The sequence below is a fragment of the Sphingopyxis bauzanensis genome, from assembly GCF_002205675.1.
GTDB lineage: Bacteria > Pseudomonadota > Alphaproteobacteria > Sphingomonadales > Sphingomonadaceae > Sphingopyxis > Sphingopyxis bauzanensis.
Map to the genome: position 1 here is coordinate 705,076 of NZ_NISK01000002.1, position 57,671 is coordinate 762,746.

The following is a 57,671-nucleotide window of genomic DNA, read 5'->3' on the forward strand; positions in this document are numbered from 1 at the left end:
CCTCAAGCGGATACATCACCTTTGCCAGTTGCCGACCATCGACCAAGTCACGGAAATGATCCAGAAAAACTACCGCCTCGCCAAGCGCTCCGCTCGACTGATCACCACTGTCCATCACAATATCCCCTCGTCCAAATCTGAGGATTTGCATAGATTCAGCAATTCACGCGTTTGTCGCCCCTTCTTTCACCCGATTGCCCTGTGCCGACGAAGGCATGTGCTTGGATTTTCGAGCCTGTAACGCTATTCTTACGATGGGGAGACACGCCATCGGCAAAACCGAGATCAAGACCAAAGCCACCGACGTCAGCGTAGCCGACGTCATCGCCGCGGTGCCCGAGGCGCTGCGGCGCGAGGAGGCTGCGGTCATCGATGCGATGCACCGCCGGGTGACAGGGCTGGAACCCAAGATGTGGGGGCCGTCGATCATTGGTTACGGCAGCTATGACTACAAATATGACAGCGGTCATTCGGGGACGATGTGCCGTGCCGGATTCAGTCCGCGCAAGGCGGCGCTGACACTCTATCTGATAGGCAATTATTGCAAGCGGCAGGACGAGGCCGACGCGCTGTTCGCGCGGCTGGGCAAGCACAAGACAGGCAAGTCCTGCCTGTACATCAACAAGCTGGCGGACGTCGATTTGGACGTTCTGGAACAGCTGGTCGCGCTCAGCTGGGACAGCATGAACGAGGTTTACCCGACATAAAAGGCAGCGTCATGGCGAGGAGCCGAAGGCGACGCGGCAATCCAGAGCCTGCGGTGACCGCTCTGGATTGGTAGGCCTCCGGCCGCCTTCGGCCCCGTTTCGTTCGTCATGACGAACGGTCTATATCCCCGCGTACCATTCATAATCGATACGGTCTTCCCAATAACCGCCCTTGCCCGCGCCGATGCCGTCGAGGCTGGCGACCGCTTCGATACCGGTCACATATTTGGCGTGCTTATAGCCAAGCTGGCGTTCGATACGTAGCCGCAGCGGGGCGCCATTGGCGATCGGCACGACCGCATCGTTGAGCGCCCAAGCCATGATCGTCTGCGGATGGCGCGCATCGACCATGTCGCAGCTTTCGTAATAGAGCGCATCGCCGATCCGGTCGGCGCAGCGAAAGACGATGTAACGTGCGCTGTCTTTGACCCCAGCTGCGGTCAGGATGCGGCTGAGTTGCACGCCGGTCCACTGGCCGATCGCGCTCCACCCCTCGACGCAGTCATGGCGGGTGATCTGGGTGCGCTGCGGCATCGAACGAATGTCGGCCAGCGACAGCGACAGTGGGCGGGCAACGAGACCAGTGACCGCAACCCGCCAGTCGGCAAAGCCGCCCGCCGCATGCGCGGCATAGGCAGCCCCGGCAGGCAAGCGCGTGCCATTGGCGCGGAATATCAGCGACAGGTCGGCGCGGGTGAACTCGCGCGCCAGCGCATCGCGGTCGATCAGTGCGCGGTGGCTCGCGCGATTCATTTCCTCGCCCATCGACAATATTTTGCGCACAGCGGGCGCGTCGTTGATGGCATCGCAGGCGGACAGCAGCGGCAGTGTCGCCGCCAGGCCGCCCGCGCGCGCGATCAGCTGGCGCCGCGGCATGACAAACTCGCTCATGCGCCGTCCTTTCGTTCGGGCGGCAGGCGGAACCAGCCCGACACCATCGACCGGATTTCGTTCACCGGACCCGCAAGCAGAACCATCGCGATATGAACAAAGAAAAAAACCACCAACGCCCACGCCACGATGAAGTGGATCGACCGCGCCGACTGGCGCCCGCCAAACACGTCAAGCAGCCATGGTGCGCCCGCGTTGATACCTGGCGACATGGTCAGGCCCGTTGCGACCATCAACGGCAGCAGGACAAAAATCACCCCGATGTAGGAGAGTTTCTGAAGAATATTGTAGCGCGCCGCAGCTTCGCCCTTCGGGAACCGCAGCCGCGCATGCTGCTTGATGTCGTGCCAGATATGCCGCGGCGACCATTGGGCGCGGCGAACGTGCAGATCCTTTTTCAGATGCCCGCCGAACGCCGTCCACAGCATAAAAAGCGCCAGCCCGATCGACAGCACCCACGCAAAGAACAGATGCCAACGCCGCCCGTCGGCCAAATTGTAACTTGTGGGAATCGTCGCCCAGCCGGGGAACGCCCGGGTCTTTTCGACCCCCTCGGCATTGGTCCAGCGACCCAGCACACCGGTCGTTTCGAGCCGTAGCGACCCGATCCGCAAATAGCCGGTGTCGGGTGTCGAGCCGATCACCAGCCAGGCGGGATCGTTGTTGGCGCCATATTCGCCCCAATAAAGCCGCGGGTGCGCGTTGAAGATCATCAGCCCGCTCATCAGCAGGATGAGCAGGGTGACGGCGTTGACCCAATGCCAGATGCGCGTCGGCAACCGGTGGCGATAGACGCGCACCGGTGCCAGCGGGGCGGGCGCCGACGGAGCGACGGGAGTTTCAGCCTGGGCCATGATCCCGGTTCGCTCCTTCCCCGCCAAAAGTTACGCGGCGACCTCCGCTGCATATTCGGCACGATATTGATTGCGCAAACTGACCTTGTCGATCTTTTCGCTGCCCAGCTTGGGGAGCGCATCGTTCGACATCCAGATCTTGCACGGCACCTTGTACGGCGCGAGCCGCTGGCTGAGGAACGAACACATATCCTCCGCGGTAAGGCTGCTACCGGGTTTCACCCAGATCACCGCACCGACCACTTCGCCCAGCCGCTCGTCGGGCAGGCCGAACACCGCGCATTCGTTGGTGTCGGCATGCTCGTAGATCGCCGCTTCGACTTCCTGGCAGCTGATATTTTCGCCGCCGCGGATGATGATGTCCTTCTTGCGATCGACGATGAACAGATAGCCGTCCTCGTCGAGATAGCCGAGGTCGCCCGAGCGGAAATAGCCGTTGTCAAAAAAGGCCGCCCTGGTCGCCGCCTCGTTTTTCCAATAGCCTTCGAAATTGGCGACCGAGCGGATGCACACTTCGCCGACGCTGCCCTGAGGCAGTTCATCACCGCTATCGTCGAGGATCGCCATATCGACCAGCGGCTTCGAGGCTGGGCCGGTCGACAGCGGCTTGGCAACGTAATTTTCGTTGATGATCCCGCAGCCGACCGCGTTGGTTTCAGTGAGGCCGTAACCGAGCAGCGGCTTTGCCTCGCCCATTTCGGTCGCGAGGCGCTTTACATGCTCCGGCGGCCGCGGCGCGCCTCCGCCGGCGTAACTCTTGCACGTCGACAGATCGTAATTCTTGCGGTTCGGATGTGTGAGGATTTCATAGCTCATCAGCGGCACGCCGACGAAATAATTGCATTGCTCGTCCTGGATCAGCCGCATCGCTTCCTCCGCGTTCCATTTCGGCATCAGCACCAGTTTGCGGCCGAGCGCGAAGCTTTGCAGGAACACCGGAATTTCGGCGGTGACGTGGAATAGCGGGGTACAGATCAGGGTCGCAGGCTGGATGTCCGACATCAGCCCGTCCTGGGTCAGCAGATGCACGATGCTCGCGGTCTGGGTCACATAGTTGAAGATCGCCTGCACTACGGCTTCATGGCGCGAATAGGCGCCCTTCGACTGGCCGGTCGAGCCCGAGGTGAACAGGATCGTTGCCAGATCCTGCCCGGTCAGCACCGGCAACACCGTCGCGGCATTGCCGCCCGCGCTGGTGATCGGGGCAATCGCCTGATCGATCGACTGGGTCAGGTCGAGCGTGATAACCTTGGCACCATGGTCGACCTCTTCCAGCCGCGCGGCGCGCTGCACATCGGCGATGACCAGTTTGGTTTCGCTGTCGGTAATTCCTGCGGCCAGCTCGCCGCCCTGCCACCAACCGTTGAGCAGGGTCGCGCAGCCGCCCGCGAGCAAAATGCCGATATAGGAAACGCACCACGCATTCGCGTTGCGCATCGCCAGCCCGACGCGGTCGCCGCGCTGCACGCCATAGCCATCGACCAGCCCGGCGGCGACCTGCCGCGCTGCCATATAGACCTGTTTGAACGACAGCCGTTCGTCGCCTTCGACCAGAAACGTCGCGTCGCCGTGCTGCATTGCGAAATAGGCGACATAGTCGGCCAGGTTCGTGGGCGCATTGGTGATGAAGGGAAGCTGCCGGCCGAAGCGTTCGACGGACCCGACCTGGATCGGTCCGCCCGGACCGGTGATCAGATTATAGGCGGCTTCCAGGCGCAAATCCAGCGCTGATGGCATCTTGTATCTCTCCTCTTGGTCTCGCTGGCCTAACCCCTTATGGGGAGGCCTCTCCTGGGGAAGGACCACGCGACTTTATGTTTCTTTTTGCAACCCTAGCCGAAGCAACGCAATATGTGAACTTCCATGACTTGATGGGAGAGAACAGCGAAATTGCGTTCAGCATTTTTGGCCTGCCGATCCGTTGGTACGCGCTGGCCTATCTCGCCGGCATCTTTGTCGGCTACTGGTATCTGCTCAAATTGATCGCGCAGCCGGGCGCCCCGATGGCGCGGCGCCACGCCGACGACATGATCTTTTACGCGATGCTCGGTATCATCATCGGCGGGCGGCTCGGCTATGTGCTGTTTTATAATCTCGGCGAATATATCAACGAGCCGCTCGGCGTCTTTCGGCTGTGGGATGGCGGGATGTCGCTGCACGGCGGCGTCATCGGGGTGCTGATCGCGATCTGGTATGTGACGCGCAAAGAAAAGCTCAGTTTCCTGCGCTTTTGCGATTATGTCGCCTGCGTCATCCCGTTCGGACTTTTCTTTGGCCGCATGGCCAATTTCGTCAACGGCGAGCTGTGGGGCCGCACCACCAACGTGCCGTGGGCGATCATCTTTCCCGACAGCGGCAGTATGGAGGCGCGCCACCCGAGCCAGCTTTACGAAGCAGGGCTCGAGGGCCTGCTGATGATGGCGGTCCTGACCTTCCTCTTCTGGCGTACCGACGCGCGTTACAAACCCGGATTCCTGTTCGGCATGGCCGCGATCATTTACGGCCTCAGCCGGTTCGCGGTCGAGTTCGTGCGCGAACCCGATGTGCAACTGGGTACCCTGTCTTGGGGACTGACGATGGGGCAGACGCTGACCATCCCGATGCTGCTGATCGGTTTCTGGCTCGTCGCCACCGCGAAGGGACGCCGCCAGCGGGTCGAGCCGGTGGCCGGACCCGACAGCGTTGCGTGACGGACCGCCGACGCCTGCCCAGCTGATCGGCAACATCGCGGCGGCGCGGGAGACGACGGTCGCCGACTATATCGCCGCAGCGAACAGCCATTATTACGCGACGCGCGATCCGCTGGGCGCCGCGGGCGATTTCACCACCGCCCCCGAAATCAGCCAGATGTTCGGCGAGATGATCGGCGTGTGGATCGCCGACCTGTTGGCGCGCGCAGGGAGCCCGGCCTTTCGGTATGTCGAGCTCGGCCCGGGGCGCGGCACCTTGGCCGCCGACGCCCTTCGGGCGATGGCGCGTTTCAAATGCGTGCCGCAAAACATCCACTTTGTTGAGACCAGCCCGACCCTTCGAGCGGCCCAACTGGCCCGCGTCCCCGCCGCCATCCATCATGACGACATCGACGACCTGCCGGACAATGGTGCGTCGATCATCGTCGCCAATGAGTTTTTCGACGCCCTGCCCGTCCATCAATATGTCCGTACGAGTGATGGATGGCGCGAGCGGATGGTCGAGCGGCAGCGCGCGCGACTTGTTCCGGTGCCGGGAGAGGCGCCTGCCGACGACCTTGTTCCCGCCGCGCTTCGCAGCGCCGCCGAGGGCAGCATTGTCGAAACCGCGTCCGTGTCGGCGGCGATCATGCAACGCGGTGCCTTTCGCCTCGCCCGGCAAGGCGGCGCGATGCTGGTGATCGACTATGGCTATAGCGGCCCTGCCGTCGGCGACACGCTGCAGGCCGTGAAAGCGCATCGCTTCGCCGATCCCTTCGCCGATCCGGGCGAGGTCGACCTGACCACCCATGTCGATTTCACCGCGCTTGCCGACGCGGCCCGGAGCGCGGGGGCAGCGGTCAGTCGGGTCGCGACCCAAGGCGACTGGTTGCAGCGGCTGGGCATCGATGCGCGGTTGCAATCGCTTGCGACATCGGCGCCCGACCGCGCCGAGGAGTTGAAGGGTCAGCGCGACCGGCTTGTCGCGGCCGACGCGATGGGCGAATTGTTCAAAGTCATGGCCATCACCGCGCCGGGCTGGCCAGCCCCTGCCGGGTTTTCAGGAGACAGTGCTTGACCATCCTTCATCTCGCGACCCCGGACGATGCAGAGGCAATCGCGACCTTTGCCACCGACTCCTTCTCCCGCACTTTTGGTCATATTTACGACCCCGCCGACTTGGCCGCCTTTCTCGCGACCTGGAACCCACCCGAACGTGTCCGCGCCCAGATCGCTGCATCCGATCATGACATCGGGTTGGTCCGTGACCCAGCCGGTGCCATCCTTGGCTATATCAAAATGGGTCCGGTCGATTTCGATCTGCCCGCTGACCAGCCAACCGACGACGCCGTGGAACTGCACCAGCTCTACGTCGCCGAAGCCGCTCAAGGCACCGGCGTTGCGGCGGCGCTGATGGATTGGGGCATCGCCTGGGCGCGTCAGCGCGCGTCGATCCTGTATCTGTCGGTCTTTACCGAAAATGCGCGCGCGCAGGCCTTTTACCGCCGCTATGGATTCTATGACGTCGGCCGCAATGAATTTCGCGTCGGCAACCATATCGACGAAGACCGTTTTTACAGGCTGGACCTGTGACCGCGCCGTTCGCCACCGCGCTGCCGCTCGCCGACATTCCGCACGGTTTTTTCGGCCGTCGCGGCGGGGTATCGACGGGCGAACTCGCTTCACTCAACTGCGGCCTTGGCTCGGGCGACGATCCGGCGCTGATTGCCGAAAACCGGCGGCGTGTGGCCAATGCGGTGCTGCCCGGCGCAGCCCTCACCGGCGTTTATCAGGTCCATGGCAATCGCTGTGTCGTCGTCGATGAGACGACAGACCTGGCCGCGCGGCCCGAAGCCGACGCGCTCGCGACGCGCACCCCGGGCATCATCCTCGGCATCCTGACAGCCGATTGCGTACCGGTGCTGTTCGCCGACCGCGACGCGAGCGTCATCGGCGCTGCGCATGCGGGCTGGAAGGGGGCGCTGGCCGGGATCACCGACGCCACACTCACCGCGATGGAGCGACTCGGCGCGGACCGCGCGAACATTGCCGCCGCCATCGGGCCGTGCATCGCGCGGGCCTCCTATGAGGTCGACGACGGATTTGTGCAGCGTTTCACCGGCGACGATCCGACCAACGAGCGCTTCTTTGCCGCAGGCAAGCCCGGCCATGCGATGTTCGACATCGCCGCTTATGTCGCCGCGCGGCTCGCCGCCGCGGGGGTCACCCGAATTGCCATCGGCGGGCAGGACACCTATGCCGAGGCGAAAGATTATTTCAGCTATCGCCGCGCGTGCCATAAAGGAGAAAATTCCTATGGCCGCCAATTGTCGGTGATCGGTTTGAACTGACACATTTGGGGGACGGATGACACGCACGCGCCTGTTTGGATTGATCGGCGGCCTGCTGACCTTCATCGTCATGCTTGCGCTGCCCGCCCCGGCGGGCATGGAAACCACCGCCTGGCACGTCGCGGCGATGACGGTGCTGATGGCGATCTGGTGGATGACCGAGGCGCTGCCGCTGACCGTCACCGCATTGCTGCCCTTCCTGCTGGTCCCCGCTTTCGGGGTGATGGATGCCAATGCGATCGCCAAGGAATATTATTCGCCGATCCTGTTCCTGATCCTCGGCGGCGCCTTTCTCGCGCTGGCGATCGAGCGCGTCGGGTTGCACCGGCGCCTTGCGCTGGCTTTGCTCAAGCGCGCGGCGCCGACCGCGACCGGGCTGCTCTTTGCCTTTATGGCCGCGACCGCGCTGCTCAGCATGTTCATTTCAAACACGTCCACCACCCTGATCATGGTGCCTATCGCGCTCGCCGTGGTCCGCGCCGGTGGCATTCGCGCGGGCGAGACGGAAGGCTTTGCCGGCGCGGTGATGATGGGCATCGCCTTTGCCGCATCGATCGGTGGGCTCGGCACGCTGGTCGGCAGTCCAACCAACGCGATCGCCGCGGGGCTGATCGAAAAGGCGCTGGGGCTGCGCATCTCGTTCCTCGACTGGATGATCTACGGCGTTCCCGTCGTGCTGCTCGCCACCCCCGCGGCGCTGTTCATCATCGCGCGGGTGCAGCGGTTGTCCGCACACGCTTTCGACGGACAGGGCGCCGCCGCCGCGCTTGGCAAACAGGCGATCTGGTCGACCGCCGAGCGCCGTGTCGTTCCGGTCTTCCTGCTCGTCTTCCTCGCCTGGGTGGCGCAACCCTGGCTCGAACCCTTGCTGCCCAAAGGCGCGCTGACCGACGGCACCATCGCCATCGCGGGCAGTCTGCTCCTGTTCGTCCTGCCCGACGGCACGGGGCGCCCGCTGCTCGTCTGGAAAGAGGCGGACCGCGCGCCTTGGGGCGTCATCATGATGTTCGGTGGCGGCCTCGCGCTCGCCGCGGCGATCACCGCGAGCGGTCTTGCCGCATGGCTAGGCGCGGTTCTGGCGCCGCTCGGCAGCATCCCGACGATCGCGCTGGCCGCGATCATCGTCGCGCTCACCATCCTGATCACCGAATTCGCCAGCAATGTCGCGACCGCCAGCGGCATCATGCCGGTGCTCGCGGCACTGATCGCAGCGACGGGAGTCGATCCGATCCTTCTCGCGCTGCCCGTCGCGATGGCGGCGAGCTGGGGCTTTATGCTGCCCAGTGGTACTGGCCCCAACGCGCTCGCGTGGGCGACCGATCATATCGCGCTGCCGCGGATGCTGAAGGCGGGACTGGCGCTCGACATCATCGGCGTGCCGCTGCTGATCGGGGTGATCTGGGCAGTTGCAATGCTGGGGTGACGCGCGGGGCAAAGGGCGCTAGTTGCAACGGAAACTAATCTGGCCCCAAGGAAAACTTCATGCCCCCCATCGACAACAGCGACCTCACCGGTACCACCCCGCGCCGCAAGCCCAAGCAGGACGTCACCGAAATCGGCGGGCGCGAACTGTCGCCGGCGACGCTGATGATGGGTTATGGTTATGATCCGATGCTGTCCGAAGGCTCGCTCAAGCCGCCGATCTTCCTGACCTCGACCTTCGCGTTCGAAAGCGCCGCGGCGGGCAAGCATCATTTCGAGGGGATCACCGGCAAGCGTCCCGGCGGTGCCGACGGCCTCGTCTATTCCCGCTTTAACGGGCCGAATCAGGAAATCCTCGAGGCCCGCCTTGGCGTGTGGGAAAAGGCCGAAGACGCGCTGGTCTTCTCGTCGGGCATGTCGGCGATCGCTACCCTCCTCCTCGCCCATGTCAGCATGAACGACGTCATCGTTCACTCGGGTCCGCTCTATGCCGCGACCGAGACGCTGATCGCGCGTATCCTGTCGCGCTTTGGTGCGACTTATGTCGACTTCCCCGCCGAAGCGTCGCGCGAAGAGATGGACGCGATCCTCGTCCGCGCCAAGAGAATGGCTGAAGACCAGGGCGGAAAGGTCGCGATGGTCTATCTGGAAAGTCCCGCCAACCCGACCAACGCGCTGGTCGATGTCCAGGCGATGCGCGCCGCGACCGATGCCGCCTTTACCGAAGGCGCACGGCCCCCGATCGCGATCGACAACACTTTCCTTGGCCCGCTGTGGTCCAAGCCGCTGGCGCATGGCGCCGACATCGTGCTCTACAGCCTGACCAAATATGCCGGTGGCCACAGCGATCTGGTCGCTGGCGGGGTGCTGGGCGCGAAACATTGGCTTGGCCCGATCCGGATGATGCGCAACACCATCGGCACGATCTGCGACCCGCACACCGCGTGGATGCTGCTGCGCTCGATGGAAACGGTCGAGCTTCGCATGAGCCGCGCGGGCGAAAATGCCGAAAAGGTTTGCGCGTGGCTGCGCGAGCATCCCAAGGTCGATGGGCTGGGTTACCTCGGATTCCTGCCCGAGGGATCGCAGAAGGACATTTTCGACCGCCATTGCACCGGCGCCGGGTCGACCTTCTCGCTGTTCATCAAGGGCGGCGAAGCAGAAAGCTTCCGCTTCCTCGACGCGCTGAAGATCGCCAAGCTTGCGGTAAGCCTGGGCGGCACCGAAACGCTGGCCAGCCATCCGGCGGCGATGACCCATCTGTCGGTTCCCGACGCGCGCAAGGCGTTGATGGGGATCACCGACAATCTGGTCCGCATCTCGATCGGGATCGAGGATGCCGACGACCTGATCGCTGATTTCGCGCAGGCATTGGACGCGGTCTAATTGGCAACTCCCCTCCCGCCTGCGGGAGGGGAGAACTACTTCCGGCCGCGCCAGTCGACGATCTGCCACCCCATTGTCGGCGCCAGCCGCTTCAACCCCCGTGACGGTGTCGTCGCGACCGCCTCATCGGCAAAGCGCAGCATCGGGTGGTCAGACACATGGTCCGAATAGGCGCGAATATGCGCGGCATCGCGGGTGATCGCGTTGGCCGCCATCCAGCCGTCGATCCGCGCGAATTTGGCGTCGCCATAGCAATTCTCGCCCGACAGGCGCGCATGGATATGGTCGGCGCCATCGGGTTCGTCGAGTTGCGTCGCCAGTACATCGTCGATGCCCAGCCGCTTGGCGATCGCATCGACATAAAGATGGAAGGATGCCGTCGCGAGCACCAGCCGGTAACCCGCTTCGCGGTCGGCGGCGATCTGTTCGAGTGCCGCGGGATGGAGCCCGCGCGCCACCACTTTATCGGCATAGCTTTCGGCCAGGGGCGCGATTTCCGCGCGGGCAAAGCGCTGACCGACCAGCAGCCGCAGATTAATCGCCTTCAACTGCGACCGGTCGATTAGACGCAAACCATAGGCGATTCCCGCCAGCCCGACGAGCGGCAACAGCAGTAGACGCCATTGCTGCCGCCGCCGCGCAACATGAATCAAGAACCCGCTGTAGGTCCCTGATCGGGTTATCGTTCGATCCATGTCGTACATCGCCACACGGTGCGCATAGTCCGGCGGCGGGGCGATCGGCGGCGTTTCCATCCCCCGATCATAGAAGCGCGCCGCGCTCGGGCCAAGGGGGCGGGATTAACTTGCCGCGGTGGGGCAAATAAGACAATGTCCTCCGTACGATGGTGTCCAGAGCGGATTTCGAACAAAGCGAGGGTGCAGGTGGCACCGACATCCGCTTCACTGGTCGGCTGACGCTGGCGCGGCTCGGCGATTTGCCGACCCGACTCGACGCGCTCGGCCCGATCGCGACGCTCGACTTGTCGGCGCTCGAGCGGATCGACACCGTTGGCGCGTGGATCGTTACCCGCACCGTCAAAGAACATGGTGCCAAAGTCACCGGCGCCAGCCCCGAAGCCCAGCGCCTGCTCGATGCGCTGGCCAGCGACAAGAGCGAATATCGCGTCCACCGCGATCGCCGCCCACCGCTTACCCGCATGCTCGAACAGGTCGGCGCCGCTAGTGTCGGGGTGTGGAACGAGCTGCTCGGCATCATCGGATTTTTCGGCGCCATGATCATGGCGCTCGGCACCCAGCTGCGCGCGCGGCGACGGCTGCGCTGGCACGCCATTGTCACCCGCTTCCAAACCGTCGGCCTGGATGCGCTGCCGATCATCGGGCTGATGACCTTCCTGATCGGGATCGTCGTTGCGCAGCAGGGCGCAGTGCAGCTGCGCCAGTTCGGGCTGGAAGTGTTTACTGTCAACTTGGTCGGCCGCGCGTCGATACGCGAACTGGGCCTGCTGATGACCGCAATCATGGTCGCGGGCCGTTCGGGCTCGGCGTTTGCGGCGCAGATCGGTACGATGAAACTGACCGAAGAAATTGACGCGATGCGGACGATCGGCGTCTCGCCGATGGAAGCGATCGTGCTGCCGCGCGTCGCCGCCGCGACGATATTGATGCCGCTGCTGGGTTTTTACGCCAGCATCTGCGCGATCATCGGCGGCGGGGTGTTCTGCTGGATCGGTCTCGACATTCCGCCCGTCACCTATGTCCAGCTGCTCCGCGATATCATCCCGATGACCGATTTCTGGGCGATGCTGATCAAGGCGCCGGTGTTCGGCATATTGATCGGGGTCACCGGCTGTTACGAAGGCATGCAGGTGCGACAGAATGCCGAGGAAGTCGGCAAGCGGACCACCTCCGCCGTGGTTGCCGCAATCTTCCTCGTCATTGTGCTCGACGCAATGTTCGCGGTCTTTTTCTCGTCGATCGGATGGAATTGATGAGCGAAGAAATCGACGACCAGGTTGCCGAAGAGCTCGCCGCCGCCGACGCGGTGCGGCCCGGCGACTTCGACAATGCGATCTGTATCCGCGGCCTCGTCAACCAGTTCGGCGACACAATCATCCACGACCATCTCGATCTCGACGTGCGGTCGGGCGAAATCCTCGGCGTCGTCGGCGGGTCTGGCACCGGCAAGTCGGTGCTGATGCGGTCGATCATCGGGCTGCAGACCCCGACGTCGGGCGAGATCGAGGTGTATGGCAAGACGCTCGACACGATCTCCGACGAGGAAGAATCGCGCGACCTGCGCCGCCGCTGGGGCGTGATGTTCCAGGGCGGGGCGCTGTTCTCGACGCTGAGCGTGGCCGAGAATATCCAGGTGCCGCTGCGCGAATTTTATCCGCGCACCGACCAGAAATTGCTTGACGAAATCGCCGCCTACAAGGTCGCGATGGTCGGCCTGCCGCCCGATGCCGGCCCGAAATATCCCGCCGAGCTGTCGGGCGGCATGGTCAAGCGTGCGGGCCTTGCGCGCAGTCTGGCGCTCGATCCTGCGCTGCTGTTCCTCGACGAGCCGACCGCGGGGCTCGACCCGATCGGCGCGGCCAAGTTCGACGAGCTGATCCGCGAGTTGGCCGATACGATGGGGCTCACCGTCTTCCTCATTACCCACGACCTCGACTCGCTCTATGCGACCTGCGACCGCGTCGCAGTGCTGGCGGAGAAAAAGGTGATCGCGGTCGGCACGATCCCGGAACTGCTTGCCACCGAGCATCCCTGGATACAGGATTATTTCAACGGACCGCGTGGTCGCGCTGCGGCGGGCGGGAACCAAACCGCGAAGCCGCGATAGGAACAGCTGATGGAAACTCGCTCGAACAACGTCCTCGTCGGCGGCTTTGTCCTGCTCTTTACCGCCGCGCTCGCCTTTTTCATCGTCTGGCTGGCCAACGACAGCGGCGGGGAGAAGCGCGAATATGACGTCTTTTTCAAACAATCGGTCGACGGGCTTAACAAAGGGTCTGCGGTGCAATTCTCCGGCGTCCCGTCGGGACAGGTGCGCGAAATTGCGCTGTGGCCCGACGACCCGCAATTCGTCCGCGTTCGCATCGAGGTGAACGAGGGCGTCCCGGTGCTGCAAGGCACGACCGCCGCGATCGAGGGCGTCGGCTTTACCGGCGTCTCGCAGATTTCGCTCGACGGAGCGGTCAAGGGCGCGCCGCCGATCACCGACAAAGGACCAGCCGGCAAGCCCGTCATTCCGACGCGTGTGGGAGGGCTGGGCGAACTGCTCAACACCGCACCGCAACTGCTGCAGCGCCTTTCGACGCTGACCGAACGCTTGGCCGAGCTGGCCGATGATGAGAATCAGGCGAGCATGCGCGGCATTTTGAACAATGTCGAAGCCTCGACCGCGATCCTCGCCCGCAACGGCCCCGCCATCGAACGCGCGCTTGCGGACACGCGCATCGCGATCCAGCAAACCGGGGTCGCCGCCGAACAGATCGGCAATCTGGCCGCCGCAACGCAGGGGACGATCGACCGCAATGTCGATCCGGCGATGCGCAACCTGCGCGACACGCTCGCCTCAGCGAACGAATCGATGAAGACGCTCGAAGGCGCTATTGCCGATGCGCGGCCGGGCCTGCAGACCTTCAGCCAGACGACGATCCCCGAAGCCAATGCGCTGATCCGCGATTTGCGTCGGACCTCGGCCTCGCTATCCAGCCTGACCGACAAGCTCGACCAGCAAGGGGCGGGCGCCGTCCTGGGCGGCAGTAAGCTGCCCGATTACAAGCAATGAGGACCAAGCCCGCCATGCCCAATCGCTTCCGCCGCCTCCGCACGCCGCTGCTCGTCGCTGCCGCCGCCGTCTCGCTGTCGGCATGCATCGGCCTTGGCGGCAAGACCCCGCCCTTCCTGCTTACCCTCGACGCAGCGGCCACACCATCGGCAGGCGCCGCGCGCACCGCCGCCGACGCCTCGACGCTGACGATCCTGATCCCGACCGCGCCGCAGAAACTGCGCACGACGCGCATCCCGGTGCAGCAGGACAACAGCAGCGTCACTTACGTCAAGGACGCGCAGTGGGTCGAAGCCCCGAACCGGCTGTTCCAACGGCTGGTGTCCGAAACCGTCTCCGCCAGCACATCGCGCGTCGTGCTCGACGAGGGGCAATATCTGACCGCGCCGGGCGAACAGCTCGCGGGGCAGTTGATGGAATTCGGCGTCGATGCGCGAACCGGCGAAGCGGTCGTCGTCTATCAGGCGATGCTGGTCGCCGCGGGCGGCAAAACGGTCAGCCAGCGCCGCTTTGAAGCGCGCGAAGCAATCGGCGGCGAGGTTGAGGCCAAGCTGGTCGGCGAAGCGCTGACGCGCGCCGCGAACAAGGTGGCGAGTGAGGTTACGGGGTGGCTCGGGAGCTGAGCGTGTTGCGGCGACCTGTTGAACCCGCCACCCCAAAGCTGCCCCGACACCCTACCCCAGTAAACTCTTGCTCGCCTGCTCGGTTACATCGCGCGACAGCCCCGGCTGCGCCAATATCCGTTCCAGCTCAGCCTTCATCATCGCGGCGCGCGCGTCATCGAAGCGCTTCCAGCGGCCGAGCGGGGGGATCATCCGCGCCGACGTTTGCGGGTTTTTCGGGTCGAGCGCGATGACCAGATCGGCGATCAGGCGGTAGCCCGCGCCATCGGCCTGATGGAACGCCGCCTGATTGCCCGAGAGCGCACCATAGAGCGACCGCACCCGGTTGGGATTGGCCAGCGTGAAGTCGGGGTGCTGCGCCAGTTCCTTCACCGCATCGACGGTATCGGCGCGCAGCGACCACGCCTGCACCTGGAACCACTTGTCGAGCACGAGCGGGTTGTCGCGATAGCGTTGGTAGAAGATGTCCAGCGCCGCCACCCGCTCGTCGCTGTCGCCATGCGCCAGCGTCGCCAGCGCCGCCTGCCGTTCGGTCATGCCGTCGGCGTCGGAGAAAATCCGGAACGCCAGCGCCGGCACATCGTCCATCGCCGTCGCCGCCAGATAGGCGAGCGCGACGCCGCGCAGGCGGCGGCCGCCCTTGGCCTTGCGCGACAGGTCGGTGGCGGGCGGCGCCGCGCCCGCCAGAATCGCGCGCCACTGGCTTTCCAGTGCGGTGCCGATCGCAGCCTGCAATGCCAGCCGTTCGCGGCGGATCGCGCCGGGGTCGACCGTCACCATCTGGTCACCGATAAAGGCTTCGCTGGGCAGCAGCACCGCCTCGGCGACAAACGCGGGGTCGGTCGCTGCACCCGCCAGTGTCTGGCCGATCGCATCGATGACCGCTTGGCTGCCGCGCGCTTTGCCCGACACCGCGGCAACCAGCGTATCGAGCATCAGTTGCTGCAACGCCTCGTACCGCGCAAAGGGATCATCGTCGTTCGCGGCGAGCCACGCCAGCTCGCCGTCTGCGCGCGCAAAATCGACGATCACCGGCGCTGAAAATCCGCGGTTGATCGACAGCGCGGGGCGCGCCGCAAAGGCGCCGAGCGGCACGCGCTGCGTCGCACCCGTCAGGGTGACCAGCGTTTCGGGCAAGGCCGCGCCGCTGCCGTCCATGGCAAAGGCCGCGAGCTTCAGCGGGATCATCATCGGTTGCTTGTCGTCCTGCCCCGGGGTCGGCGGCACCGTCTGCGTCACGTCGAGCGCCCAATCGCCGCTCTCTTGAGCCAGCGACAGCGTCAGGCGCGGCGTCCCTGCCTGGCTGTACCACAGGCGGAACTGCGTTAGATCAATGCCCGCCCCCTCCTCGATCGCGCGGACAAAATCCTCGCACGTCGCGGCCTCGCCGTCGTGGCGCTCGAAATAGAGATCGGTGCCTTTGCGGAAGCGGTCGGCACCGACCATCGTCGCCATCATGTGGATGATTTCGGCGCCCTTGTTGTAGATGGTCGCGGTGTAGAAGTTCGAGATCTCCTGAAAGCTGTCGGGGCGGATCGGGTGCGCCAGCGGCCCCGCATCCTCAGGGAATTGCGCGGCGCGGAGCAGGCGGACGTCCTCGATCCGCTTGACCGCGGGCGAACCCATGTCGGCCGAAAAACATTGGTCGCGATAGACGGTGAAACCTTCCTTCAGCGACAGCTGGAACCAGTCGCGACAGGTGACGCGGTTGCCCGACCAGTTGTGGAAATATTCATGCGCGACCACCCCCTCGACCCCGTCATAATCGACGTCGGTCGCGGTGTCGGGGTCGGCGAGAATGTAGCGGGTGTTGAAGACGTTGAGCCCTTTATTCTCCATCGCCCCCATGTTGAAATCGCTGACCGCAACGATGTTGAAGAGGTCGAGGTCATATTCGCGGCCATAGACGCGCTCGTCCCACGCCATGCTGTCCTTCAGCGCCTGCATCGCGTGTTCGGTGCGATCGAGATCGCCGTCGCGGACCCAGATACCGAGTTCGACTTCGCGCCCCGACATCGTCGTGAAGCTGTCGCGGTTGACCACCAGATCGCCCGCGACCAGCGCGAAGAGATAGCTCGGCTTCGGCCACGGATCTTCCCACAGCGCCCAATGATTGCCGCCCGCGCCATCGCCCTTGGCGATGCAATTGCCGTTCGACAGCAGGATCGGGAACGCCGCTTTGTCGCCTTCCATCCGCACCTTGTAGCGGCTGAGCACATCAGGGCGGTCGGGGTGAAAGGTGATCCGGCGAAACCCTTCGGCCTCGCACTGGGTGCACAGCATGCCGTTCGACGCATAGAGTCCCATCAGCTGGGTGTTCGACGCGGGATGGATCAATGTGTCGATCTCGACCGTCGCCGCGGTGCGCTCGCCCAGATCGACGATGAGGTCGGCGCCGTCCATGCGCCAGTCGTTCCAGCCCTCGCCGTCGACACGCACCGCCGCCGGGGTCAGCCCGTCGCCGCGCAGCACAAGCGGGGTCGGCGCATCGGCCTGGCGGACGACCGACAGCGCCGCGGCAACGCGCGTCGCTTCGACCGCCAAGGCGAAATCGAGCGCGACGTCGGGCACCTGCCAGTCGGGCGGGCGATAATCGCCGCGGTGGATGGTGACGGGAACGGCGGGGGTCGAAGAGGCATCGGTCATGTTTCGGGTCTAGGCGCGGGGCGCGGGGCGCGCAATAAGGCGGGCGATGGGACAGATGCTGATTTTCGGTTTGGGCTATGCCGCGAAACATCTTGCGGACCGCCTGCGCGCGCGCGGGTGGGATGTGGTCGGGACAACGCAGGACGGGCGCGGCGACAGCATTGCTTTTGCCGACGAGGGCGCGGTGCTCGCGGCGCTGCGCTCGGCGAGCCATATCCTGTCGTCGGTGCCGCCGGTCGCTGGCGTTGATCCGGTGCTGGCGCGCTATGTCGATGCCATCGCGATCGCGCCCGCAACATGGGTCGGCTATTTCTCCTCGACCGGCGTCTATGGCGATGCGGGCGGCGCTTGGGTTGACGAAAGCGCGCCAATCAAAGGGCGCCGCGCCGACCGCAACGCAGCGGACGCTGCGTGGCAGGCGCTGCGCGGCGATGTCGCCGTCTTCCGCCTCCCCGGCATCTACGGCCCCGGCCGCTCAATCCTCGATCGCATCGGCGAAGGCCGCGCGCACCGGATCGACCTGCCCGATCAGGTGTTCAGCCGCGTCCATGTCGACGACATCGCAGGCGGCGTAATCGCGTCGTTTCGCGGACCGGCGGGGGTCTATAACCTCGCCGACGACGAACCTTGCCACCAGAACCGGTTGGTCGAATGGGGATGTGCAATGCGGGGCGCGCCGCTGCCGCCGCTGCAAACGCTGGAAGAGGCAGGCCTGTCGCCAGCGGCGCGCGCCTTTTACGCAGAGAGCCGGCGCGTTGCGAATGGGAAGGCGAAGCGGTTGCTCGGCTGGACGCCGCGCTATCCGAGTTTTCGGGAGGGGTTGCTAAGCTGCTCATAGCCCTCGCGGGGGCGACGGGCTAAATCAAGACATCCACCGTGTGGATCAACACCCCGACCAGTCCGCCAACCAGCGTCCCGTTGATCCGGATAAATTGCAGGTCGTCTCCCACCGCATTTTCCAGCCGGTCCGTGATCGTCTTCGCATCCCAGCCGCGGATCGTGTCCGACACCAGCTTGAGCGCGGTTTCGCCATAGCTGTCGACCACGCCGACGACGGCGCGGCGCGCATAGCGGTTGAGCGTGCGCTTGATATGGGCATCCTCACCCAGCATCGCACCAAACTGGGTCACCAGTTCGCCGATCCGCCCCGCCAGCATCGTGTCGGGATTGCGCGCCGCCTTGAGCAGAGCGCCGCGGCCCTGCTCCCACAATCCGTCGAGCCAGCGTTTGACCGCTTTGTTTTCGAGCAGCTCGTCGCGGACCTTGGCGACCTTGGCTTTGACTTCGGGGTCGTGCTGCAGGTCGAGCGCCATTTTGGCGAGCCCTTCCTCGACGCGGATGCGCAGCGGGTGTGTCTCATCGACTGCCATTTCGCTGAGCAGCTTCGACAGCCCCGCGACGATACGGTTGGAAATGCTTTCGTCGAGCCCCGTGAAACGGACAATCGCGTTCGAATTATCGTGAACCATCTGATGAATCAGGTGATCGTTGAGTTCGAGCGTCTTCGATCCCCATTTGACCATCGCATCGAGCAATGGCTGGTGCCGCCCTTCGGCCAGCGCGGCCTGTAATGCCTGCCCCAGCAATGGCGCAACATCGAGTTCGCGCAGGCGGTCGGCGATCGCCGATTTGACCATTCCGCCGAGGCGCTGCTGGTCGAGCGCCCCCAGCGCGTCGGCGATGATCCGCGACGCGCCGATCTTGAGCCGCCCGCCGCCCTCGGCGGGTTGCGACAGGAAGGCACCGACGGCGCCTGCGACATCGAGCGCCTGCATCTTGCGCGCGATCAGGCGCGGCAGCAGGAAATTGGTGAGCAGGAAGCGCGCCAGCGTATCGCCGATACGGTTCTTGTTGCGCGGCACGATCGCGGTGTGCGGGATCGGGATGCCCATCGGGTGGCGGAACAAAGCGGTAACCGCAAACCAGTCAGCGAGCCCGCCGACCATCGCCGCCTCTGCAAAAGCGCGCACAAAACCCACCGCAGGGTGGACGTCCTGATAAAATTTGGCGGTGATGAACACCAGCGCCATCAGCCCCAGCATCCCCGTGGCGACGACACGAATGTTCAGTCCGCCGGTCGGAACGGCAACGCCCACCCGCAGGGGGTGGGCGCTTCCGGTCTCGTCCGGGGTCGAAATCTTGTCCATCATGCGCCTAAAATGGCGAAGCGCCGCAAAAGTTGCAACCGAGGCGGCACATTTGGCCGCGCTCGATCACTCGGCCGGTTGCGGGGCAGGCACGCCATGGGGCTTGGTATCGTCGCCTTCCTCATAAGTGAGCAGATTGCGCGAGAAGAACCGGCCCAGCCGTTTCTCCACACTATCGGCCAGACTGAAGCCCGCGGGAACGATCAGCAGCGTCAGTAGCGTCGACAGGATCAGACCGCCGATCACGACCACGCCCATCGGCGCGCGCCATGCGCCATCGCCCGACAGCGAAATCGCCGTCGGCACCATGCCCGCGACCATGGCGACCGTGGTCATCACGATCGGCTGGGCGCGCTTGCGGCCGGCATCGAGCAACGCTTCCATCTTGCCGACCCCGTGATCCATTTCCTCGATCGCAAAATCGACGAGTAGGATCGAGTTTTTGGCGACGATGCCGAGCAGCATGAGCAGCCCGATATAGACCGGCATCGAGATTTCCATGCCGGTGATCGCGAGGCCCAGCAGCCCGCCAAGCGGCGCGAGCAGCAGCGACGACATGTTGACCAGCGGCGACAGGAAACGGCGATAGAGCAGCACCAGCGTCGAGAACACCAGCAACAACCCCGACACCACGGCGATCAGGAAGTTGGTGATCAATTCGGCCTGCCACTTGGCGTCGCCCTGCACGACTTTGCGGATACCCTGCGGCATTTCTTTAACCGCGGGCAGTTCGTTGATCTTCTTCTGCGCGTCGCCGGTGACCAGCCCCGGCGCCAGGTCGGCACCGATGACGATACGCCGCGTCTGGTTATAGCGGCGCAGTTCGGTCGGCCCGGCGCCAAACCCGATTTCGGCGACTGACTTCAACGGCACGGTGGTCCCGCGGGACGTCGGCACCGGCAGATTCTCGATCGTCGCCAGGCTACGGCGCGAATCTTCGGACAGCAGCACCCGGATCGGAATCTGGCGATCGGACAGCGAGAATTTCGCCGCATTCTGGTCGATGTCACCCAAGGTCGCGATACGGATCGTCTGGCTGAGCGACGCCGTCGTCACGCCGAGTTCGGCGGCGAGGTCCATGCGCGGATTGACGATGATTTCAGGGCGCGGAATATCACCCTCGATCCGCGGCGCGCGAAGTTCCTTCACCCCGCCCATCTGCGCCACGATCGTGCGGGCGTGTTTTTCGAGCGCGACCGGATCATCGCCGCCGATCACCATCGTGATGTCGCGTCCTGAAAAGCCGCCCGACTGGCTCTGGAAATTGACGCGCGCATCGGGAATCGCGGCCAGCTTGGATTGCAGACTACGTTCCCATTCGACGCTGGTTATCTCGCGATCTTTCTTGAGCGTGATAAAGCCATTCCCGCCGCCGACATTGACGTCATAGAAAGCAGTTTGCACGACCGGGCTATTGTCGAGAACTTCCCCGATCTGCCGCGCGATGTTTTCACTTTGCGACAGGGTCGAGCCGGGCGGCAGTTCATAACGAACCTGGCTATAATCGCTGTTGGTCGTCGGCTGGAACTGCTGCGGCAGCACCATGAACAAGCCGATGCTGGACAGGAAAGCGAGCAAGCCGATGCCGACGATCCAAACGCGGTGATCGTGCAGCCGCGCCCAAGCCCGCTGGACCATGAACTTTGCCCAATGGGTGAACGACCACTGTCGCAGCCCCATCGCATAGACGGCAGCACCGATCAGAATGGCAATCAGACCGGTAGCAAGGAAGGTGACAATCGCCATGAGCGGCGTCAGCACCAGGAAATGGATCGCTGGATTCGGGCCGTCCTGCCCCGCGGGAACGGGCTGGAAGTATGAGAAGATCGAATAGAGGACATAGAGTCCTGCCAGAACGAGCGGTACCGCCAGAAAGGCGATCCTGGTCCGGGTTCCGTCATAACGCGCGCGCACTGCCTGCTGCTTGGTGCTGTCGAGCGTCCACGCCAGCAGTCGTTCATAACGATCGACCCACGGCCCTGCCGCATGCTCCTGCTCACCTTGCGCCGACAGGAAATAGGCGGCGATCATTGGCGTAATCATGCGCGCGACTGCAAGGCTGACGAGCACCGCGAACACCACGGTCATTCCGAACTGGACAAAGAATTGCCCCGAAATTCCGGGCATCAGCGCCACCGGCAGGAACACCGCAACGATCGACATCGTTGTCGCGACGACGGCCAGGCCGATTTCGTCGGCGGCGTCTATCGACGCTTGATAGGCGGTTTTGCCCATGCGCATGTGCCGGACAATATTTTCGATCTCGACGATCGCGTCATCGACCAGCACCCCCGCGACCAGGCTGAGCGCGAGCAGCGACAGGCTGTTCAGCGAAAAGCCCATCAGGTCCATGAACCAGAAGGTCGGGATCGCCGACAAGGGAATCGCCAGCGCCGAAATCAGCGTCGCGCGCCAGTCGCGCAGGAACAAGAACACGACGATGACGGCGAGCACCGCCCCCTCGCCCATCGCGAGCATCGAACTGCGATATTGTTCCTTCGTATATTCGGTGCGCGTGAACAGAATCTTGAAGTCAACCTTGGGGTTCGCCTTCTTGATCTCAGCCAGCTTTTTCATCGTCTCGTCATGAACGGTGACGTCCGACGCACCCTTGGCCTTTTCGATCGAGAAGCTGAGCACCTGACGACCCTTGATCTTCGCCAGGTTGCGCTGTTCGGCATAGCCGTCGGTTACTTTGGCGACGTCGGACAGGCGCACGGTGCGACCATTGCCAATCGACAGGCGTGAGTTGCCAAGGTCCAACGCGTTGGCGGCGTTACCCAGCACGCGAACAGCCTGTTCGGAGCCGGCAATTTCGGTACGGCCGCCCGCGGCGTTAACGTTGGTCTGGCGCAGCTGCTGGTTAACCTGACTCGCGGTCAGGCCATAGCTTTGCATGCGCGCGGGATCGAGGATGACGCGAATTTCGCGATCGACCCCGCCAGAACGGCGGACTTGGCTCATGCCGGGGATTGCGAGCAAATCTTTCGCGACCGTATTATCGACATACCATGAAAGCTGTTCGAGCGTCATGTCGGATGCCTCGACCGCGAAGTAGGTAATAGGGCCACCGGCGATGTCGACGCGTACCACCTGCGGTTCCAAAATCCCGTCGGGCAGGTCGCTACGGATCTGCTGAACCGCCTGATTCACGTCGTTATAAGCGCGGTCGATCGGGGTGCCGATTGCGAACTGCACCATCGTGCGGCTGTTGCCTTCGCTGACATAAGACGACATTTCGTCGACGCCGCTGACGCCGCGTACCGCCGCCTCGACGCGCTGAGTGACCTGCGTCTCCAATTCAGTCGGCGCGGCACCGGGTTGGACCACGATGACCTGCACCGCCGGAAATTCGATGTCCGGATTATCGTTGACGTCCATCCGGTTAAAACTGACAATCCCGGCCAGCAACAACAGCACGAACATGACGATCGGCGGCACCGGATTGCGGATGCACCAGGCGGAAATGTTGCGAAAGCTCATGATTCAAACGCCTTTTGTGCGCACGCGATCGGGGACGATTATTGCGACGATTTCTGGATCACCGGCTTCACCTTGTCGCCGACGTTCAGGAAAGCGCCTGCCAGCACGACCACTTTTTCCTGGCCGGTAAGCCCCGACGCGATCGACACGCCGTCATCGGTGACGGTGCCAACCTTGATCGCGCGGCGCTGGATGGTGTCTTTGTTATCGACGATCAGGACATAATTGCCCTCGGGGCCGCTCTGGACGGCGCTTTCTGGCAGCAGCGGGGCTTCGTCGGTGCCCGAAATCAACCGCGCGTCGGCAAAACCGCCGGGGCGCAGCGCGGCGCTGTACGGCACCGCGATCCGGACCATGCCCTGCCGCGTGTCGGGGTTGATCACGGGCGACACCTGCCAGACCTGACCCTCGACGTTCAGGTTGCTGCCGACGGGCGTGATCGTCGCGCGCGTTCCAACACGCACGCGCTGCAAATCGGCCTCGGCCATCTGCGCCAGCAATTCCATCTCACCGCCGCGCGCCATGCGGAACAAGACGCCGCTGCCGGCGCCAACGATCTGACCGGGTTCGACGCCGCGCGTCAGCACCAGGCCAGCCGCTGGGGCGACGATGTTCAGGCGACCATTGCGCGCCTGGGCCTCGGCATATTGGGCTTGCGCGACGCGGACGCGCGCGTTCGCTGCATCGCGGGTGGCGCGCTTGCGGTCCATGTCTGCCTTCGAAATGAAACCGCGCGACACCAGCGCTTCGGCACGCGTCAGTTCCGCTTGCGCCAGATCGGCGTCGGCCTGCGCCACACGAATCGAGGCGGCGAGACTTGCCGCTTGCTGTGTCTGCACCGAACGATCGATGATCGCGAGCGGCTGTCCGGCACCGACCCACTGACCGGGCTCGACCAGCACGCGAACGACTTGCCCGCCTTCGCCGGCGATCCCGACGGGCATTTCGCGTCGTGCCGCGATTGTGCCATTGGTCGAAATGGTCGACTGAACCGACACGCGGCCCGGTACCATCACGGTGATGCTCGGCATCGCTGCGGCGCCTGCGCCGCCTGCCGCGCCGCCAGCGCCCGCGGCACCGTCTTTGCTCGAGCTGAAAGCGTACCAAGTCGCTGCCAGGGCGAGCGCGATCAGCACCAGTGCGATGATCAGGCGCGTCCGTTTGCGGCGGCTGTCCGCCTCGTCATAATAGCTCTCGGTCGAACCCGCGAGGCTGTCCATCACATCCACTTTCCGCTCGTAGTTCACGCCGAAATCCTCCTGCCTCAAGCGGCATCCGATGCGGCAAGCGCGACAGCGCTCCGCCCCCTCAGGCCCGCACGACAGGACCGAAATCCCGTATGAGGTGTATTACCCAATTAAATCACCACTTGCAAGAGGCCAAAACCGGTCCCCGCGTCTAAGCCCCCGGCGCGTGGGTCTTAGGCGGGGACAGCCCCAATTTCCAGTGGTTAGAGACATGAAAAAGGGCGGCGCGCCTGACGGCGAGCCACCCTTTGATCCGGCCAGGGTCGAACGACCCAGCGCCGGTGTTATCGATTCAGCGGACGCGTCCGCGGCGCACCAGATTGACGATGGCAAGCAGCACGACCGCGCCGATGAAGGCGGTGAGAAGGGTCATCGGGTCAAAGGCGTTGCCGCGCAGGTGACCGCCGCCGAGGAACTGGCCGAACAGAAAGCGGCCGAGGATCGAACCGATACAGCCGACGATGATGTTGAGGAAGATGCCTTGCTGGGCATCAGTACGCATCACGATGCTGGCCAACCAGCCGATCACGCCGCCCATGATGATTGCGATAATGAAATCCATGATTTTGACCCCCTACGATCATTGATGGTGCCCGACATTGCGGGCAGGCATTTGATAACCCGGATATTTGAAAACGCCTAATAGAATGGCGGCGGTGCCATCCTGCACCGCCGCCATACCGATTTGCTGATTAACGAACGCTGCCGCGGCGAATCAGATTGATGATCCCGAGCAACACCACCGCGCCGATAAACGCCCACAACAGACCGATCGGGCTGAAGGTGTCGAGGCTGGCACCCATGCCGAAAAAGCTGCCGAGGAAATTGCCCAGGAATGCCCCGACGATGCCAACGACGACATTCAGGATGATGCCCTGCTGTCCGTCGGTGCGCATGACGATGCTCGCCAACCAGCCGATAATACCGCCAACGATCAAAGTAATGATCAAGCCCATGATTTTTCCCTTCCTGAACAGCCGGGCAAACGCAGATACCCGGCTGAAATAAAACGTCCGGTCGCGCCCAGACATCGTTTCAACGATGCCAACACAATGCGGAGAGGAAGCGAAAGGTTCCCGGCCGGCCGCAAAGGGCGCGGCCGGGAAAGTGGGATCAGTTCCAGATCAAAGAACTGCTCCGGGTCGCAACGACGGCTTAAGCAGCCCCGTGCGACCGCGATGTGACATCCGTCACAGGCGCAAAAATAATATGCAAAAAAGTCGGGAGGTGGCGTTCGACGCAACGCGCGGCGATCAAACGAAATGGGGGCCGACATCGCTGCCAACCCCCACTATCCGGTCCTATCCCGGCATACTCCGTCTCACTTCATCCCGGTCCGCTTTTCTTACGATCAGCAGCCCGCAAAACGATGCGTTGCGGCGCACCCCGGAACAACCCGGCGACGGTTTGGTCGGCCCCCTTTCGGGGGCCGGCCGCACCTGGAAAGCCCTTCATCATCTCTTCCTGCGTCTGCCGAAGCAGTCGCTGTCCAAGCGATGGACTGCATTTCCTGTACCTGATCGGGTCCGCATCAACTCGTGGGAATCGCTACGTTCCGTGACCAGGCTATCGGTCGATTTCCTCGTAAGTCCGGCCCGTTCTCTTCTGGCTAGTCTTGCAACTACCCTTGATGTCCCGGCGGTCTTTCGTCTCTGTCGTCCGATGATTTGAAGCTGACATGAAGCTTTCCGAGCGCCAACAGAAAAACGTTCAAATGCCCTGTCCGAACGTCGGTCTCTGTGGATAAGTCCGGCATTAGCAACAAGCGGATTCGGCGCAGCATTTTTGTAACAAGGCTGCAGCATTTTCGGATTCGGATTTGCCGCGCTAGCAGTCGCCGGTCGTCCGCCGACTCGTAGCGGCGAGTCGCCAATCCGACTCGCTCGGGGACTACGCCCGCCCTAAATCACCCTTGCCGATCGTCCCCGACGCCATCTCGAGCATCCGGTCGAGGCTCTTGCGTGCTGCCAGCCGCAGGCCTTCCTCCATCTCGATCTGCGGCTTCAGGTCGCGCAGCGCGAGGTAGAGCTTTTCCATCGTGTTGAGCGCCATGTACGGGCAGATGTTGCAGTTGCAGTTGCCGTCCGCCCCTGGCGCCCCAATGAAGGTCTTTTCGGGGATCGCCAGTTCCATCTGGTGAATGATGTGCGGCTCGGTCGCGACGATCAGCGTGTCGCCGGGGAAGGTCTTGGCGAATTGCAGGATGCCACTGGTCGATCCGACATAATCGGCGTGGTCGACAATGTGCGGTGGGCATTCGGGGTGCGCGGCAACCGGCGCGCCGGGGTGCTGCGCCTTCAGCTTGATGAGCTCGGTTTCGCTGAACGCTTCGTGGACGATGCACACGCCGGGCCAGAGCAGCATCTCGCGCCCGAACTTGCGGTTGAGATAGCCACCGAGGTGGCGGTCGGGGCCAAAGATGATCGGCTGGTTTTCGGGAATCTGGCTGATGATCGTCTCGGCGCTCGACGAGGTGACGATGATGTCGCTCAATGCCTTCACCGCCGCCGAGCAGTTGATGTAGGTCAGCGCGATATGGTCGGGATGCTTTTCGCGAAAGCGCTTGAACTGTTCGGGCGGGCAGCTGTCTTCCAGACTGCACCCGGCGTCCATGTCGGGCAGGATGACGATCTTTTCCGGGCTCAGGATTTTTGCAGTCTCGGCCATGAACTTAACGCCGCAGAAAGCAATGACATCGGCGTCGGTGTCCGCCGCCTTGCGCGACAACTCGAGCGAATCGCCGACAAAATCAGCGAGATCCTGAATCTCGGGTTTTTGGTAATAATGCGCCAAAATCACCGCGTTGCGGTCTTTGCGGAGGCGCTCGATTTCAGCGCGGAGGTCGAGGCCCGAGAGATTCTCGCGGATGGGAGCAGTCATCTCATTTCCTTATCTGGCTTTTGCCTTAGCGGTCCCCCTACACCGCCCCCCGCGGCAGAGCAATTCGCCGCATCAGCTGGCGAGGCGCGTCGCAAGAGCAATGACGGGCGGCGCCATCGACAGCAGCGATATGGCGACGCGCGTCGCGATGACAATGGCAGCGACGGCCCATGTCGCAGGATGCACGGCGCCTCTGCTGCGCTGGTCATAGCTCGCGATAATCGCAACCACCGCCAGCTGGCAGAGCGCCACCGCAGGCTCGGCCCATGGTCCCATCAGGGGGATCGGAAGTAAGCGCCCCAACGCAGGTTCGAGGATGATAATCGTCGCGCCGATCATCAACCGCCTGTGCCAGTCGGTCGCGCGGCGCCGTCGGATCGCCCACGCGACCATCACGCCGAAAACAAGCGACTCGGTCACCGTCAGCGCCAGGAAATAAGGCGGGGAGAAGAATGGCGGAAAACGGTTCAGAATCAACGACGCAACGCCGGTAAAAATGCCGAGGCAGGTGATGAACAGCGCAAGCAACCCGCCAATGCGGCCGAGCTGGCGATGCCGGGCGAAATTGCCCTGCGAAACGAGCGTCGGCTGCACAATCAGCAGGCCGAGCCACGCGAGCATCAGCACGCCGTGCATATGCACCCAGAACGGCGCCGCGACGGGATCGACAAAACCGCGCAGCGCAAACTGCAGGAAGCCAAAAACGATGAACAGCGCCAGGCCGATCGCCATGCGCTGCCAGAAAACTTCGGAGCGCATCGCCCCCTCACCCGTCGTTGCCATGCCATACCCCCCAGTCGGCTGGAATTGGGTCGAGACTAGCGCAGGATGACGGCGCGCGAAAGCCTGTTAGCCAGCAGGTGTATTGGCGAAGCGCGCGGTCACCTTCGCATCGATCCCCGCCGCCTTGAGCGGCATCGCGAAACTCTGCTCGATCGCCGCTCGCGCAGCGCCTTGCGCCAGCCGCATCGGGGTGGTCCCCTTGGCCTGCTTGATCAGCTCATCCTGCGCCGCCTTGCGGTTGGCGGCGTCGAGCGAGGCTTCGGCGTCGGTCAACGCCAACAGGATCGTCCCGTCGCGAAACTCGCTGATCGCGTTGAGGTCGATTTCAGGTCCAGCGAGCCGCAGCGGTGGCAGGGTGACGGTCAGCGCGCCCGTTGCTGCATCCCAATCAAGGTCCGACTGCTTGAGTTTGCCGAGATCGACCTCATACCGCACTGTTCCGGGCATGATCAGCGTCTTCTTCGCGCTCAGCCCCATCCGGCTCTGCGTCGATGTCACCACCGCCACATAGCGCGCGGTGAACGGCACCAGCACATTCTGATCCTGCAAGCCCTGCAAGCTCGCCGCGACGACAGTTTCGGGATCATAGCCCTTTTGCCAGTCGCGCCATGCCGACACCGCCCACCAGACGGCGAGCAGCAGCATTGCCGCTGCAGCGAGCAGGATCAGGCGCCCGGCAAGGCGCGGCGGGGGTGCGGAGAGATTCGTGGTCATGGTACTGTATAGCCCGAACAGTCGGGCGCGGGTCGATCCATTTCATAACGACCTGTCGCCCCATTGTATCGCAGCACGCGTTCGTAGCTGCATTCGGGGTCTTTCCAATCGGCGAGATCGCTGGGTTTCAGCTTCTGGCCGCTATTGTCCTCACCCCGTCGCGACGTCTGCGGATAGGCGGTCGCAAAGCTGCGATAGGTCAATGCCGGCAATCCTCCGCCATCATCGGGGCCGGGTTTCAGCACCGCTTTGAATTCATATTCGTCGTGGCAAGCGTCGAGCCTGTCTTTCGCATCCTGCTCCGAAAAACAGGCGCGGATCATCAACGCACTGTCCCATTCGACATCGAGCACTTCGCCGCCCAGCCCGATCGCGTGCGGGGCCATGCCAAAGCGCAGCAGGTGCAACCGACTGCCCGTGCCCCCGCCGCCCGAATACGTCGCACGCTGTTCGCCGATCACCCCGACCAGCATTTCCAGCCCTTGTTGGCCATCGGCTTCATCGCCGCTGCGCACCGAAACGAAATGCGGCCACAGCCGCAAGCCCTGCGGCTCGTCCGCAAAGGCCGGGAGCGGCAGCGAGGTCTTTTCGGTATCGCCGGACCCCGGGAAAGTGAGGATCAGATGGGCCGGTCCCTCACCTGCATCGGCACTGTCCGACAGTTCAAAGCATATCTGGCCATCGGGCAGGCACTGCTGGCCGCCTTCGCGGCCGATCAGCTCCACCATGCGCGATTGGCCGGCGGGTGCGGTCTCGGCGGCGGGCTGCGCCGCGGCGAGCAGCATCGTCAAAAGCATGTCAGGCCAGTTCCCATTCCTCATCGCGTTCGCGCACCACGCCGCGCGTGCGCAAGTCGAACAGATGTGCGAGCACCGAGCGCCCGGCGGCGCCGGTCAGCCGCGGGTCTAGCCCCTTGTACATATGCGCGACCATGACCGGGATAACCCGGGTTCCCATTTCCAGCTCGCGCAAAATCTGCCGCTCGCGCTGCTTGCGATGCCCCAACATGCCGCGGACGAGCTGCCGCGGCTTGGTCACCGCGGGGCCGTGCGCGGGGTAATAGACGCGGTCCTCGCGCGCATACAGCTTCGACAGACTGGCCATATAGGCCGCCATGTCGCCATCGGGCGGGCTGACGACGCTGGTCGACCAGGCCATCACATGATCGCCGGTGAACAGCGCGCCGCTTTCGATCAGGCCATAGCAAAGATGGTTCGACGTATGCCCGGGCGTCGCGACCGCCTCGATCGTCCAGCCATCGCCCGACAGACGTTCGCCGTCGGTCAGCACCCGGTCGGGCGCATAATCGGGATCGAACGCCGAATCGGCGCGCGGCCCGTCATCCTTCAACGCCAGCGGCGCACAGCCGATGATCGGCGCACCCGTCGCGTCCTTCAATGGGGCGGCGGCGGGGCTGTGATCACGGTGGGTGTGCGTACACAGGATCGCGGCAACGCGCTGCCCCGCAACCGCGCGCAAAATGGCGTCGACATGCCCCTGCCCGTTAGCGTCAGCCGGATCGCCGATGCTCATGCCGCTCCCGGTCGGGCCGGGGTCGATCACCGCAACATCGCTGCCCGCACCGACAATCCACGTCTGGGTGCCGGTAAAGGTATAGGGCGACGGGTTCGGCGCCAGCACACGCCGGACCAGCATCTCATGCTGCTCGCAATCGCCGGCGCGGATGCTGTCAGGCCAGGGCTTTTCTTCGCTCATGGATGTCATGTGGCATTGCGGGGGGCGGAACGAAAGGGGTGGCGGCGATCATTTGGCGATAGTGGTTGGAAACGAACGCTGCGGAATTCTCTTCTCCACTCACTTTTAGGGAGGGGCCGGGAGTGGGTAGCCGCCGAAGGCGGCGCTCCGCCTCGGCTCGCCTATCGCTCGCACCCACCCCTAACCCCTCCCTGGAAGGGAGGGGAATGTGTCAAATCCACCCAACGACAGCCATGCCTCCTTCCCCCTCGCGCGAAAAAGGGAGCGGTCGCCCGCTCCCTTTCCCCGCCCCTGCTGCCAGCCCCACCGGGGAGCAAAGGCTGGCGCCAAATCTGGTCGGGCCTAGTGGTCCGATTTCTCGATGTCGGCGATCGCCTTGTCGAGGTCGGCGGCGACCTTCGCGCGCATGTCGTCGGACAGGCCACGGGCACGCTCACCCTCGGCGAAGGCCTCGCGCGCTTTTTCCAGCGCCGACAACCGCGCCGCTTTGCCTTCGGCGCTGTCGTTGCAAGCGAACATGACAACCCGGCTGCGCTTGTTTCCGTCGCTCTCGTCGCGGTTGACGATCGGCGCCGCCTTTTTGCTGTCACCGCACTTGCCGAGCACCATCGTCTGGCCATGCACCGACGACCAGGCGCCATGCGGAATAGGGGGCATCGGCGGTGTCGGGGCCAGCACGGTGCGCAGGCGTTCCTTGCGTTTCGCTTCCAGCTTGTCGGCGATCGCATCGGCCTGTTGGCCGGTGATGCCCTGTTCCTTCAGCGTCGCGAGCACATCGTCGCGCGACAAGCTGCCCGGCATGCGGACGTCGATGCGGCGCAGCTTGTCCTTGCCGTCGGCGGGGGCGAACATCACCGTCGGCGCCTTGCCCGCGCCGTCGCCGTCGCGGCGGATGACGATGCGGTGTACTTCACGCTTCTTGCCATCCTTGTCGGTTGTGACGTCCGCGCTGTGATCCGTGAAGACCATCACGCCGGGGGCGTCAGGCGCATCGGGCGCGTCGGCGGGCAGCGGCGGCTCGGCCGGCAATGGCGGCGCGGGCGGTTCGGTCATATCGACCGTCTGCGCCGTGGCGGTCACAACACCCGCCGGCACCAGCGTTGCCGTCGCCGCCAGCACCGCCAGCGTCGCGCCGCCGATCAGCAACCGGCCCGCCAGTCCGCGTTGTTTCGAAATATCCCTCCGCATCAACATCGTCAGCCTCTCCTGCAAATTATCGCGAACCGCCATCGGCGCCGCGAGCGACAGCCGCGAACCGACGGCCGCCTTGGCGATTGCGGTCGCGTAGCGCGCGGTGCGCTCGCCGCGCGTGTCCGCGTCGGCCATCGTCAGCACGCGCGCATCGCACGCCGCCTCCTGATCGAAGCGAAAGGCACGGATCGCGCGCCAAGCGAACGGGTTGAACCATTGCGACGCCAGCAGCACGAGCGCCGCGGCATTTGCCCACAGATCGCCATGATGGTGGTGCGCCAGTTCGTGATCGACTGCGAGCGCGCGTTCGTCGGCGGCATAGCGGGCAAAAAAATCCTGCGGCACGGCGACGATGCGGTGCCTCAGACCAAAGGCGACCGGACCATCGACCGCATCGGTCATCACCAGCCGGATCGTCCCGATCGGCTCGAGCTCGACCGCCTCGGCCAGCACCGCGGCGCGGAAGCGGCGATGCGACAGCAGCGCCAGCGCGAGCACCGCCGCCATGCCCATCGCCCATATGAGAAAGACATGAGGCATGGCATCGGCGAACGACCAAACGGGGGCGACCGGAACCGTCATCGGCGCATCGATCGCGACCAGCATGACGTTGGCGCTATCGGGCGCGGCCACCGGATCGGCGACGGGCAGCGGCGGCAACACCAGCCGCAGCGCCGGGATCAGCCACAGGCTATACGCCAGCCGCGGGCCGAAGTGGCGCGCAAAGGGTTTGCGGATCAGCAGCACCGCCAGCACGAGCAACGCGGTGGTAAGCATCGTGTCGCCCCACACCTGCATCCATGTCGCGGCGCTCATGCCTTGAGCCTCCGCAATAACGCCTCGATTTCGGCGATGTCGGTTTCGGTCAGCGCCTCGCGATCAGCGAGATGCGCGATCAGCGGGCTGACGCGGCCGCCGAACAAGCGATCGACGAATCGCTGCGATTCCTCGCCAACGGCGTCGGCGCGTTCGATTGCGGGGCTATACAGGTAACGGCGGCCGTCGGCCTCGGCGGTCACCGCGCCTTTCTGGACCAGCCGCGCCAGCAACGTCTTGACCGTCGCCTGCGTCCAGCCGTTCTCCTTGCCGATCCGGGTGGTCAGGTCGGCCGCGGTCTGCGGGGCGTCGTCCCATAGAGCCGACAGTACCTGCATCTCCGACTCGCTTGCTCTTTCTGCCATCAGAACCCCTCCCATTGGCACCGCCCATCTGCGATGCGACTACAGATGTAGTCAAAGGGCTGAATGGTCGATGAACGAAGCTGAACGGCCCAACGAGACAGGAGGATCGCCAATGTGTCGGGATTTTTGACAAGCTTTGATGTCAGTAAGGAATCGCTAACCATCGTCTCCGGTGCATATCCGTCGCCGCGCCAAATTGGCACGGCAATTGAATAGTATCAGATGTTCCCGAGTGTTCCGCTCAATTGGAGCGGTGGGGGGCATCGGTCTGGTCCCTGATGTCCCCTGCCCCCACCGGGAAATCCCCACTTGCCCCCGATGCAGACGGGGGGCGGAGCGGCCGAAAGGCCCCGCCCCCCGGACGCTTACCCGCTCGCCAGATTACTGCATATAATGAAGGCGGGGATCAGTCGGCGGTGGTGGGGAAGGTTCCACTGGTCGCCCCGGCGCGGCGGATATTGTCGGCGACCGGTGGCAGCTGGAACGGCGCCGGCATGGGCGGCAGTTCGGTCAGGCGGTCGGCAAAGATCAGGCGCCCCGGCCCCAGCTTGTAGAGAATCATCGGCAGCAAATCTTCGCCGAACACAAAACAGCCTTCGCTGCGGCCCAGCTTGCCCTGCGTCGCGATCAGCGACGGATCGGCATACCAGGCGCCATGCACGACAATGGCACGCACATCGGCATTATTGTTATCGGGCTCCAGCCCCGCAAGCCGCATCGACGATCCGTTCGCGCCCCAATAATAATCGCTGGTGCGGTAGGCACCGCGCGACGTCGCGAGGCTGCCGACGCGGTTCGAGAAGTTTTTCAGCCACCCGTCATGCTGAGGATCCGAACCACGGCCGTGCGTCACCGGGAACATCTCGACCTTGCCCGCGATCATATCGACCAGCGCGAAACGCGAACGCGATGACGGCAGGCCGAAATCGACAATCCCGACGCGGTCGGTCTGCGGAATAAAGCGGCTTTGCATCGCGATCTGTTTGCGCGCGACCGCCAGATAGTCGACCGGCGGCGCGGTCGTTGTCATTGGCTGCCGGATCCAGTCCGGCATCTGCGCGCGCGCTGGCACCGCGGCCATGGCGCCTGACCCGGCCAATCCGGCCAGCATCGCCCTGCGATCGATCAATTTACTCACGTGCTACCCAACCCCGCATTGGCCGCCTTTGGCGATCCTTCGACCTTGCATAAGTCGTGCGTTCGCCGCGAAAGGCAAGCAGTTGGTTCCCTGTCATGCGAGCAAATGTGCCATATATGCTATGAATAGCGGGTTTACGGTGCGGTAAGCGATGATTAGGAGGCTGCGCATGAACGCAACCATCTGGCATAACCCCGCCTGCGGCACCTCGCGCAAGACGCTCGCGATCCTGGAAACGACACCCGGCATTGAGCTGACCGTCATAGAATATCTGAAACAGCCCTACACGGCCGCCAAGCTGCGCCAGCTGTTTGCCGATGCCGGACTGAAGGCACGCGACGCATTACGGCTGCGGGGTACCGACGCCGAAGAGCGCGGACTGACCGATGCCCAAGAGGACGCGATCATCGCCGCGATGGCAAAGCACCCCGCCTATGTCGAACGTCCGATCGTCGAGACCGACAAAGGCGTCCGCCTGTGCCGCCCGCAGGATGTGGTCCGCGAGATTCTCTAGGCCCCTTCCGTCGTAGCTTGACCGAGGCACCCGTCTCCTGAAAGCAAAGAGGCCACGGACAATGTCCGCAGCCCCTCGCGAAAACTCAAATCGCAGACCGATTACGGGCTGGTCGGTTCGTCGTCGCCGTCGGTGAGCAGGACGATCGCTGCGATGATACCAACAGCTGCCAGCGCCAGAACGATCCAGCTGGTCTCGCCTTCCAGCTCGCTCTGACCTTCGACGGGCGAAGCAGCGCGAACGCTCTGCGCCGCCGATGCAGCCACGGGCGCCGCGACCAGCGACGTTGCAGCGAGGCTGATCGCCACCTTCTTCAACAAATTCATAAAATACTCCCTGTCGTAATGATCTGACGAGGTTTTGCGCGGCATTGCGCTACGATATTGTTCTGCCTCGATATTCATAGCCCTTTGGCGAGGGATAATGCAATGGGTCGGCGCATGCGTACTGCCGTAAAAAGCCGCCAGATCGGCGCTAACTTCGTCGGTAAAATGTACTAGCCCGCCATGATCCTGCCGCTCGAGATCGCGAATCGCGTCACTGGCCCCGGCATATCGGCGAACAACCCCGCTTCGGTCCCGGTCAGCCATGCCTGCCCCCCCTGGTCCGCCAGCCGGGTGTAAAGCGCTGCGCGGCGCTGCGGATCCAGGTGCGCCGCCACCTCGTCGAGCAGCAGGACCGGTCGCTGCCCACGCGCCCGCGCGACACAGTCACTGTGGGCAAGAACAAGCGACAGCAGCATCGCCTTTTGCTCGCCGGTCGAACATCGCGCCGCCATCCGACCGGTCGCCGCATGCACCGCGTTGAGGTCGTCGCGATGCGGCCCCGCCGTTGCGCGCCCGGCGGCAGCATCGATCCGTCGCCGCGCCGCGAACAACGCCTTCAGCGAATCCGCCCGATGCGGTTCGGCGCGCACCACACCATCGCCGTCGATCAGCGTCAGCAACGGCCGCGCAAAGGGCGTGTCAGGCTGACTGGCGAGTTCGGTCGATAAGGCTTTCAGCATTTGCTGACGCGCGGCGTCCAGCGCCGCGCCGTGCTCGGCCAGCTGCGCCTCGAGGCTGGCCAGCCATTGCATGTCGGCGGCACCGTGATCGGCCAGCAACTTGCCGCGCGCGCGCAACGCCGCGTCATAGCGATTGCTGCGCTGGGCGTGACGCGGATCGAGCGCGAGGACGAGCCGGTCGAGAAAGCGGCGGCGGTTCCCGGCGGTTTCGACGAACAGCCGGTCCATTGCCGGGGTCAGCCACAGCACGCCCAGCCACTCCCCCATCGAGGCGGCGGCGGCGGCGCTGCCGTTGATCCGCACCAGCCGACGTCCGGGCTGCGTTGGCTCAATACCGGTGCCAAGCGATACTGGCGGCAGGGCATCGCCCGCCAACACTTCGGCAAAGACTGCAAAACCGCCGCTCGCGCCATCGCGCACGATATCGGCCAGCGCGGCGCGGCGCAGTCCGCGGCCCGGCGCGAGCAACGAGATCGCTTCCAATATATTGGTCTTGCCCGCGCCATTGTCGCCGTGCAGCGCTACCAGGCCCGGGCCGGCGACCAGTTCCGCCGCGGCATGATTGCGAAAATCGGTCAGCGAAAGGCGGGTCAGCGTCATCTCATAGGGCGCCTACCGCAGCTCTTCCCGTCACACCACCCCGCCTTCCCACGTTGACGCGGCAAATACTGCGTTCTCGACCCCGCGTGCGACAAACACAAAGAGCGGTCCGCGGCGACAAAGTGGAAATGAGCCCGCAATTTTTTCCAACTGGCGGCAATTTTCGCCATCTTGCCGTAAATTTTGCACTGAAATAATCTGTCGCGAACCCAAAAACCCCACTTAACCGCCGATGAACGAAGTTGGCACGGTCTCTGCATAAGTGTCGGCATCCACCGGAACGGTCCGAGTGGAAGGTTCAAGGAAGGAAAATATCATGGCCCATTTCAATGTCGACTCGTTCAAAAGCTACGCCATTGCCGCCGTTGCTTCGCTCTACGCCTCGGTGATGCTGCTCGGCATTGCCAGCTCGAACAGCCTGATCGTCTGATCGGATTCGACGCTCAAAAACGCCGGCCGCGAGGCCGGGATGGAAAGGAATGAAATGAAACAGGGTTTTCGCAAGAATCGTCGCGATGGTGTCATTTTCGGTGTCTGCGCCGGGATGGCAGACCAGTTCGGCTTCGACGTCTTGTGGACGCGCGTCGGCTTTGTCGCCTTGACGCTGCTGGGCTTTGGCCTGCCGCTGCTGCTGTACCTCGCTGTCGCGATCCTCGCGCCATAGGGCAGCCTACCGGGTCGGACGCGTTCGACACGCGTCGCACCGGCCCGCCTGATCCCAATAAACAAGGGCTCGTCGGCCTGACCGGCGAGCCCTTCGCATTTCAGCGCAGGATCAAACTGCTGGGATCGCAGCGCTGGCCGCGTACCGCCACCGATCATGGGTGGTCAGCTGGCCGCGTTCACTCCGCCCGCGCGGGGATCCCGGTCATCAGCGTGTGCAGCTCACCCGCTTCCCACATTTCCATCATGATGTCCGATCCGCCGACAAACTCACCCTTCACATACAGCTGAGGAATCGTCGGCCAGTCGGAAAATTCCTTGATGCCCTGCCGGACTTCCATGTCCTGCAGCACATCGACAGTCTCATATTCGACCCCGAGCCGGTCGAGCATCGCGATCGCGCGCGACGAAAAGCCGCACTGCGGGAACAGCGGCGTGCCCTTCATGAACAGCAGCACGGGATTGTCGGCGACCAGCTTGGCGATGCGGTCATGCGTGGGTTCGGTCATAATCGTCTCCGGTGGCGCATCGCGCCAGAAATTGGGTGCTGGTCCCTATGAAGGAACGGCAGTCGTCAATTGCAAGGCATGAAGTTCGCCGCCCATGCGTCCGCCAAGCGCCGCATAGACCGCCTTGTGCTGCGCGACGCGCGTCATGCCGCGAAAGGATTCGCTGACGACATGCGCGGCATAATGGTCGTTGTCGCCCGCAAGATCGGTAATCGCGACCTCTGCATCGGGAAACGCCGTGACGATCATCGCCCGCAGATCATCTTCGCGCATGCCCATTGGCTCAGCCCTGCTTGTCCATGAACTGGCGCCGTGCTTCGACCGCCTTGTCATTTAGCGCGGCGCGGATTTCGGCATCGCTGATCTCGACCTGCGCCGCGGTCAGGTCGCCTGCGAGCTTGCGGATCACGTCTTCGTCGCCAGCTTCCTCGAAATCGGCCTGCACCACCGCCTTGGCATAGGCATCGGTTTCTTCGGGGGTCAGCCCCATGCGTTCGGCGGCCCATTCGCCGACCAGCCGGTTGCGTCGCGCGGTGATGCGGAACTGTGCGTCCTGATCACGGGCAAATTGGGCCTCAAAGGCGCGTTCACGATCGTCGAATCCGCTCATATTGTCCTCACGGGTTTGAAACTGTCGCTTTGCAGATAGGTTGCGCGCCCGATGGGTGCAAGCGACCTGTGCTGCTGATCACTTCCCTTTTGCGGGCGAAGGGGTTAGGCTCCGGATCAGGGAATGGGTCGTACCGCAGCAATGAAGACTGCGCCTTGCCGCAAATGCGTCGGCACGGCGCCTCTAGCCTTGGGTTTGGGGGATTGGTGATGACCGTTCGACGTCCGTTTTGCCTGCCGATTCTGGCGGCGCTCGCCTTGGCGGCACCCGGAGCCGCGCAGGCGCAGGGCACCGATCCCACGCTCCGCGACAGCTTTTCGATCGGCGATCAGGGCGGTTCGCTGTGCGCGGTGCAGGCTACGGTGCGCGATGCCGTCATCGACGGCATGTTCGATCGCGCCTGGGTGATCCTGTGCCGCGACGCCAGCCAGCCGGTCGGCACCGTCCGCATGCTGCGCGCCAGCCCCGACAGCGCCCTCGCCCGCATCGAACGCGGCCGCGCCGACACCATTAGCTGCGCCGCCGACGGAACCTGCATCGTCAAGGACAGCAGCGTCGTATGGCAAACGCGGATCGAGAGTGACGGCAACACCGCTTACACGGTCGAAGGCTTTGCTGCCTATGGCGACGCGCTCAACCTGGCGCTCGAATCGATCCGCCAGCGCAAGGTCGTCCCCGGCGTCATCAAGGTCGCGACGACGTCGGTCGGCGGCAATGACGGGTTCGCCCGTACCCTGGCGGGCGCAATCGATGTCGATAAGGCACTCGCCGAGGGCTATCGGCGCAATCACAGCGGCGATTATGCCGAAGCCGCCGAATTTTTCGAAACCCTGTCGCGCCGCACCCAAGACGACCAGGCCGCCGCCGACATCGACCCGACCGAATTCACCCTGAACCGCGCGCTGCAACGCTCGAACCTCGGCGAGTTCGGCGAGGCTGAACGCCTGTTTGCCGAGGCCGAGGCGGTACCGACGAGCGACCCGGTCCAGCTGCGCCTGCGCCGCAATTTCCGGGCGATCCACGCCCTGAACCAGCGCGATTATGATGGCGCGGCCGAGCTGTTGCAGCGACCGATTGCCCCGCTGACCACTGCGATCACGGTTGAGGGTTCCAGCGTCACCTTGACCCCGACAATCGTCGCCGGGGTCAACAGCGGCAGCAATGCCCGCGCCGTCCAGCAAGGGTCGGATCGCGAACGGCTGACCCCGCTCGAACGCGCGCAGATCATCGATGCACAGGCGGTCCATCTGCTCGGCACCGTCGAACGGCTGCGCGGCAATGGTGCGGCGGCCAAGGCGGCGCAGATCGAAGGCCTGTCCGATGCACTGGCAGTCCGCGAAGGCCGCGTTACCTCGATCGTCCGCTTGCGCTCGCAAATGCTGGGAGAACTCGCCCTCGCCGAAGAGGCGCTCGGCGACATCGCCGCCGCCGACGCACGTTTTCTGGAATCGGTGAACGCGCTCGCGGTCGAATATCCCGAAACCAACGCGCTCGCTTCGGCGCGGGCGCGCTACGCCGCCTTCCTGACCCGCCATGGTCAGGACGACAAGGCGCTGACCATCTATCGCGACGTCGTCACCGCGCTGGCCGCGTCGCAGCGCTCGACAACTGGCATGGCCAATATGATGGCGCCCTATTACCGGCTGCTCGCCAGCCGCGCCGCGACCGACCCCACAGCAATCAGCGATTTCTTCGTCGCCAGCCAGTTGCAGGTTCGCCCCGGTGTTGCCGACACCCAGGCGGTGCTGGCGCGCGAATTGTCAAGTGGCAGCGACGATGGCGCGCGGCTGTTCCGCCAGGCGACGACCCTGAACCGCGATATCGAACGTGCGCGGATCGAGGATGCGCGGCTCGGTCAATTGCCGGTTTCGCCCGAAATCAACGCGCTGCGTGCCGATCTGAAGACCCAGCTCGACAATCTGTCGTTCCAGCAAGCCGAAACGATCGTCGCACTGGGCGCCTTTCCGCAATATCGCGTTGTCGCGCCGGGCAAGCTCGACCTGCCCGAACTGCAGCAGGTGCTGCGCGCTGACGAAGCCTATCTCAAAATGCTCGTCGTCGGCGATTCCGTTTACGCGATGCTGATCGAACCGACCGGCGCTCAGTTGTGGAAATCGGACATCAGCGCCGCGGCCCTCGACACCGCGGTCGATACGATCCGCTCGACGATCTCGATCGTCGAAAATGGCCGCCGCGTCACCTACCCCTTCGATGCGGCGACTGCGTACGAGCTGTACGGTCAGTTGTTCGCCCCGGTTGCGGCGCGCCTGCCGAGCGTCGCGCATCTGATCTTCGAACCCGACGGCGCCATGCTGCGCCTGCCGATCAACCTGCTGATCACCGCCGACACCGGGCTTGCGCCCTATGAACAGCGGCTGCTCGATCCCGATGCCGATCCCTTCGACATGCGCCAGATCGCCTGGCTCGGGCGCACGACGCGGCCAAGCACCGCGGTCTCGACGCTCGCCTTCCGCAACGCGCGGCAGGCGGCACCGTCGACGGCGGCTAATCAATATTTCGGGCTGGGCCAGAATCTGCCGATCAATGGCACCACCCTGCCCTCGCTCGGCACCCGCGGCGCGGCAGGCGGTACCGTCGACGGAAGCTGCCAGTGGGACGTCTCGCAATGGGCGCGGCCGATTTCCGCTGACGAGCTGGTGACCGCGCGCAATGCGATGGGCGGCGATGCCGGAACACTGCTCACTGGTGGCGCCTTCACCGACAGCGCGGTCAAGACCCGCACCGACCTCAATGACTATCGCATCATCCATTTTGCCACCCACGGGCTCGTGACCGCGCCCCGCCCCGCCTGTCCCGCGCGCCCCGCGCTGGTCACCTCGTTCGGCGACGGCGATTCGGACGGGCTGTTGACCTTCCAGGAAATCTTCGACCTCAAGATCAACGCCGATCTGGTCATTCTTTCGGCGTGCGACACCGCGGGCGCGGCATCGGTCGCCGCGACGCGCGAGGCGGGGCTGTCGGGCGGCGGCAATGCGCTCGACGGGCTGGTGCGCAGCTTTATCGGCGCCGGCGGCCGTTCGGTGATCGCCAGCCACTGGCCCGCGCCCGACGATTTCCACGCCACCAAGCGCCTGATCGGCGGCCTGTTCAGTGCCAATCAAGGCACCAGCGTCGCCGATGCGATGTGGGGGACGCAGATGCGGCTGATGGACGACAAGCAGACGTCGCATCCTTATTATTGGGCCGGGTTTGCGATCATCGGCGACGGCGGCCAGCCGCTGCTGCACGGCACGACGGCCACCGCCGACGCCGTACCTGCACAGGAAGGTGTCGGCCGCGCTGCCCGCTAAGACTATGCCCCTGTCCGAAGCCAGCATATCCGCCACTGATCCGGTTGCGCCGGACGATCAGCGCCCCGCCGTCCCGCTGGGCAAGCGCGTGCGCCGATTGGTCATGCAGCTCGGCCCGTCAAGGTTGGCGGCGACGATCTTGTTCCTGGTCGTTGCGATCCTGATCGCGCGCTTCAGCTGGCAGATGCCGCTGATCGATGCCGCCGAACGCGCCTTATACGACGCACGCGCGACGCTGATGGCGCCGCATGTCGAACAGGACAAACGCATCGTCCTGATCACCTATAACGACGAAACCCTGTTCAACACCGGCATCCGGTCGCCGCTCGACCGCACCCTGCTCGCCAATGCGCTCGGCAATATCGACCAGATGGGCGCCAAAGCGATCGGGATCGATATCGCGTTCGACTCGCCGCGCCCCGACGACGAGGTGCTGAAAACCCAGCTGCGCGCGATGACGACGCCGACCTGGCTCGCCTATGCCGAGCAGGCGAGCAACCCGAACACGATCTTTTACGAACAGCAGAAATTTCTCGAAGCGTTCATCGCCGACGTCGCGACCGACGAAACCAAGCCAACGAGCGTGCTGTTCCAAACCGACGACGACAGCGTGATCCGCAAATGGCCCGGCCGGCCCAAGAATTTACCGCCATTGATGTCGAACGCCATGGCGCCAGTCGATCCGGCTTTCGGCAATTTCCAAGGCAATATTCGCTTCCTCGTCCCCGCGCGTGCCGCGAAGGGGCAAGAGGAGCCCGTCTTCTCCAACATTCCGATCGACAGCTTCGCGATTCCGATGGACGATGAGACGCGCGCGGCCTTCGCCGAAGGGGTCAAGGACCGTTACGTCCTGATCGGCGGCGACATTATCGACAACGACCAATTCAATACCCCGCTCAGTCGCTTTCTCGATCCGATCACCGGCCAGCACGAGACGATGATCGGGCTGGAGGTCCACGCGCATATGCTGGCGCAGCAGCTCGACAATGCGTGGTCGCGGCCGCTCGCCGGACCGGTGCTGTGGATTCTCGCCATCCTGATCGTGCTCGCGGGCGGGCTGACCAGCCTGATCGACCTGCGCGCGCGCTGGGTCGCGCTCGCCTTTCTGGGGCAAATGGCGTTTTTCATCGCTTTCCCCTTCTGGTTGCAGGGCCGCGGCGTCGATACCACCACCCTGCCGACCTTTGGCTGGGCGATCGGGTGGTTGTTCGGCTATGCCGCGGTCGGCACCGCGGCGCGCACCGTCGGGTCGCGCCAGCGCGCCTTTGCCCAGTCGGCGCTGGGCAAATATCTGCCCGCCGACGTCGCGGCGCAGATCATGCGCGACCCCGACCAGTTGTCGCTCCACGGTGAACGGCGTAATATCTTCTGCGTTTTCACCGACCTCGAAGGGTTCACCAAGCTCAGCCACGCAGTGACGCCGGAAACCGTCGCGCGTCTGCTCAACGAATATCTCGACCGCCTTTCCGAAATCGTGCTCGACCATGGCGGGACGATCGACAAATTCGTCGGCGACGCCGTCGTTGCCTTTTGGGGCGCACCGCTCAGCCGTCCCGACGACGGGCCAAAGGCCGCCGCCGCCGCACTCGCCATGTATGAAGCGGGCGAGAAGTTTCGCGTCGATATGGCCGAAGGCGTCCCGCCGCTCGGCATGACGCGCGTCGGACTGCACGTCGGCGACGCGATCGTCGGCAATTTCGGTGGCGAAGGCCGCATCCAGTACACCGCGCTCGGTGACGCCATGAATACGGCGTCACGGCTCGAGGCAGCCAACAAGGCGCTGAAGACCGGCGTCCTGATCTCGGCCGAGGCTGCGGCGCGCGCCGATCGCGACGATCTGGCGCCGATGGGACGGGTGACCTTGCGCGGCCGCGCGCAGCCGGTCGATGTGTTCAGCCCGCGTCCCGATCTCGACCCCGAACAGCGTGCCCGCATCGCCGCAATGGTCGCCGCGCACATTGCCGACGATAAAAATGTCTATGTGACCTGTGCCACAGCAATACAGGCGGAATTCGGTCAGGATCCAGCCATCATGTTTCTGATAGAACGTCTGAACAATACGAAAAATGGAGAAAGCTATGTCCTTTCCTGATCTGCCAAAGGGCCGTCTGGCCCTCACCGCCGCCGCCGCGATCATGGCGGTCGCGGTCGTCGGTACTGCTGCCGCGCAATCGATGGTCGTGCGCTCTACCGGGCCTTCGGCGAGCAAATATCCGACCGGCGCCAAGCTGAAATCTACCGACAAGCTGACCCTCGTCTCAGGCGACAAGGTCGTGCTGATGCAGGCGGGTAAGACGCGCACCCTGTCCGGCCCCGGCACCTTTGGCGCCAGCGGCACGATCCAGGCCAGCCAATCGATGAGCGGCACAGTAACGCGTATGCTCGCCAAGGGGCCGACAGTGCGCTCACGCGGCGGATTTTCGCGCGGGCCGAACGATCCGGTCCCCGTCGAAGCGCGCGCGCCGAACCTGTGGCTGCTCGACTATCGCGAATCCGGCACCTTTTGCGTGGCCAATCCCGCCACGCTGATGCTGTGGCGCCCCAATATGGAGGGCGACACCGCGCTGGAGATCGAAAGCGCCGGCAAAAAATCGACCGTTGCGATCGTCGACGGCGCCAATTTCCGCAAATGGCCGACCGATGTGCTGCCAGTACAATATGGCGTCGACTATCGCCTCTCGGGCGGTGGCCTCACCGCACCCGTGACGGTTCGCTTCACACCGCTGGAAAATGCCCCCGACACGGTCGAAGGATCGGTCGATATGCTGATGGCAAAGGGCTGCGCGCCGCAGCTCAACCGGCTCGTTGATGCGCTGTCGGATTCCGAAGCGGGGTGAGGTAAACGGATTCGGGCAGGCATTGAACCTGCCCAGTCCATCTGGTAGCAATCAGAAGAAAATCTGCCGATCCGAACGGCAGAACCTTTCCTTGGGTCGAACAATTCGCGCTGCCGGTCTCCGGCAGAGCTTTATGAATTTCCGCACCGCGATTTCGCGGCCGCGTTCGTACTTAAGGGGTCGTGATGATTACGGGGGATTCGGGATATATTGCGCGCGTGTGGCCAAAACGGGTCGCGCTGCGCCGAAACTTGATTGGGTCGGCGGCGTTGATCGCGGTCGCGATGCCCGCCGCGGCGCTGGCGCAGGCTACGCCGCAAATCCCGACCCGCGAGGAAATCCAGCAACCGACGCTGGCACCGCTGACCCCGCCCAATGAACAGGTGGTGTCCGCCGACGACGGCATCGAGCGCGCGCCCTGCCCGCTTGCCAATCCCGAATTCGCCAACGTCCGCATCACGCTGCGGGGCGTCGAATTTTCGAGCGTCGAGGGCATTGATAATGCGACGCTGGCGTCCAGCTGGTCCGATCACGTCGGGCAGGATCTGCCGATTTCGGTCGTCTGCGACATCCGTGATCGCGCCGCGACGACGCTGCGCGCGCAGGGTTATCTCGCCGCGGTCCGCGTCCCACCGCAAACGATCGACGACGGTATCGTGCGACTTGATATTCTCGCGGCGCGCATGTCGCGGATCGAAGTGCGCGGCGACGCCGGGCGCAGTGAACGACTGCTGCAACGCTATCTCTCGCGCCTCGACGACCAGCCGGTGTTCAACGTCATCGACGCTGAGCGTTACCTGTTGCTGGCGCGCGACATTCCCGGACTGGACGCACGGCTGACCCTTCGTCCCGGCAATGTGCCCGGCGAGGTCGTCGGCGAAGTCTTGGTGGCTCGCACCCCCTTCGTCTTCGATACCAATATCCAGAATTTTGGTTCACGCGACGTCGGGCGCTGGGGCGGGGTCGCGCGCGTCCGTATTGCTGGACTGACCGGCATGGGCGATCTCACGACCGCCAGCTTCTATTCGACCCCCGATTTCGACGAACAGCAAGTGGTCCAGCTGGCGCATGAATTCCGCGTCGGCGGCGAAGGCCTGCGTCTCGGCGCCAGCTATACCTATGCCTGGACCCGCCCCGACATTGCCGCCTTTCCGATCAAGTCGAAAACGCAGATCGCCAGCCTATTTGCCGCATACCCGGTTACGCTGACGCAAGCGCACCGCTTGACCATCGGCGGCGGGCTCGACCTGATCGATCAGGACATCGGCCTCGGCGGCGTGCCGATCAACCGCGACCGCCTGCGCGTGTTCAACCTGCGCGCCGACGCCAGCTGGATCGATCCGGGCTCGGTCGCAGGCCGCAGCGGCTTCAGCCCCAGCGAACCGCGCTGGGCGGTGTCGACCGCGCTGGAAGCACGCCAGGGCGTCAGCTTCCTCGGTGCCAGCAACGACTGCGGCCCCGGCGGCGTCACCTGTTTCTTGCCCGGCGCGGTGCCGCTGACCCGCGTCGATGGCAAACCCGACGCCTTTCTGATTCGCGCCAATGCGCTCGCCGAGTGGCGACCGCAAAAGCTGTTCACGCTGTCCGCCGCGCCGCGCGCCCAATGGGCGAGCGACCCGCTGCTCGCCTATGAGGAATTTTCGGGCGGCAATTTCACCATCGGGCGCGGCTTTGATCCGGGTACGATCATCGGCGACAGCGGCGTCGGCGTTGCGTTTGAGGCGCGCTACGGCTCTTTCGTCCCCGCCAATACCAAGGCGTTCGCGCTCCAGCCCTTCGGCTTTTTCGACGCGGCGTGGGTGTGGAACAAGGACGCGGCGTTCAATGGTCTCAATCCGCAGAAGCTCTTTTCGGCAGGGGGCGGCGTCCGCGTCGCCTATGGCGATGTCGCGCGGCTCGACGTGACGATGGCGGTGCCGCTCAACCGCGGCGGTTTCCTGGCGCAAAAGCCCGATCCCAGATTGCTGGTGTCGCTGACGACCCAATTTGGCGTGAAGGCGCGCTGACCCATGACGATTTCATCGAGGACCACAGACATGCGTGCAACGGCCAATCTCGCACCGACCTGCAAGGGCAAGCACCGCCTGCTCGAAAGCTGCGCGATCGTGGCGGGGCTCGCCGCGCTCGCCTATGGCGGGCCTGCGTTCGCCCAGGTGGCCGGTACGGGACAGGCCGTGACCGGCCCAGGGCTCAGCACCCCGACAATTTCTGCGCCCGGACCGGGGCCGACGGTCGTCAACACGACGGGTGATCAGACGATCATCAACTGGACGCCGTCGAACGCACCGGTCGGCGGGGTGATCGACTTTCTGCCCACCGGCAATTCGCTCAGCTTTACTGGCAACGGTAAATATATCGTGCTCAACCGGTTCGTATCGGGCGCGGGCCTGCCGATCGCCGATCAGATTGCGATCAACGGCACCGTCAACAGCATCGACTTCGCCACCTCGGGTGGACGCGGCGGGAATATCTGGTTCTACAACGCCGGTGGTATTCTGATCGGCGCGACAGGGGTCATCAACGTCGGTAGCTTGGTGCTGACGGCAAACGATGTCCTGACGACCGGCGGCCTGCTCGGTCCGTCAGGCGAAATCCGGTTCCGCGGCGCTTCAGGCAGCACGTCAAACGTGACGGTCTCGGCCGGTGCAGCAATCAACGCCAACAACCCGTTTGACCCCGGCAGCAGCTACGTCGCACTGGTCGCGCCGCGCGTTGTGCAGGCAGGCGCCGTTCGCGTCGATGGTTCGGTCGGCTATGTCGCCGCCGAACAGGCTGACATCCGTATTAACAGCGGGCTGTTCGACATCAATGTGCAGGTCGGCGCCGAAGGCGGCAACGTCATCACCCACACCGGCACCACGGGCGGACCGGCGCATCTGGACAACAACCCCAACGACAGCCGCATCTACATGGTCGCGATCCCGAAAAATCTGGCGGTCACGATGCTGGTGTCGGGGCAGATCGGCTATGACGCCGTATCGGCGCAGGTCGATCCCAACGGCGCGGTGCGCCTGTCGGCGGGGTACAATATCACCAATGGCGAGATCGACGACGCACCGGCGAACGCGACCGCCGCGAACATCACCGTCGGCGATACGTTGTTCAACAGCAGCGTCGTGGCCCACGCCAGCGGCGCGTTTGCCGGTCGGCCCGACAATATGATCCCGCCCAGCACCCCGCCGACCCCGCAAACGGGCAAGATCATCGTCCGCGGCGACGCCGATTTCGGCGGCGACGCGAGCGCGACGCTGACGGCCGGGGCCGATCAGGCGATCGAAGTCGATGGCGCCCTGACGCTCCAGTCGTTGGGACAGCTTCAGACCGACGGGTCGCGGCAGGGCGGCAACGCGACTCTGTCGGTCCTTGGCGGCACCGTTACGGCGGGAGCGATGACCGTGGCTTCGATCGGCGCCGGGGGTATCGGAACGGGGGGCGATGGCGGCGATGGCACGGGCGGCGACGCAAGTGTCCTGATTTCGGGCGCAGGCAGCGCGCTAGTCACCAACGCTTTGTCGATTCAGTCGACGGGGATTGGCGGCGGTGTCACCTATGATTCGGGCGGGCTGGCTACTGGCGTCAATAACAGCGGCAGCGGCAGCGGCGGCAATGCTGCGCTAACGGTCGACAATGGAGGAGCGCTAGCGGTAAACGGTCTGATCAGCGTTGCATCGAACGGAATCGGCCAGACAGGTAATCTCCAATCGGGCAGCGGCACCGCCGGCAGCGCACGAATTGCAGTCACCGGCGCGGCAACCACGGTCGGTGCGCTGGCAACGAGTGTCAGCGCCGACGGCTTCGGCGGTACAGGCATTACCGGTGTGTCCACCGAAATTGGCGGCGCCGGTACCGGCGGCAGTGCAGCGATCAGCATCAACGCCGACGCCACTGCGACGATCGATCTCGGCGACGTCGCGATAGCAGCCAATGGCTTCGGCGGCGGCAGCACCGGCATCGAAGGCGCGACGGGCGGCAATAGTACCGGCGGCACGGTCGACCTGTCCGTCGATGGCGGTATCGACGTCGACATGAACAATCTGTCACTCACCGCCCGCGCGCTGAGCGGCGGCGCCCTGTCGCCCAGCAATATCTCGGCGACGTCGGGCGACAGTCTTGGCGGCACCGTCACGATCGCGGTTGCCAATGGCAGCGGCATCATCAACGACGGCAGCACCTTTATCGATGTCAGCGGCCAGACAGCGGTCAGCGACAACATCGGCAGTGGCACCGGCGGCGATGTCGTCATCAGCGCGACAACCGGCGGCGTGTTTTCTACCGATGGCATTGTCGAAATCTATGCCGCGGGCGGTAACTTCGTGTCGTCGGCAACGTTTAACGCTGGCACCGCTACCGGGGGCAATGTTGACGTCACCGCCGACGGCGGGACGATCACCGCGGGATCCTTTTTTGTCGATGCCAGTGCCCAGCGACCCAACGCCGACAACGGCGGAGGTGCAGTCAATGGCGGAACAATCGATCTGCTTGCAACCAACAACGGCACCATCAGCGCAACCGATACTGGCGGTTTTAGCGGGTTCGTGGCGTCAGCGTCCAGCGGTGCGGCGCCGAACAATGCCTTGGCCACAGGCGGCGCGATCCAGGTAATCGCCGATGGCGGCACGATCGCCATGGCCAACTTTGCCAGCTTTTCGGCCAGCGGCGTGTCCGGCGGCAATTTGACTGCCGGAGCTTCGCCGCTTGAATCGGGGATCGGCGGCACCGTTTTGGTCCGGGTGCGCAACAGCACCACCGGCACCGGCGGCATGACGTTCAACGATATTTTTCTCGACGCCACCGGCGCCACCAACAGCTTCTCCGAAGGCATCAACGCTGGGGACGGTGCCGCCGGGGCCGTTGGTGGGACCACGACCTTTGACATGCAGAGTGGCACCTTCACCGCCGACGAGCTGAGTGTCAGCGCCGACGGTTTTGGCGGCAGCGTGGCCGGCACGGGGCGCGGCGGCACTGCTACCTTTACCCAAACGGGCGGCACAATCACGGTTGGCACCCTGTCGGTGTCGGCATCTGGCGAGGGCGGCTTCGATCCCGCTGCTTCTGGCATGGGGATCGGCGGCACGGCAACGATCAACTTGTTCGGCGGCACGCTGACCGGCGGCGATGTTTCAGTGTCCGCCGATGGTGTCGGCGGGTTCGGCGCGAACGGTAACGATGATGATCCGGCCAACCCGACCCCGGCCGGGGCGGGAGGCATCGGCCAAGGCGGCGACGCGACGATCAACATCGATGGCACGGCGGTGATCCAAACCGCGACGCTCGCTGCCTATGCCAATGGCGAGGGCGGCGAAGGCGGCGCCTATTTCGCCTTTAATGGTGTCGCTGGCGATGGCGGCGACGCGGGGGACGGCATCGGCGGGTCTGCAACGATCAATATTATATCGGGTACGCTGACCACGGGTGACCTGATCGCCGATGCAGGCAGCATCGGCGGTGACGGCGGCAATGTGTTTGCGTCGAGCAGTTCGGGATCGGTTACCGGGATCGGCGTCGGCGGGACCGGCGGGAACGGTCAGGGCGGCACCGCCACGGTCGATTTTGCGACCAGCTTCACGGCGACCGGAACGGTTACCAGCGACTCGACCGGCAACGGCGGCGTTGGTGGATTCGGAACAGTTGGCGGCGACGGCGGCGGTGGCATCGGCGGGCTGGCGCAGATCATCGTCACCAATTTTGATGCCGGCGCGCTGGCGGTGACCGTGGACGCGTCGGCTGACGGCGGTGATGGCGGCGTTGGCGACGATGGTGCGGGCGGCAACGGGGGGACTGCGATTGGAGGCACCAGCCGGATCGAGGCCGACGGCGCAAACGCCAACATCCTTGTCACCCAGGCGAATTTTGTCACGGCGGCCACCGGCGGTAGCGGCGGCAGCGCCAATTCCAGTTTCTTGTCGGAAGAACTCGTTGGCGCAGCGGGCGGAAACGGCGGCGATGCAACCGGCGGTACGCTGGAAATCGCCGCGAGCAATGGCGCAACGGTGGCGATCGGTCCCGACACCAGCGGTATCATTTCGTTCAGCAGCGCGGGGACCGGCGGCAGTGGCGGCAGCGGCGCGTTCAACGGCTTTGGCGGGATGCGAGTTGGCGGTGATGGCGGCACCGGTGGCGGCGGAACTGGCGGCACGGTACGCCTGTTGGCCAACGGCGGCACGATCACGTCGAACGGAAATGCCGTCGATATTACGGTCAGCGGCGCGTCAGGCGCGGGTGGCAGCGGCGGTACGGGAACTGCGGGCAATGGAACCGGCGGCGGCGTGCTGGGCACAATCGGCGGGCGCGCGGTCATCGACACTTCGGTCACTTCCTCAGGCGTTGGTGCGATTGCGCTTGGCGCCACGACGATCGCCGCGAACGGCGACGCTGCTGGCCGGATCGAGATCCGGAACACGGGTGACGTCAGCTTCACCAGCCTGACGGCCGAAGCGTTGGGATCGGCGCCGCCGACCAACAACGACACCGACGAGGCGCCTGCAGGGATTTTCTTCGCCGCAACTGGCGGCGCCATTACGACGTCGAGCAACATGACGCTGACCACCGACAGTTCGTTCGGCACCTATGCCCAATCGAACGGCACCGTGACCGTTGGCGGCGACCTCACCATCAACGCCGCCGACCAGATCGATATCCGTCACGATTTCCGCGAAGGCACCGCACCGACGATCGCTGCGGGTGGCAATTTCACCGCGACGGCGGCCGGAATCAGCAGCGCGCCGGGCAGCCTGCTCAGCGCGGGGGGGACGCTTTCGCTGACGTCAACACTCGGCGGCATCGGCGTCGACCAACTCGACGGCAACGATATTGTCATCACCGCCGCAGGCGCGGTTTCGGTCGAACATGCCGATGCCCTCAATGATTTTACCGCCAGCGGCGCCAGTTTTCGCACCGGGCTCAATTCGATCATCACCGGCGGCGACATCCTGGTCACCTCGCCGGGCGCAGTCGACCTGGGCAATTCGACCGCGGGCGGTTTCGTTCAGGCCAATGGCCAGTCGATCCTGTTCAACACTATCGGCGCAGGCGGGTCGGTATCCCTGACCGCGACCGGCAACACGGCGGGAGCCGAGGGGATCACCGGCGGATCGATCGATGCGGGCGGCAGCATCAACCTCAATGCGACTCGCATCGACATTGCGGGAACGCTGACGACCGTCGGGTCGCTGTTCGCGGTCGGCAGCGCCGGGTCCGTCGCGATCGCATTGGCCGAGGTCGAGGACGATATCTCGATCTTTGCGGACGGCGACCTCAGCGGCACCTATAACGCCGAGGGCAATATCAACCTGACGTCGACCGCGAACATCAACGCATCGGCGAACGCCACCGGCTTCGAGAGCTCGAGCAGCGGGCCACCGATCGCATCGAGCGTGTTGATCAACGCCGGCGGCGACGTCAATCTGAACGACAACAGTGCAACCGGCATGTTCGGCGTGAACGCCGGTGGCGCCGTGACGATGGCAGGCGGCGATATCGGCGAGGACTTGTTTGTGCTCGCGGGGACGATCGCAACAATCTCCGACGTCACCGCCGGCGACGATGTGACGATCACGGCACCGGACGGAATCCTGGCCAGCGGCGTGGTAACGAGCGGGTCCGGCCCCGACGACCGGTCGCTGATCTTTGCGCCGTTCAGCCCGTCGTCCCCCGCCATGTTCCAGGTCGTCGGGTCGCCACCCGACCAGTCGAATATCGCACTGACCGCCGCGGCAGGCGACATCACCGCCAGCAACCTCAACGCCGCCGCCAATCTTACCGCCGCTGCCTCCGGGCAGATTTCGGCAAACGGCCCGTTGCAGGCCGGCGGCGACATCGCGCTGACCGCGACTGGCGCCGACCTTGCAACGCTGGTGACGCCGGTCGGCGACCGCATCGCCACGCTGAATGCCGGCGGCAATGTCACGATCGCGGTGACCGATTCGGTGACCGGCGGCGTCATTCGCGCAGGCGGCGATATCGGCATCACCGCCGGGTCGACGGCCAACCTCGTCGAAGTCAGCACCGCAGCGGGCAATGTCTTGGTGGCCGCAACCGACGGCATGTTGATCGACACGCTGCGCAGCGGCGGCACGACCGGCCTGTCGAGCACGGATAGCGGCATTGTCATCAATGCCTTCGACGCGGATGGGGCGATCAGCGCGACCGCTCAAACCATCCAGATTATCGGGCAGAACAGCCTCAATTTCACCGATCTCACGGCCACCAGCGGCGATGCCAGCGTCCGCACCAGCGGCAATCTGGCGGTCGCCACCGCCACAGTTGCGGGGCTTGCCGATCTTCGAGCCGGCAACGACCTGTCGGTCGATCAATTGTCGGCCGGCAACGTCAATCTGGAAGCCGACCAGGACATGGTGCTGAACAATGTTACGACGGCGGGTTCGCTGTATGCGGGCGCCCTCGGCACTGCGACGATCAATGGCACCATCACCGGCCCCAATCTAATCGTGGCATCGGGCGATATCAGTATCGCCAGCACCGGCCGGATCGGCCAGCTGGGAACCACAACATCGGTGCTGGTCACCAATATCAGTACCGAAGACCCGACCTACATCGGCGGCACCGGCACGCGTAACGGCTGGCATCTGGACGCCGCCGAAATCACCCGTATTTACGGCAACGACATCACCGTCCGCGGCGAGCGGCTGGAGTTTTCGCAAGGAGCGTCGGTCGGTTCGTCGCGCAGCCCCGACGTCTTTGTCGACGATTTCACGATCAATGCCGCGCAACAACTGGGCGCCAATGGCAGCTTCCTCATCACCACCCCCGGCAAGATGCGCGTCAACGGCGACGTGCGCATTACCGGCATGACCGACAGCCAGAACGTCAACCTGTTCGGGCGCGACAGTGTCGAGATCATCATGGGTAGCGGGTCGATCCATCTCAGTGGTTCGTCGCCCGATCAGCTGGCGGGCAGCCTGACGATCGAGGCCGACGACATTGTCATCGCCTCCACCCAGGCCATTTCGGACATTTCGACGATGACCTCGACCACCGCGATTGACGCGCGCCTGGCACAGAATGACGGCATCACCAGCGACATCGGCGCGCTGGCGGCGAACCGTATCACGCTCAACCATAATCTGGACGACAGCGTCTATGTCCAAAACAGCGGCACCGGCACCACCTTTGAAGAGCGGCGCGGCATCACCTTTGGCGCCGGCGGGCTGTTCATCAACGGCCCAGGCAATCAGGACAGCCTGGTCATCAACGCGGTGCATCGCAATGCCAGCGGCGGGCTGGTGACAGGGCTCGACGTCATCCCGCTCATCAACATCAACGCGCCGTCAGGATCGAGCACGGTGACCCAGACGGGCTTCAACGCCCAATCGACCATCAACGGCTGCCTGATCGGCAACGTCGCCAGCTGCACCACGTCGGTCAGCTTCGATTTTGAAAGCAGCTTTCCGGTTCAGGATGTCATCGAAGAAGAAGTCGCCGCCGATGGCGAAGATAGCGATGGCCAGAGCCTGCCCGTCTCGCCGCTGATCACGATGCGCGACCTCGATCCGCTGAGCGGCGAACCGCTGCTCGACGATCCTGTCACCGGCGCGGGCAACGACGATCTGTGGACGCCGACCGAGCAGCCGTAAGGCTTTCGGTTGACGGAGCCGCTTGGGGCGGGGCATGGGCGCGGACATGACCGACGCCCCTGCCTCGCAGCCGCTGATGCTGTTCAACAGCCTGACGCGCCAGCTGGAAGAATTCCAGCCCGTCCACCCCGGCGAGGCGCGCGTCTATAGCTGCGGCCCGACGGTCTATAACTACCCGCACATCGGCAACATGCGCGCCTATGTCTTCGCCGACACGCTAGGGCGTACGCTGTCGTTCAAAGGGTACAAGCTCACCCATGTCATCAACATCACCGACGTCGGCCATCTGACCGACGACGCCGATGCGGGCGAGGACAAGATGGAAAAGATGGCGGCCGAAAAGGCGCAGTCGATCTGGGACATCGCGCGCCATTATACCGAGGCCTATTGGGCCGATGTGAAGGCGCTCAACATCCGCCAGCCCGCACACTGGTCGATCGCCACCGACTATGTGCCGCAGATGATCGAGTTTGCGAAGGCGATTGAAGCCAAGCACTGCTACGAGTTGGATGGCGGCCTCTATTTCGACACGTCGACGGTGACCGAATACGGCGCGCTGGCACGCGCAAAAACCGACGAGGGCGAAGGCCGGATCGAAGAGGTCGAGGGCAAGCGCCACGCCGCCGACTTCGCGATCTGGCGCAAGACCCCGGCCGGCGAGACACGCCAGATGGAATGGGACTCGCCCTGGGGCCGCGGCGCCCCCGGCTGGCACCTCGAATGCTCGGTGATGTCGGAAGCGCTGCTGGGCTTCCCCTTCGACATCCACACCGGCGGCATCGACCATCGCGAAATCCACCACCCGAACGAAATCGCCCAGAACCAGGCGCACAGCTGCAGCGACGCCAGCGGCGCGCGCATCTGGATGCACAATAATTTCCTGATCGAACGCAGCGGCAAGATGAGCAAGAGCGCAGGCGAATTCCTGCGCCTGCAGTTGCTGATCGACAAAGGCTACCACCCCCTCGCCTATCGCCTGATGTGCCTGCAGGCACATTATCGCAGCGAGCTGGAGTTTTCGTGGGAGGGGCTCGGCGCAGCATTCACGCGATTGAAAAGACTTCGCAATTCGGCTGCCGCGCTTGAATGCGAGATCGAGCGCCGTAGCCGCGAGGAGCGCGCGGATAGTCCCGAAATAGTGGCACTTCGCAGGGAGTTTGACGAAGCCATGTCAAACGATCTCAACACGCCGCAAGCCCTGACAGTTGTCGAACGCACGTTCGCCGCCAAACATCTCGACAAGTGGCAGAGATCCGACGCTGTGGCAGATTTCGGCGATGTGCTCGGGCTTAAATTTTTCTACGATGTTGCGGGCCTCCCCCGCGTCCGCCCCAAATCCGCCACCATCACCGAAGCCGAAATCGAAGCCGCCCTCGACCGCCGCAAGGAAGCGCGCGCCGCAAAGGACTTCACGACCTCCGATACACTCCGCGACGATCTCACCGCCGCAGGGGTCGAGGTGATGGACGGCGACCCGCTCGGCTGGGACTGGCGGCTGGACAATTAAGTCCCCCTCCCGCTTGCGGGAGGGGCTAGGGGTGGGCATGAACGGCCGACCCGCCGCGCATGGACAGGCCCACCCCCGGCCCCTACTGCGTGCGGGAGGGGAGATTTATGACCAAGACCGTCACCGTCCTGTCGGGCCTCATTCGCCCGCTCGTCGAAAACCGCCTGCCCGACTGGGTCGAACCGCACTTTTTCCAGTCGAAGGACGAGGCGCTCGCTCTGGCGCCCGACGCCGAAATCGGCTGGTTCGATATGTACGATAAAAAGGACATGGCCGCGGTAATCACCGCGGCGACCAACCTCAGATGGCTCAACTCGATCTACGCCGGGGTCGACGGCATGCCGCTCGACCTTCTCGCCCAGCGCGGCACCGTCGTCACCAACGGCGCCGGGATCAACGCGATCACCATCGCCGAATATGTCGTGATGGGCATGCTCACCGTCGCCAAGGGCTACCGCGACGTCGTGCGTGCGCAGGAACGCCGCGAATGGTTGATGGACTCGCCGGGTAAGGTCGAGCTGTTCGGGTCGAAGGCGCTGCTGCTCGGCTATGGCGCGATCGGCAAGCTGATCGAGGAGCGGCTGAAGGCCTTCGCCGTCGACGTGACGGTGGTGCGCCGCTCACCCGCACCCAACACGCTGACTCCCCACCAGTGGCGCGCCCAGCTGGGAGATTTCGACTGGGTGATCCTCGCGGTCCCCGCCACCCCCGAGACCGACGGCATGATCGGCGCAGCCGAACTCGCGGCGATGAAACCGACCGCGACGCTGATCAACATCGCGCGCGGCAGCGTCGTCGATCAGGACGCGCTGGTCGCGGCGCTGAACGAACAGCAGATTGCCGCCGCGTTCCTCGACGTCACCACCCCTGAACCGCTGCCTGCCGATGACCCGCTGTGGAGCCTCGACAACGCGCACATTACCATGCACCTGTCGGGCCGCGCCCAGGACAAGATGTTTGTGCGGTCAGCGCAACGATTCCTGGAAAATCTGGGCCGCTGGAATAAGGGTGAGGCGGTCGAACCGCGAGTGGATTTGACACTGGGGTATTGACGATACCGTCGCTCCGGCCTTGGCGGGGGTGACGGCTTTTACGTCGGCCGCTCAGCTTTCAACTCGCGCACCAACGGCTGCAAGTTCGGGTCATATTTCGCCAGCATCGTGTGCGCCCCAGCGAAGTCGTAAAAGCTGACCAGTTCGCGCCCGTTCCAGCGGTGGAGCGCGTAGGCCGGGTCTTCCGCAACGATCATCGGGCGGTCATCCGGACGGTTCTCGTCGATCGGGCGCAGATCGAGCGCGACCTGCGGCGCGGTCGATGAGCAGATGGCGACGGTGCGCCCTTCCCACGCCACGGTTACGCTGCGGTGCAGGTGACCACAGATCAGACCGCGCACCTGGCGGTGACGATTTACGACATCGGTGAAGGTCTTAACCCACGGCTCATCGGGATGGGTGTTCATCCATTCGATGCCGCTTTCGATCGGCGGATGGTGCATCACGACATAGGTCGGCTTGTTCGGCGCTTTCGCCAGTTCGGCGTCGAGCCACGCCGCGCGGGCGTCGCAAAAGGCGCCGCCATGGCGTCCTTCCTCCAGCGTATCGATCGTCACGAGCCGCAATTCGGGCAAGTCGATCGCATATTGGACAAAGCCATTGCCATCGTCGAGGCCGGGGAAGCGCGCGTGAAAATTGTCGCGCAGATCATGGTTGCCGACGCTGGCCCACACCGGAAAGGGGCAGCGCGAAAAGGCGGTGGCGAGGCGGCGATAGCTTTCTTCGTCGCCGCGATCGGTGATGTCGCCGGTCGCCAGCAACAGATCGGGGCGGTTCGGCCCGTCGATCAGCACATCGAGCACATCGTCGAGCCGTTTGCGGTTATATTCGGCCGGATTGTCCGGATCGAACCCCAAATGGATATCGGTGATCTGGGCGATCAGCACATCCGTCCCCTGCTCCGGTCAGCGGTCGCCGACCCCCAAAATCTATCCGCCCCGACTTGCCCCGTGCAAGACAGGTGTGCGCCACGTCACTTTATACAGGTTCGGCCCCTCGGTTCCTGTGATCAGGCTCACACCATAGGTACCACGCGAGGGTTTATTTGTGATTGCCGCGGCGTTTACCTTCCGCTGACGGTTCGGAACCCACGGCTGACCGCCGTCGGAGTGATATTCGTGGCACATCGCGCACGGCGATTCGGTCGCGGTTTCGACCTTCACCAGCCGGGCCCCGCCTTCTCCGACGTGACAGTCGCGACACTGACGCAGCCCCGGAACGAGGAGGTCGGCTGATGTTTTCGAACCCGTTGCGGCGGTGTGACAGCCGGCGCAGTCGGTTTCCTTGTGCGCGTCATGGTCGAACCAGCCTTTTTGCAGGTAGCGCGCGGTCTGGTTTACCTCCGCCACGCGCCAGCTGTTCCCAGCCTGCGGGGCAAAGATCGTGTGGCAATCAAAGCAGGCGCCGCCTTTCGAGAACACCGCGCGCACCGCGTCCTGCGCCCGGCTCGGCCGCACCGCCACCTCGTTGAAATAGATGTTGTACACCTGCCCATAGGCATAGGCGCCCGGCCGCCGCCGCTGCATTCCGCCCAGCTGGAGCGGCCGCGCGGGCGGGGTCGAACGATAATAAGCGGTCAGGTCCGCAACGACCTGATCGGGTTCGCCATGGCGCAGCGTGCGCGTCGTACCGCCGACAGTCTCAAACGCCAGACTATGGCACATCGCGCAATCGCGCTCCATCT

General features: G+C 64.2%; 46 protein-coding genes (1 of these 46 running past the window's edge). 21 read left to right on the forward strand and 25 right to left on the reverse strand.

The window, feature by feature from the left end:
- Nucleotides 1-254 precede the first annotated feature (254 nt).
- Nucleotides 255-707, forward strand: a complete 453-nt coding sequence (locus CDQ92_RS10010; RefSeq protein ID WP_169714554.1) for a DUF1801 domain-containing protein — start codon at nucleotides 255-257, stop codon at nucleotides 705-707.
- 120 nt (nucleotides 708-827) lie between these two features.
- Here CDQ92_RS10010 and CDQ92_RS10015 read toward each other — a convergent pair whose 3' ends face one another.
- The 3 genes from CDQ92_RS10015 to CDQ92_RS10025 are packed head-to-tail and all read right to left on the reverse strand — an operon-like array spanning nucleotide 828 to nucleotide 4,189.
- A complete protein-coding gene (locus CDQ92_RS10015; protein ID WP_088441212.1) occupies nucleotides 828-1,598 on the reverse strand; it encodes a molybdopterin-dependent oxidoreductase in 771 nt (256 codons plus the stop codon).
- Complete coding sequence (locus CDQ92_RS10020) at nucleotides 1,595-2,452, reverse strand: cytochrome b/b6 domain-containing protein (RefSeq protein ID WP_088441213.1); 858 nt, start codon at nucleotides 2,450-2,452, stop codon at nucleotides 1,595-1,597. Before CDQ92_RS10020 ends, CDQ92_RS10015 begins: the two co-directional genes overlap by 4 nt.
- A 30-nt stretch (nucleotides 2,453-2,482) precedes the next feature.
- Nucleotides 2,483-4,189: a class I adenylate-forming enzyme family protein gene (locus CDQ92_RS10025; protein ID WP_088441214.1), complete on the reverse strand. Its 1,707-nt coding sequence runs from the start codon at nucleotides 4,187-4,189 to the stop codon at nucleotides 2,483-2,485.
- A gap of 77 nt (nucleotides 4,190-4,266) precedes the next feature.
- On the opposite strand from CDQ92_RS10025, the gene lgt reads away from it, so the two are divergent.
- From lgt to CDQ92_RS10055, 6 genes are read left to right on the forward strand one after another with little or no spacing between them, the layout of a single operon-like run.
- Nucleotides 4,267-5,142, forward strand: coding sequence for a prolipoprotein diacylglyceryl transferase (lgt, locus tag CDQ92_RS10030; RefSeq protein ID WP_088441215.1), 876 nt, complete (start codon nucleotides 4,267-4,269; stop codon nucleotides 5,140-5,142).
- Nucleotides 5,135-6,199, forward strand: a complete 1,065-nt coding sequence (locus CDQ92_RS10035; RefSeq protein WP_229667043.1) for a class I SAM-dependent methyltransferase — start codon at nucleotides 5,135-5,137, stop codon at nucleotides 6,197-6,199. Before lgt ends, CDQ92_RS10035 begins: the two co-directional genes overlap by 8 nt.
- Nucleotides 6,196-6,714, forward strand: coding sequence for a GNAT family N-acetyltransferase (locus CDQ92_RS10040; RefSeq protein ID WP_088441216.1), 519 nt, complete (start codon nucleotides 6,196-6,198; stop codon nucleotides 6,712-6,714). The genes CDQ92_RS10035 and CDQ92_RS10040 overlap by 4 nt, the downstream gene beginning before the upstream one ends.
- Nucleotides 6,711-7,472 (forward strand): peptidoglycan editing factor PgeF, encoded by a 762-nt coding sequence (gene pgeF / locus CDQ92_RS10045; RefSeq protein ID WP_088441217.1) that lies wholly within the window; start codon nucleotides 6,711-6,713, stop codon nucleotides 7,470-7,472. The genes CDQ92_RS10040 and pgeF overlap by 4 nt, the downstream gene beginning before the upstream one ends.
- A 16-nt stretch (nucleotides 7,473-7,488) precedes the next feature.
- Nucleotides 7,489-8,895: an SLC13 family permease gene (locus tag CDQ92_RS10050; RefSeq protein WP_088441218.1), complete on the forward strand. Its 1,407-nt coding sequence runs from the start codon at nucleotides 7,489-7,491 to the stop codon at nucleotides 8,893-8,895.
- 59 nt (nucleotides 8,896-8,954) lie between these two features.
- Nucleotides 8,955-10,280: a cystathionine gamma-synthase family protein gene (locus CDQ92_RS10055; protein WP_088441219.1), complete on the forward strand. Its 1,326-nt coding sequence runs from the start codon at nucleotides 8,955-8,957 to the stop codon at nucleotides 10,278-10,280.
- A gap of 35 nt (nucleotides 10,281-10,315) precedes the next feature.
- Here CDQ92_RS10055 and CDQ92_RS10060 read toward each other — a convergent pair whose 3' ends face one another.
- Nucleotides 10,316-11,035 (reverse strand): HAD family hydrolase, encoded by a 720-nt coding sequence (locus tag CDQ92_RS10060; protein ID WP_188682230.1) that lies wholly within the window; start codon nucleotides 11,033-11,035, stop codon nucleotides 10,316-10,318.
- An 89-nt stretch (nucleotides 11,036-11,124) separates the two neighbouring features.
- Between CDQ92_RS10060 and CDQ92_RS10065 the strand changes: the two genes are divergently transcribed.
- From CDQ92_RS10065 to CDQ92_RS10080, 4 genes are read left to right on the forward strand one after another with little or no spacing between them, the layout of a single operon-like run.
- Nucleotides 11,125-12,231, forward strand: a complete 1,107-nt coding sequence (locus CDQ92_RS10065) for an ABC transporter permease (protein WP_088441220.1) — start codon at nucleotides 11,125-11,127, stop codon at nucleotides 12,229-12,231.
- A complete protein-coding gene (locus CDQ92_RS10070) occupies nucleotides 12,231-13,085 on the forward strand; it encodes an ABC transporter ATP-binding protein (RefSeq protein WP_229667041.1) in 855 nt (284 codons plus the stop codon). The genes CDQ92_RS10065 and CDQ92_RS10070 overlap by 1 nt, the downstream gene beginning before the upstream one ends.
- A gap of 9 nt (nucleotides 13,086-13,094) precedes the next feature.
- Nucleotides 13,095-14,036, forward strand: a complete 942-nt coding sequence (locus CDQ92_RS10075) for an MlaD family protein (protein ID WP_088441221.1) — start codon at nucleotides 13,095-13,097, stop codon at nucleotides 14,034-14,036.
- 14 nt (nucleotides 14,037-14,050) lie between these two features.
- Entirely contained in the window at nucleotides 14,051-14,659 is a 609-nt protein-coding gene (locus CDQ92_RS10080; protein ID WP_229667039.1) for an ABC-type transport auxiliary lipoprotein family protein, read from the forward strand.
- Nucleotides 14,660-14,710: 51 nt separating this feature from the next.
- On the opposite strand, the gene pepN is transcribed toward CDQ92_RS10080, so the two are convergent.
- Nucleotides 14,711-17,305, reverse strand: a complete 2,595-nt coding sequence (pepN, locus tag CDQ92_RS10085) for an aminopeptidase N (protein WP_088441223.1) — start codon at nucleotides 17,303-17,305, stop codon at nucleotides 14,711-14,713.
- A 46-nt stretch (nucleotides 17,306-17,351) separates the two neighbouring features.
- Between pepN and CDQ92_RS10090 the strand changes: the two genes are divergently transcribed.
- Nucleotides 17,352-18,143: a Rossmann-fold NAD(P)-binding domain-containing protein gene (locus CDQ92_RS10090; protein WP_088441224.1), complete on the forward strand. Its 792-nt coding sequence runs from the start codon at nucleotides 17,352-17,354 to the stop codon at nucleotides 18,141-18,143.
- 19 nt (nucleotides 18,144-18,162) lie between these two features.
- Here the strand turns inward: CDQ92_RS10090 and CDQ92_RS10095 are convergent, their stop codons facing one another.
- The 13 genes from CDQ92_RS10095 to CDQ92_RS10155 all read right to left on the reverse strand — a co-directional run bounded on the left by CDQ92_RS10095 (nucleotide 18,163) and on the right by CDQ92_RS10155 (nucleotide 33,785).
- Nucleotides 18,163-19,455, reverse strand: coding sequence for a DUF445 domain-containing protein (locus CDQ92_RS10095; protein WP_373289586.1), 1,293 nt, complete (start codon nucleotides 19,453-19,455; stop codon nucleotides 18,163-18,165).
- A 63-nt stretch (nucleotides 19,456-19,518) separates the two neighbouring features.
- Nucleotides 19,519-22,935, reverse strand: a complete 3,417-nt coding sequence (locus CDQ92_RS10100) for an efflux RND transporter permease subunit (protein ID WP_088441225.1) — start codon at nucleotides 22,933-22,935, stop codon at nucleotides 19,519-19,521.
- A gap of 38 nt (nucleotides 22,936-22,973) precedes the next feature.
- Entirely contained in the window at nucleotides 22,974-24,182 is a 1,209-nt protein-coding gene (locus CDQ92_RS10105; protein ID WP_373289585.1) for an efflux RND transporter periplasmic adaptor subunit, read from the reverse strand.
- Between the two features lie 292 nt (nucleotides 24,183-24,474).
- Entirely contained in the window at nucleotides 24,475-24,744 is a 270-nt protein-coding gene (locus CDQ92_RS10110) for a GlsB/YeaQ/YmgE family stress response membrane protein (protein WP_088441227.1), read from the reverse strand.
- A gap of 130 nt (nucleotides 24,745-24,874) precedes the next feature.
- Nucleotides 24,875-25,138, reverse strand: a complete 264-nt coding sequence (locus CDQ92_RS10115; protein ID WP_088441526.1) for a GlsB/YeaQ/YmgE family stress response membrane protein — start codon at nucleotides 25,136-25,138, stop codon at nucleotides 24,875-24,877.
- Between the two features lie 934 nt (nucleotides 25,139-26,072).
- A complete protein-coding gene (gene nadA / locus CDQ92_RS10120; protein ID WP_088441228.1) occupies nucleotides 26,073-27,062 on the reverse strand; it encodes a quinolinate synthase NadA in 990 nt (329 codons plus the stop codon).
- A gap of 72 nt (nucleotides 27,063-27,134) precedes the next feature.
- Nucleotides 27,135-27,845, reverse strand: coding sequence for an adenylate cyclase (locus CDQ92_RS10125; protein WP_088441229.1), 711 nt, complete (start codon nucleotides 27,843-27,845; stop codon nucleotides 27,135-27,137).
- A gap of 66 nt (nucleotides 27,846-27,911) precedes the next feature.
- Nucleotides 27,912-28,559: a DUF4230 domain-containing protein gene (locus tag CDQ92_RS10130; protein WP_088441230.1), complete on the reverse strand. Its 648-nt coding sequence runs from the start codon at nucleotides 28,557-28,559 to the stop codon at nucleotides 27,912-27,914.
- Nucleotides 28,556-29,356 (reverse strand): hypothetical protein, encoded by an 801-nt coding sequence (locus CDQ92_RS10135; protein ID WP_088441231.1) that lies wholly within the window; start codon nucleotides 29,354-29,356, stop codon nucleotides 28,556-28,558. Before CDQ92_RS10135 ends, CDQ92_RS10130 begins: the two co-directional genes overlap by 4 nt.
- A gap of 1 nt (nucleotide 29,357) precedes the next feature.
- Nucleotides 29,358-30,275, reverse strand: coding sequence for an MBL fold metallo-hydrolase (locus CDQ92_RS10140; RefSeq protein WP_088441232.1), 918 nt, complete (start codon nucleotides 30,273-30,275; stop codon nucleotides 29,358-29,360).
- Between the two features lie 342 nt (nucleotides 30,276-30,617).
- Nucleotides 30,618-32,282: a M56 family metallopeptidase gene (locus tag CDQ92_RS10145; RefSeq protein WP_088441233.1), complete on the reverse strand. Its 1,665-nt coding sequence runs from the start codon at nucleotides 32,280-32,282 to the stop codon at nucleotides 30,618-30,620.
- A complete protein-coding gene (locus CDQ92_RS10150; RefSeq protein ID WP_088441234.1) occupies nucleotides 32,279-32,647 on the reverse strand; it encodes a BlaI/MecI/CopY family transcriptional regulator in 369 nt (122 codons plus the stop codon). The genes CDQ92_RS10145 and CDQ92_RS10150 overlap by 4 nt, the downstream gene beginning before the upstream one ends.
- A gap of 406 nt (nucleotides 32,648-33,053) precedes the next feature.
- Nucleotides 33,054-33,785: a murein L,D-transpeptidase catalytic domain family protein gene (locus CDQ92_RS10155; protein WP_229667037.1), complete on the reverse strand. Its 732-nt coding sequence runs from the start codon at nucleotides 33,783-33,785 to the stop codon at nucleotides 33,054-33,056.
- A gap of 169 nt (nucleotides 33,786-33,954) precedes the next feature.
- On the opposite strand from CDQ92_RS10155, the gene arsC reads away from it, so the two are divergent.
- Entirely contained in the window at nucleotides 33,955-34,299 is a 345-nt protein-coding gene (gene arsC / locus CDQ92_RS10160; RefSeq protein ID WP_088441235.1) for an arsenate reductase (glutaredoxin), read from the forward strand.
- A 101-nt stretch (nucleotides 34,300-34,400) separates the two neighbouring features.
- Here arsC and CDQ92_RS10165 read toward each other — a convergent pair whose 3' ends face one another.
- Both CDQ92_RS10165 and recF read right to left on the reverse strand, forming a co-directional pair.
- On the reverse strand, nucleotides 34,401-34,625 hold the full coding sequence (locus CDQ92_RS10165) for a hypothetical protein (RefSeq protein WP_144035739.1): 225 nt from the start codon (nucleotides 34,623-34,625) through the stop codon (nucleotides 34,401-34,403).
- Between the two features lie 170 nt (nucleotides 34,626-34,795).
- Entirely contained in the window at nucleotides 34,796-35,905 is a 1,110-nt protein-coding gene (recF, locus tag CDQ92_RS10170; RefSeq protein ID WP_088441237.1) for a DNA replication/repair protein RecF, read from the reverse strand.
- A 484-nt stretch (nucleotides 35,906-36,389) separates the two neighbouring features.
- On the opposite strand from recF, the gene CDQ92_RS10175 reads away from it, so the two are divergent.
- The gene (locus CDQ92_RS10175) at nucleotides 36,390-36,569 is read left to right on the forward strand and encodes a PspC domain-containing protein (RefSeq protein ID WP_088441238.1); all 180 of its coding nucleotides are present in this window, start codon (nucleotides 36,390-36,392) and stop codon (nucleotides 36,567-36,569) included.
- Between the two features lie 178 nt (nucleotides 36,570-36,747).
- On the opposite strand, the gene grxD is transcribed toward CDQ92_RS10175, so the two are convergent.
- Genes grxD through CDQ92_RS10190 form a run of 3 tightly spaced genes read right to left on the reverse strand, consistent with a single transcriptional unit; the run spans nucleotide 36,748 to nucleotide 37,687 of the window.
- Entirely contained in the window at nucleotides 36,748-37,077 is a 330-nt protein-coding gene (gene grxD / locus CDQ92_RS10180; protein WP_088441239.1) for a Grx4 family monothiol glutaredoxin, read from the reverse strand.
- Nucleotides 37,078-37,122: 45 nt separating this feature from the next.
- Entirely contained in the window at nucleotides 37,123-37,356 is a 234-nt protein-coding gene (locus CDQ92_RS10185; protein WP_088441240.1) for a BolA/IbaG family iron-sulfur metabolism protein, read from the reverse strand.
- 4 nt (nucleotides 37,357-37,360) lie between these two features.
- Nucleotides 37,361-37,687 carry a DUF1476 domain-containing protein gene (locus CDQ92_RS10190; protein WP_088441241.1) on the reverse strand — a complete coding sequence of 109 codons (327 nt, stop codon included), beginning with the start codon at nucleotides 37,685-37,687 and terminating at the stop codon, nucleotides 37,361-37,363.
- Between the two features lie 209 nt (nucleotides 37,688-37,896).
- Here CDQ92_RS10190 and CDQ92_RS10195 point away from each other — a divergent pair, with 209 nt between their 5' ends.
- The 7 genes from CDQ92_RS10195 (at nucleotide 37,897) to CDQ92_RS10225 (ending at nucleotide 55,987) form a co-directional block, all read left to right on the forward strand.
- Complete coding sequence (locus CDQ92_RS10195) at nucleotides 37,897-40,998, forward strand: CHAT domain-containing protein (RefSeq protein WP_088441242.1); 3,102 nt, start codon at nucleotides 37,897-37,899, stop codon at nucleotides 40,996-40,998.
- A gap of 4 nt (nucleotides 40,999-41,002) precedes the next feature.
- A complete protein-coding gene (locus CDQ92_RS10200; RefSeq protein WP_088441528.1) occupies nucleotides 41,003-43,090 on the forward strand; it encodes an adenylate/guanylate cyclase domain-containing protein in 2,088 nt (695 codons plus the stop codon).
- Nucleotides 43,077-43,835, forward strand: coding sequence for a hypothetical protein (locus tag CDQ92_RS10205; protein ID WP_088441243.1), 759 nt, complete (start codon nucleotides 43,077-43,079; stop codon nucleotides 43,833-43,835). Before CDQ92_RS10200 ends, CDQ92_RS10205 begins: the two co-directional genes overlap by 14 nt.
- Nucleotides 43,836-44,020: 185 nt before the next feature.
- Complete coding sequence (locus tag CDQ92_RS10210; protein ID WP_088441244.1) at nucleotides 44,021-45,841, forward strand: ShlB/FhaC/HecB family hemolysin secretion/activation protein; 1,821 nt, start codon at nucleotides 44,021-44,023, stop codon at nucleotides 45,839-45,841.
- Nucleotides 45,842-45,871: 30 nt separating this feature from the next.
- The gene (locus CDQ92_RS21820) at nucleotides 45,872-53,428 is read left to right on the forward strand and encodes a hypothetical protein (protein ID WP_088441245.1); all 7,557 of its coding nucleotides are present in this window, start codon (nucleotides 45,872-45,874) and stop codon (nucleotides 53,426-53,428) included.
- Between the two features lie 46 nt (nucleotides 53,429-53,474).
- Nucleotides 53,475-54,935 carry a cysteine--tRNA ligase gene (gene cysS, locus CDQ92_RS10220; RefSeq protein WP_088441529.1) on the forward strand — a complete coding sequence of 487 codons (1,461 nt, stop codon included), beginning with the start codon at nucleotides 53,475-53,477 and terminating at the stop codon, nucleotides 54,933-54,935.
- A 107-nt stretch (nucleotides 54,936-55,042) separates the two neighbouring features.
- Nucleotides 55,043-55,987, forward strand: a complete 945-nt coding sequence (locus CDQ92_RS10225; RefSeq protein WP_088441246.1) for a D-2-hydroxyacid dehydrogenase — start codon at nucleotides 55,043-55,045, stop codon at nucleotides 55,985-55,987.
- A gap of 38 nt (nucleotides 55,988-56,025) precedes the next feature.
- Here CDQ92_RS10225 and CDQ92_RS10230 read toward each other — a convergent pair whose 3' ends face one another.
- Entirely contained in the window at nucleotides 56,026-56,874 is an 849-nt protein-coding gene (locus CDQ92_RS10230) for a phosphodiesterase (RefSeq protein WP_088441247.1), read from the reverse strand.
- A 42-nt stretch (nucleotides 56,875-56,916) separates the two neighbouring features.
- A protein-coding gene (locus tag CDQ92_RS10235) for a cytochrome c3 family protein (RefSeq protein WP_229667030.1) crosses the window boundary here: on the reverse strand, nucleotides 56,917-57,671 show its 3' end. The gene runs 1,210 nt beyond the window's last position; the window shows 755 of its 1,965 coding nt (coding positions 1,211-1,965); its start codon lies off the right edge, out of view; its stop codon occupies nucleotides 56,917-56,919.

Bases quoted from the DNA above. Each gene is read 5' to 3' on its own strand.
- CDQ92_RS10010 (WP_169714554.1), top strand. From the start codon at position 255: ATGGGGAGACACGCCATCGGCAAAACCGAGATCAAGACCAAAGCCACC.
- CDQ92_RS10015 (WP_088441212.1), bottom strand. From the start codon at position 1,598: ATGAGCGAGTTTGTCATGCCGCGGCGCCAGCTGATCGCGCGCGCGGGC.
- CDQ92_RS10020 (WP_088441213.1), bottom strand. From the start codon at position 2,452: ATGGCCCAGGCTGAAACTCCCGTCGCTCCGTCGGCGCCCGCCCCGCTG.
- CDQ92_RS10025 (WP_088441214.1), bottom strand. From the start codon at position 4,189: ATGCCATCAGCGCTGGATTTGCGCCTGGAAGCCGCCTATAATCTGATC.
- lgt (WP_088441215.1), top strand. From the start codon at position 4,267: ATGTTTCTTTTTGCAACCCTAGCCGAAGCAACGCAATATGTGAACTTC.
- CDQ92_RS10050 (WP_088441218.1), top strand. From the start codon at position 7,489: ATGACACGCACGCGCCTGTTTGGATTGATCGGCGGCCTGCTGACCTTC.
- CDQ92_RS10055 (WP_088441219.1), top strand. From the start codon at position 8,955: ATGCCCCCCATCGACAACAGCGACCTCACCGGTACCACCCCGCGCCGC.
- CDQ92_RS10060 (WP_188682230.1), bottom strand. From the start codon at position 11,035: ATGGAAACGCCGCCGATCGCCCCGCCGCCGGACTATGCGCACCGTGTG.
- CDQ92_RS10065 (WP_088441220.1), top strand. From the start codon at position 11,125: ATGGTGTCCAGAGCGGATTTCGAACAAAGCGAGGGTGCAGGTGGCACC.
- CDQ92_RS10070 (WP_229667041.1), top strand. From the start codon at position 12,231: ATGAGCGAAGAAATCGACGACCAGGTTGCCGAAGAGCTCGCCGCCGCC.
- CDQ92_RS10075 (WP_088441221.1), top strand. From the start codon at position 13,095: ATGGAAACTCGCTCGAACAACGTCCTCGTCGGCGGCTTTGTCCTGCTC.
- CDQ92_RS10080 (WP_229667039.1), top strand. From the start codon at position 14,051: ATGCCCAATCGCTTCCGCCGCCTCCGCACGCCGCTGCTCGTCGCTGCC.
- pepN (WP_088441223.1), bottom strand. From the start codon at position 17,305: ATGACCGATGCCTCTTCGACCCCCGCCGTTCCCGTCACCATCCACCGC.
- CDQ92_RS10090 (WP_088441224.1), top strand. From the start codon at position 17,352: ATGGGACAGATGCTGATTTTCGGTTTGGGCTATGCCGCGAAACATCTT.
- CDQ92_RS10095 (WP_373289586.1), bottom strand. From the start codon at position 19,455: ATGATGGACAAGATTTCGACCCCGGACGAGACCGGAAGCGCCCACCCC.
- CDQ92_RS10100 (WP_088441225.1), bottom strand. From the start codon at position 22,935: ATGAGCTTTCGCAACATTTCCGCCTGGTGCATCCGCAATCCGGTGCCG.
- CDQ92_RS10110 (WP_088441227.1), bottom strand. From the start codon at position 24,744: ATGGATTTCATTATCGCAATCATCATGGGCGGCGTGATCGGCTGGTTG.
- CDQ92_RS10115 (WP_088441526.1), bottom strand. From the start codon at position 25,138: ATGGGCTTGATCATTACTTTGATCGTTGGCGGTATTATCGGCTGGTTG.
- nadA (WP_088441228.1), bottom strand. From the start codon at position 27,062: ATGACTGCTCCCATCCGCGAGAATCTCTCGGGCCTCGACCTCCGCGCT.
- CDQ92_RS10125 (WP_088441229.1), bottom strand. From the start codon at position 27,845: ATGGCAACGACGGGTGAGGGGGCGATGCGCTCCGAAGTTTTCTGGCAG.
- CDQ92_RS10130 (WP_088441230.1), bottom strand. From the start codon at position 28,559: ATGACCACGAATCTCTCCGCACCCCCGCCGCGCCTTGCCGGGCGCCTG.
- CDQ92_RS10135 (WP_088441231.1), bottom strand. From the start codon at position 29,356: ATGCTTTTGACGATGCTGCTCGCCGCGGCGCAGCCCGCCGCCGAGACC.
- CDQ92_RS10140 (WP_088441232.1), bottom strand. From the start codon at position 30,275: ATGAGCGAAGAAAAGCCCTGGCCTGACAGCATCCGCGCCGGCGATTGC.
- CDQ92_RS10145 (WP_088441233.1), bottom strand. From the start codon at position 32,282: ATGAGCGCCGCGACATGGATGCAGGTGTGGGGCGACACGATGCTTACC.
- CDQ92_RS10150 (WP_088441234.1), bottom strand. From the start codon at position 32,647: ATGGCAGAAAGAGCAAGCGAGTCGGAGATGCAGGTACTGTCGGCTCTA.
- arsC (WP_088441235.1), top strand. From the start codon at position 33,955: ATGAACGCAACCATCTGGCATAACCCCGCCTGCGGCACCTCGCGCAAG.
- CDQ92_RS10165 (WP_144035739.1), bottom strand. From the start codon at position 34,625: ATGAATTTGTTGAAGAAGGTGGCGATCAGCCTCGCTGCAACGTCGCTG.
- recF (WP_088441237.1), bottom strand. From the start codon at position 35,905: ATGACGCTGACCCGCCTTTCGCTGACCGATTTTCGCAATCATGCCGCG.
- CDQ92_RS10175 (WP_088441238.1), top strand. From the start codon at position 36,390: ATGAAACAGGGTTTTCGCAAGAATCGTCGCGATGGTGTCATTTTCGGT.
- grxD (WP_088441239.1), bottom strand. From the start codon at position 37,077: ATGACCGAACCCACGCATGACCGCATCGCCAAGCTGGTCGCCGACAAT.
- CDQ92_RS10185 (WP_088441240.1), bottom strand. From the start codon at position 37,356: ATGGGCATGCGCGAAGATGATCTGCGGGCGATGATCGTCACGGCGTTT.
- CDQ92_RS10190 (WP_088441241.1), bottom strand. From the start codon at position 37,687: ATGAGCGGATTCGACGATCGTGAACGCGCCTTTGAGGCCCAATTTGCC.
- CDQ92_RS10195 (WP_088441242.1), top strand. From the start codon at position 37,897: ATGACCGTTCGACGTCCGTTTTGCCTGCCGATTCTGGCGGCGCTCGCC.
- CDQ92_RS10200 (WP_088441528.1), top strand. From the start codon at position 41,003: ATGCCCCTGTCCGAAGCCAGCATATCCGCCACTGATCCGGTTGCGCCG.
- CDQ92_RS10205 (WP_088441243.1), top strand. From the start codon at position 43,077: ATGTCCTTTCCTGATCTGCCAAAGGGCCGTCTGGCCCTCACCGCCGCC.
- CDQ92_RS10210 (WP_088441244.1), top strand. From the start codon at position 44,021: ATGATTACGGGGGATTCGGGATATATTGCGCGCGTGTGGCCAAAACGG.
- CDQ92_RS21820 (WP_088441245.1), top strand. From the start codon at position 45,872: ATGCGTGCAACGGCCAATCTCGCACCGACCTGCAAGGGCAAGCACCGC.
- cysS (WP_088441529.1), top strand. From the start codon at position 53,475: ATGACCGACGCCCCTGCCTCGCAGCCGCTGATGCTGTTCAACAGCCTG.
- CDQ92_RS10225 (WP_088441246.1), top strand. From the start codon at position 55,043: ATGACCAAGACCGTCACCGTCCTGTCGGGCCTCATTCGCCCGCTCGTC.